The 50839-nt window shown below is 60.8% G+C and carries 47 protein-coding genes; 16 read left to right on the forward strand and 31 right to left on the reverse strand.

The window, feature by feature from the left end; translation table 11 throughout:
• The first annotated feature begins 616 nt into the window (after positions 1-616).
• Positions 617-1543, forward strand: coding sequence for a GGDEF domain-containing protein (locus HBO24_RS28070; RefSeq protein WP_057445202.1), 927 nt, complete (start codon positions 617-619; stop codon positions 1541-1543).
• 22 nt (positions 1544-1565) lie between these two features.
• Here HBO24_RS28070 and HBO24_RS28075 read toward each other — a convergent pair whose 3' ends face one another.
• From HBO24_RS28075 to HBO24_RS28105, 7 genes are all read right to left on the reverse strand, one after another.
• A complete protein-coding gene (locus HBO24_RS28075) occupies positions 1566-2357 on the reverse strand; it encodes an iron-containing redox enzyme family protein (RefSeq protein ID WP_170045060.1) in 792 nt (263 codons plus the stop codon).
• Positions 2358-2403: 46 nt separating this feature from the next.
• Positions 2404-4863 (reverse strand): EAL domain-containing protein, encoded by a 2460-nt coding sequence (locus tag HBO24_RS28080; RefSeq protein ID WP_170060762.1) that lies wholly within the window; start codon positions 4861-4863, stop codon positions 2404-2406.
• 95 nt (positions 4864-4958) lie between these two features.
• Positions 4959-6764 (reverse strand): ABC transporter ATP-binding protein, encoded by a 1806-nt coding sequence (locus HBO24_RS28085; protein ID WP_115127822.1) that lies wholly within the window; start codon positions 6762-6764, stop codon positions 4959-4961.
• Positions 6757-7359, reverse strand: a complete 603-nt coding sequence (locus HBO24_RS28090; RefSeq protein WP_169961215.1) for a DsbA family protein — start codon at positions 7357-7359, stop codon at positions 6757-6759. Before HBO24_RS28090 ends, HBO24_RS28085 begins: the two co-directional genes overlap by 8 nt.
• Positions 7360-7395: 36 nt before the next feature.
• Positions 7396-8337, reverse strand: a complete 942-nt coding sequence (locus HBO24_RS28095) for a rhodanese-related sulfurtransferase (protein WP_057440777.1) — start codon at positions 8335-8337, stop codon at positions 7396-7398.
• A 118-nt stretch (positions 8338-8455) separates the two neighbouring features.
• Positions 8456-8758 (reverse strand): BolA/IbaG family iron-sulfur metabolism protein, encoded by a 303-nt coding sequence (locus HBO24_RS28100; protein ID WP_169961213.1) that lies wholly within the window; start codon positions 8756-8758, stop codon positions 8456-8458.
• 3 nt (positions 8759-8761) lie between these two features.
• Entirely contained in the window at positions 8762-9277 is a 516-nt protein-coding gene (locus HBO24_RS28105; protein WP_115127820.1) for a DUF2059 domain-containing protein, read from the reverse strand.
• A 193-nt stretch (positions 9278-9470) separates the two neighbouring features.
• On the opposite strand from HBO24_RS28105, the gene HBO24_RS28110 reads away from it, so the two are divergent.
• A complete protein-coding gene (locus tag HBO24_RS28110; RefSeq protein WP_057440775.1) occupies positions 9471-10859 on the forward strand; it encodes a class II fumarate hydratase in 1389 nt (462 codons plus the stop codon).
• 1 nt (position 10860) lies between these two features.
• On the opposite strand, the gene HBO24_RS28115 is transcribed toward HBO24_RS28110, so the two are convergent.
• The 4 genes from HBO24_RS28115 to HBO24_RS28130 form a co-directional block, all read right to left on the reverse strand.
• Positions 10861-11820 carry a DMT family transporter gene (locus HBO24_RS28115; protein ID WP_057958888.1) on the reverse strand — a complete coding sequence of 320 codons (960 nt, stop codon included), beginning with the start codon at positions 11818-11820 and terminating at the stop codon, positions 10861-10863.
• Between the two features lie 559 nt (positions 11821-12379).
• Positions 12380-13564: a thiolase family protein gene (locus HBO24_RS28120; protein WP_170045058.1), complete on the reverse strand. Its 1185-nt coding sequence runs from the start codon at positions 13562-13564 to the stop codon at positions 12380-12382.
• 101 nt (positions 13565-13665) lie between these two features.
• Positions 13666-15183: a polyphosphate:AMP phosphotransferase gene (gene pap, locus HBO24_RS28125; protein WP_057958886.1), complete on the reverse strand. Its 1518-nt coding sequence runs from the start codon at positions 15181-15183 to the stop codon at positions 13666-13668.
• 29 nt (positions 15184-15212) lie between these two features.
• Positions 15213-15884: a DUF6543 domain-containing protein gene (locus HBO24_RS28130; protein ID WP_170060763.1), complete on the reverse strand. Its 672-nt coding sequence runs from the start codon at positions 15882-15884 to the stop codon at positions 15213-15215.
• A 197-nt stretch (positions 15885-16081) separates the two neighbouring features.
• On the opposite strand from HBO24_RS28130, the gene mnmC reads away from it, so the two are divergent.
• Positions 16082-18079, forward strand: coding sequence for a bifunctional tRNA (5-methylaminomethyl-2-thiouridine)(34)-methyltransferase MnmD/FAD-dependent 5-carboxymethylaminomethyl-2-thiouridine(34) oxidoreductase MnmC (gene mnmC / locus HBO24_RS28135; RefSeq protein WP_170060764.1), 1998 nt, complete (start codon positions 16082-16084; stop codon positions 18077-18079).
• Between the two features lie 8 nt (positions 18080-18087).
• Here mnmC and HBO24_RS28140 read toward each other — a convergent pair whose 3' ends face one another.
• Positions 18088-22908: an NEL-type E3 ubiquitin ligase domain-containing protein gene (locus tag HBO24_RS28140; protein WP_170060765.1), complete on the reverse strand. Its 4821-nt coding sequence runs from the start codon at positions 22906-22908 to the stop codon at positions 18088-18090.
• Positions 22909-23217: 309 nt separating this feature from the next.
• On the opposite strand from HBO24_RS28140, the gene HBO24_RS28145 reads away from it, so the two are divergent.
• The 4 genes from HBO24_RS28145 (at position 23218) to HBO24_RS28160 (ending at position 28364) form a co-directional block, all read left to right on the forward strand.
• Positions 23218-24990, forward strand: a complete 1773-nt coding sequence (locus HBO24_RS28145) for an N-acetylglutaminylglutamine amidotransferase (RefSeq protein ID WP_170060766.1) — start codon at positions 23218-23220, stop codon at positions 24988-24990.
• A gap of 3 nt (positions 24991-24993) precedes the next feature.
• Entirely contained in the window at positions 24994-26739 is a 1746-nt protein-coding gene (gene ngg, locus HBO24_RS28150; RefSeq protein WP_115127812.1) for an N-acetylglutaminylglutamine synthetase, read from the forward strand.
• Positions 26740-26892: 153 nt separating this feature from the next.
• Entirely contained in the window at positions 26893-28077 is a 1185-nt protein-coding gene (locus HBO24_RS28155; protein ID WP_115127811.1) for an osmoprotectant NAGGN system M42 family peptidase, read from the forward strand.
• A gap of 59 nt (positions 28078-28136) precedes the next feature.
• The gene (locus HBO24_RS28160) at positions 28137-28364 is read left to right on the forward strand and encodes a YheU family protein (RefSeq protein ID WP_003192759.1); all 228 of its coding nucleotides are present in this window, start codon (positions 28137-28139) and stop codon (positions 28362-28364) included.
• Here HBO24_RS28160 and csrA read toward each other — a convergent pair.
• Positions 28361-28555 carry a carbon storage regulator CsrA gene (gene csrA, locus HBO24_RS28165; RefSeq protein WP_057440758.1) on the reverse strand — a complete coding sequence of 65 codons (195 nt, stop codon included), beginning with the start codon at positions 28553-28555 and terminating at the stop codon, positions 28361-28363. The two genes, HBO24_RS28160 and csrA, sit on opposite strands and share 4 nt — an antisense overlap.
• Positions 28556-28729: 174 nt before the next feature.
• Positions 28730-29545, reverse strand: coding sequence for an SDR family oxidoreductase (locus HBO24_RS28170; protein WP_057440755.1), 816 nt, complete (start codon positions 29543-29545; stop codon positions 28730-28732).
• Between the two features lie 330 nt (positions 29546-29875).
• Here HBO24_RS28170 and HBO24_RS28175 point away from each other — a divergent pair, with 330 nt between their 5' ends.
• Complete coding sequence (locus tag HBO24_RS28175; protein ID WP_032863216.1) at positions 29876-30028, forward strand: DUF3309 family protein; 153 nt, start codon at positions 29876-29878, stop codon at positions 30026-30028.
• A 69-nt stretch (positions 30029-30097) separates the two neighbouring features.
• On the opposite strand, the gene HBO24_RS28180 is transcribed toward HBO24_RS28175, so the two are convergent.
• From HBO24_RS28180 to HBO24_RS28200, 5 genes are all read right to left on the reverse strand, one after another.
• On the reverse strand, positions 30098-32185 hold the full coding sequence (locus HBO24_RS28180; RefSeq protein ID WP_170060767.1) for an LTA synthase family protein: 2088 nt from the start codon (positions 32183-32185) through the stop codon (positions 30098-30100).
• Positions 32186-32577: 392 nt separating this feature from the next.
• A complete protein-coding gene (locus HBO24_RS28185) occupies positions 32578-32769 on the reverse strand; it encodes a PLDc N-terminal domain-containing protein (protein WP_015885097.1) in 192 nt (63 codons plus the stop codon).
• Positions 32770-32836: 67 nt separating this feature from the next.
• The gene (locus tag HBO24_RS28190; RefSeq protein WP_057440752.1) at positions 32837-33367 is read right to left on the reverse strand and encodes a hypothetical protein; all 531 of its coding nucleotides are present in this window, start codon (positions 33365-33367) and stop codon (positions 32837-32839) included.
• A 41-nt stretch (positions 33368-33408) separates the two neighbouring features.
• Entirely contained in the window at positions 33409-33924 is a 516-nt protein-coding gene (locus HBO24_RS28195; protein WP_057440749.1) for an ankyrin repeat domain-containing protein, read from the reverse strand.
• 110 nt (positions 33925-34034) lie between these two features.
• Positions 34035-35861: a long-chain-acyl-CoA synthetase gene (locus HBO24_RS28200; RefSeq protein ID WP_169989370.1), complete on the reverse strand. Its 1827-nt coding sequence runs from the start codon at positions 35859-35861 to the stop codon at positions 34035-34037.
• A 350-nt stretch (positions 35862-36211) separates the two neighbouring features.
• On the opposite strand from HBO24_RS28200, the gene HBO24_RS28205 reads away from it, so the two are divergent.
• A complete protein-coding gene (locus HBO24_RS28205; RefSeq protein ID WP_057440744.1) occupies positions 36212-36490 on the forward strand; it encodes a DUF3509 domain-containing protein in 279 nt (92 codons plus the stop codon).
• A 52-nt stretch (positions 36491-36542) separates the two neighbouring features.
• On the opposite strand, the gene HBO24_RS28210 is transcribed toward HBO24_RS28205, so the two are convergent.
• From HBO24_RS28210 to aroC, 4 genes are all read right to left on the reverse strand, one after another.
• Entirely contained in the window at positions 36543-36854 is a 312-nt protein-coding gene (locus HBO24_RS28210) for a helix-turn-helix domain-containing protein (RefSeq protein ID WP_170060768.1), read from the reverse strand.
• A gap of 212 nt (positions 36855-37066) precedes the next feature.
• Positions 37067-37612: an acireductone dioxygenase gene (locus tag HBO24_RS28215; RefSeq protein WP_170060769.1), complete on the reverse strand. Its 546-nt coding sequence runs from the start codon at positions 37610-37612 to the stop codon at positions 37067-37069.
• Between the two features lie 46 nt (positions 37613-37658).
• Positions 37659-38807 carry an MFS transporter gene (locus tag HBO24_RS28220; protein WP_170060770.1) on the reverse strand — a complete coding sequence of 383 codons (1149 nt, stop codon included), beginning with the start codon at positions 38805-38807 and terminating at the stop codon, positions 37659-37661.
• Between the two features lie 10 nt (positions 38808-38817).
• Positions 38818-39909, reverse strand: a complete 1092-nt coding sequence (gene aroC / locus HBO24_RS28225; RefSeq protein WP_057440738.1) for a chorismate synthase — start codon at positions 39907-39909, stop codon at positions 38818-38820.
• A 142-nt stretch (positions 39910-40051) separates the two neighbouring features.
• Between aroC and HBO24_RS28230 the strand changes: the two genes are divergently transcribed.
• The gene (locus HBO24_RS28230; RefSeq protein WP_057958877.1) at positions 40052-41014 is read left to right on the forward strand and encodes an alpha/beta fold hydrolase; all 963 of its coding nucleotides are present in this window, start codon (positions 40052-40054) and stop codon (positions 41012-41014) included.
• Between the two features lie 100 nt (positions 41015-41114).
• Entirely contained in the window at positions 41115-41918 is an 804-nt protein-coding gene (locus HBO24_RS28235) for a hypothetical protein (RefSeq protein ID WP_115127806.1), read from the forward strand.
• Between the two features lie 137 nt (positions 41919-42055).
• Here the strand turns inward: HBO24_RS28235 and prmB are convergent, their stop codons facing one another.
• Complete coding sequence (gene prmB, locus HBO24_RS28240; RefSeq protein ID WP_057440732.1) at positions 42056-42964, reverse strand: 50S ribosomal protein L3 N(5)-glutamine methyltransferase; 909 nt, start codon at positions 42962-42964, stop codon at positions 42056-42058.
• 239 nt (positions 42965-43203) lie between these two features.
• Between prmB and HBO24_RS28245 the strand changes: the two genes are divergently transcribed.
• The 4 genes from HBO24_RS28245 (at position 43204) to HBO24_RS28260 (ending at position 45585) form a co-directional block, all read left to right on the forward strand.
• Complete coding sequence (locus HBO24_RS28245) at positions 43204-43794, forward strand: cysteine hydrolase family protein (protein ID WP_057440730.1); 591 nt, start codon at positions 43204-43206, stop codon at positions 43792-43794.
• Positions 43795-43934: 140 nt separating this feature from the next.
• Positions 43935-44255 (forward strand): hypothetical protein, encoded by a 321-nt coding sequence (locus HBO24_RS28250; RefSeq protein ID WP_170060771.1) that lies wholly within the window; start codon positions 43935-43937, stop codon positions 44253-44255.
• 76 nt (positions 44256-44331) lie between these two features.
• Positions 44332-44889 carry a Smr/MutS family protein gene (locus HBO24_RS28255; RefSeq protein WP_057440725.1) on the forward strand — a complete coding sequence of 186 codons (558 nt, stop codon included), beginning with the start codon at positions 44332-44334 and terminating at the stop codon, positions 44887-44889.
• A gap of 339 nt (positions 44890-45228) precedes the next feature.
• Complete coding sequence (locus tag HBO24_RS28260; protein ID WP_065943780.1) at positions 45229-45585, forward strand: hypothetical protein; 357 nt, start codon at positions 45229-45231, stop codon at positions 45583-45585.
• Here HBO24_RS28260 and HBO24_RS28265 read toward each other — a convergent pair.
• Together HBO24_RS28265 and HBO24_RS28270 are read right to left on the reverse strand one after the other, a co-directional pair.
• Positions 45527-46084 carry a lysis system i-spanin subunit Rz gene (locus HBO24_RS28265; RefSeq protein WP_170060772.1) on the reverse strand — a complete coding sequence of 186 codons (558 nt, stop codon included), beginning with the start codon at positions 46082-46084 and terminating at the stop codon, positions 45527-45529. The genes HBO24_RS28260 and HBO24_RS28265 overlap by 59 nt on opposite strands.
• Complete coding sequence (locus HBO24_RS28270) at positions 46084-46509, reverse strand: cell wall hydrolase (RefSeq protein ID WP_115127804.1); 426 nt, start codon at positions 46507-46509, stop codon at positions 46084-46086. The genes HBO24_RS28265 and HBO24_RS28270 overlap by 1 nt, the downstream gene beginning before the upstream one ends.
• A gap of 189 nt (positions 46510-46698) precedes the next feature.
• On the opposite strand from HBO24_RS28270, the gene HBO24_RS28275 reads away from it, so the two are divergent.
• On the forward strand, positions 46699-48066 hold the full coding sequence (locus HBO24_RS28275; RefSeq protein ID WP_170060773.1) for a hypothetical protein: 1368 nt from the start codon (positions 46699-46701) through the stop codon (positions 48064-48066).
• A 692-nt stretch (positions 48067-48758) separates the two neighbouring features.
• On the opposite strand, the gene HBO24_RS29755 is transcribed toward HBO24_RS28275, so the two are convergent.
• The 5 genes from HBO24_RS29755 to HBO24_RS28295 form a co-directional block, all read right to left on the reverse strand.
• Positions 48759-49040 (reverse strand): hypothetical protein, encoded by a 282-nt coding sequence (locus tag HBO24_RS29755; protein ID WP_258558603.1) that lies wholly within the window; start codon positions 49038-49040, stop codon positions 48759-48761.
• Positions 49037-49408 carry a hypothetical protein gene (locus HBO24_RS28280; protein WP_115127802.1) on the reverse strand — a complete coding sequence of 124 codons (372 nt, stop codon included), beginning with the start codon at positions 49406-49408 and terminating at the stop codon, positions 49037-49039. The genes HBO24_RS29755 and HBO24_RS28280 overlap by 4 nt, the downstream gene beginning before the upstream one ends.
• Positions 49405-49938, reverse strand: coding sequence for a glycoside hydrolase family 19 protein (locus HBO24_RS28285; protein WP_170060774.1), 534 nt, complete (start codon positions 49936-49938; stop codon positions 49405-49407). The genes HBO24_RS28280 and HBO24_RS28285 overlap by 4 nt, the downstream gene beginning before the upstream one ends.
• A gap of 62 nt (positions 49939-50000) precedes the next feature.
• On the reverse strand, positions 50001-50549 hold the full coding sequence (locus HBO24_RS29800) for a tail fiber assembly protein (RefSeq protein WP_170060775.1): 549 nt from the start codon (positions 50547-50549) through the stop codon (positions 50001-50003).
• Positions 50550-50551: 2 nt separating this feature from the next.
• On the reverse strand, positions 50552-50839 hold a 288-nt coding region (locus HBO24_RS28295), incomplete at its 5' end, for a hypothetical protein (protein ID WP_222933248.1).

Here is a 50839-nt window from a genome sequence, read left to right on the forward strand (position 1 = left end):
AGGCGCCCCGTTAAACCACGATGGCCGCAGGCAGGTATTGCGCAGTGGGCACCCCGGCATGGATGCCGGGGTAGCCGCGACACGGCCAGGGATGGCCGATCGCGGCGGGCCCACGGAGCAATGCCTGACTGCGGGCATGCCGAGCCTAGGCGAGGCACCGAGTGTTGGGGCAAGAGCGCTTTGCTTACTTTGGCGCTCTTCCAAAGTGAGCCGCCGTAAGGGCGGAACCCTAAGTGGCCGTGACCGCAGCAACGGATATGTACACAACCCCAGAAAAAAGTTGTGTGATACCTACCGCCATCGCAAGCAAGCCCACCCGCCAAAATGGGCCTGCGCCAAATTTCCACCACGCCTTTTCCTCAATAAACCCCATCCCCTTGTTTTATAAGCACAAAAAACTAATTGCACTAAATGGCACGCTTTTCGCTCCAATTTGCTTAAGCAGGCAGCGCGACATCAAGACGTGCGGCATGGGATCAGGGGTTATAACCCCCGGCAAAGCGGACTAGACTGTTACCCAAGTTTTACGGAACTGAAGGAACAGTAAGGCGCCCGCCAGTAACCGCTCCCATCGAGCCTGTAAGACAGCATTCTGTGCTTAGAGGCCTGCCCGTTTATGAAAACACCGACCCAGACCAACGCAATTGACTTCGACAGTGCCAAATTGCAACGCCTGGGCTTTGGCCAGCCTTCCATCGTCGCCCGCCGCCCCATCAGCCTTGCGCAACTGCGCCAGCAACTGAATCTGCAATTGCAGACCAGCCTGGAAGCGGAGCGGATCCTCGGCCTGTTTTTTCGCGAAGTGCAGCGCCTGGTCCCCCTGGACGCCCTGCAATACCGCCATGAAACCAGCGACCTGCGTCTGGAATATGGCCAGCGCGGTCATCACTCCGTGAGTTACAGCCTCAGCCATCAGGGCGAGCACCTGGGGGAGTTGGTGTTTCGCCGCAACCAGCGCTTCAGCGAAGAGGAACAGGGCAACCTGGAATCACTGTTGGCCAGCCTGCTGTACCCCATGCGCAATGCCTTGCTGTATCGCGCCGCGACCCGCAGCGCCCTGCGCGATCCATTGACCGAGACCGGCAACCGCGTCGCCATGGACCAGACCCTGGGCCGGGAGATCGAGATGGCCAAGCGGCACCTGCATCCGCTGTCCTTGCTGATGCTCGACATCGATCACTTCAAGCGCATCAACGACAGCCACGGCCACGCCACCGGCGACAAAGTGCTCAAGGCCGTCGCAGCCTCGATCAAAAGCCAGTTGCGCAATGTGGATATGGTGTTTCGGTTTGGCGGGGACGAGTTCCTGATCCTGCTTTCCAACACCAGCCGCGATGCCGCCACCATGGTCGGCGAACGCTTGCGCCAGGCAGCACAGGCCCAGGACTACTGGGCGGACACCACGCGTATCGAATTGACGGTGAGCCTGGGTTGCGCGACCTTGCTGGTAGGCGAGTCGGCCGAAAGCTTGCTGCGCCGGGCCGACAGCGCCTTGTACGTGGCCAAGCGCGAAGGCCGCAACCGCCTGGCAATGGCGGGGTAACCCCTACCCCGCCCTGCCGGGGTCAGGCTTCGCTGGCCGCCAGTACCTGGCGTTCGCGGATCACCGGGGTTTTCTCCAACTGCATGCAACGCTCCAGGAACAGGTACATGTAGTCGTAGCTCTTGCACACGGCCTGGCGCAACTCCACTTGCAACGCCTTGCTCGGGTTCATCCCCGCCAGGGTGCAGATGATTTCCAGCGCTTCCCACGGGTGGGCGTCGTCGTACTGGGCATGCATCTTCAGCCACTTCATGGCGCGCTTGCGATCTTCTTCGGGGAACGCTGCGGCATACACGCCCGTCGAACACACCAGCGCAGACCACTCCCCAGTGGCCCCCTCGATGGCGTAGTTGGTAGCGGCAATCGCAACAATCAACGAATCGGCCGAACTGGTGTGCCAGCACCAATGACTCAGTGCGTGCAACTCGGGCGGCACGTTCTGCGCTTGCAGTTCTTCCAGGCCCACGCCATGGGCGCGTGCCCAATGCATCCAATAGTCGGCATGGTTCAGTTCCACGCGAATATTGCGCATCAACCAACGTCGCGCCATATCCTCGCCAGGATGACGGGCAAACTTGGTCTTGGTCAGGTTTTGTGCCATGTACAACGCGAACTGTTCCACCACTGGCCAGCCACCAATCAGGTATTGGCGCATGGTCTTGGCACTGAGCTTGTTATCGCGCATGCGCTGGTACAGTTCGTGTTCGACAACTCGGCGCTTGCTCTCGCTACAGTCCTGGATCAATTGCTGAGCCCAGGCGGGGTAACTTGAGGCTTCCATAAGCGGGCCGGTTCTGCTGAATGTGTCGATCACTGTCGGGCTCCTTTTGATGTGTGATGTGTACAGACCAGCAGATGTTTCAGCGGAACGTGCCGGGCGCCCGGAATAACAGAGGCTGCGGGCGCGCAGGTCGACACTGCAAACTATCGAAGGTAAACAATTGCGGGCGCTCAATCAGGTAGCCCTGAGCGTAGTCCACGCCGATCTCAAGCAATGCCTGCTCGATGTGCGGCGTTTCGACAAACTCGGCAATAGTGCGTTTACCCATGACATGGCCGATGTGGTTGATCACTTCGACCATGGCGCGGTTAATCGGGTCGTCCAGCATATCCTTTACGAAACTTCCATCGATCTTCAGGAAGTCTACAGGTAAATGTTTGAGGTAGGCGAATGAGGACATTCCGGCGCAAAAGTCGTCCAGGGAGAAGAAACAGCCTAAGGCCTTGAGCTCATTGATAAAACGAATCGCACTGCCGAGGTTGGAAATGGCGCTGGTTTCGGTGATTTCAAAACAGATCATGCTCGGCGGAATGCCATAGGCGTTGAATTTCTCCCGCAGGAAGCTCAGGAAGTCGTCATCGCCGATGGTGATGCCCGACAGGTTGATCGCACACATCGCCATGGGCCTGCCCGGTCGCTCGATCATGCAACGGGCAATCAGCTTGAATACGTTCTCCACCACCCAGCGGTCCAGCGAAGTCATCAACCCATAACGCTCGGCAGCCGGGATAAAGCTGTCGGGCAAAATGATCCGCCCCGCTTCGTCGTGCAGGCGCAACAGGATCTCGATATGCCCGGCACCCGCCTCGGTATGGCCCAAGGCTGCGATCTCCTGGGCATACAGGCAGAAGCGGTTCTCCTCCAAAGCCATGTGCAGGCGCTGGATCCAGGCCATCTCGCCAAAGCGCAAAGACAACTCGGAGTCATCGGCGTGATAGACCTGCACCCGGTTACGCCCCTTTTCCTTGGCCATGTAGCAGGCCATATCCGCGGCGCGCAAAGAAGTTTCAAGGGTGGTCGGGATGTGCGAGATATGGACCAGGCCGATACTGACCGTGGTGACAAACGGCCGGCCTTTCCAGACAAAGTGCAGGTTTTGCACGGTGCGACGCAGACTTTCGGCGATTTTCTCGGCCACCAGTGGCGGGCAGTTCTCGAGCAGAATGCCAAACTCATCGCCCCCGAGGCGAGCCAGCGTATCGCCTTCGCGCAGGTCCGATTGCAGCAGCGCGCAGATATGCCGCAACAACTCATCGCCCGCCGCGTGACCACAGGTGTCGTTGACCAGCTTGAACTGGTCCAGGTCGAGGAACATCAAGGCATGCCCCGACTGCTGGCGCCCGATGCCATGCAACACCTGCTCCAGGCGGAATTCAAATTCACGGCGGTTGGCCAGCCCGGTCAAGGCATCATGGGTCGCCTGCCAAGACAGGTTGGCAATGTATTGGCGCTCCTGGGTCATGTCGTGCAACACCAACACTGCCCCGCTGACCTTTCCGGCACTGCGGATCGGGGCACCTACCAGGGTCACGGAGACCGTGCTGCCATCCAGACGCTGGATCAGCTTGGAGTGTTCGCTGCCGCCGGTGAGTTGACCGCCAAGAATATGCTCGATCAGGGCAAACCCTTCGGCCTGGGCGTTTTCATCCAGCAGATTGAACAACGCCGCCAGGGGCAGGCCCTGGGCCTGGGCAGCCTTCCAGTGGGTCAGGGACTCCGCCGCCGGGTTCATATAGGCGATAGCCCCGTCGACATCGGTGGTAATCACTCCGTCGCCGATGGACTCCAGGGTGATCTGCGCCCGCTCCTTCTCCACTTGCAAGGCATCGGCAAACGCATGGCGCTGGGCCAATAGCTTGCGGGTGCGCAACAAGGCCAGGGCAATCAGGCCGAGGGCGGTGGCCAGGTTAGTAATCAGCAGCAGGCGCAGAATCATCCTTGAGCCTTCACCCAGGGCATCGCTGAAAGCCTTGGCCGCCGGCGTCACGCTATCGTTGATGGCGATGATGCGTTCTTTCCAGGCATGGATGTCGGCGCTGGTGGCTTGGTTGGCAAGGATCTCCCGGTGCATTTCCTGCGCCAGGTCGTCGAGTTGCACCAGGTAGCCATCGCCCACGGTCCACAGCTCGATGGCTTTTTCCAGGTAACTGAAATGGCGGAAATTAAGGTACAGCCAGATCACGCTCGACACGTCATCCGGATGGTTGCCACCCTTGAGGATCCCCTGGCGCGCGGCCGCCAGGTCAGGGTTGGGGCGGTCCAGGGCGATGCGCAGCTCGTGCCCGCCCTGGGGCACGGCAATCGCGCTCTGGTATTTGAGAAAGGTCTTCTGGTCGCGGTTATCGGCATACAGGGTCAGGTAATAGATGGCATCTTTCTGGCCCTTGGACCACAGGCTTTCGCCCGCCACATAACCGCGCACGGCCGAGAGCATATAGAGGCTGACGCAGCCCAGTAATGCCTGGAACAGTACAACCGCAATAAAAGGCCAGACAATGCCCAGCAAACGGGGTGTTCCGAGAGTTCGCTTCTGCTTCATGAGATCCCTTGCATCAGCACAGGCGAGTAAAAACTGCTCCTGACAGCACAGCCGAGGCCAAACACGATCCCTCCAGGATCGGTACCGGGATCGTTTCAGCGAACTTGTTGCAAGTGTCCGTAAAGCTTGGCGTACAAACCGCCGTCGGCTATCAGCTGCTGGTGGTCGCCGTCTTCGGCTATGTGCCCACCGTCAAACACCAATACCCTATCAGCCTGCTTCACCGCCGACAAACGGTGAGCAACGATCAGTGTAGTACGCCCACTGAGAAACCGCGCCAGTGCCTGGTGCAGGTTGTATTCGGTGGCCGCATCCAGGGCCGAGGTGGCTTCGTCAAGGATCACCACTTTCGGCTCGGCCAGCACCATCCGGGCAATCGCCAGGCGTTGGCGCTGGCCGCCGGACAAACGTACGCCCGAGCGCCCGACAATACTATCCAGGCCCTGGGGTAACCCCTTGACCGTAGCATCCAACTGGGCAATTTCAAGGGCCTGCCAGCAGGCTTGATCACTGCGCTCGCGGCCCATGGTCAGGTTGGCGCGCACCGTGTCGTTGAACAGTGCCGGATGCTGCAGCACCACCGCGACATGCTCGCGGATGGTTTCCAGGCCAATCGCCTGCTGGGTTGCGCCGCCGAAGCGGATCGTGCCCGCCTGCGGGGTGTAGAGCCCCAGCAGTAATTGCACCAGGGTACTTTTACCGCCGCCACTGGCGCCGACAATCGCCACCTTCTCGCCGGGGGCGATGACCAGGTTCAACTGGTTGAGCACCAGGTCTTCGCCATAGCCAAAGTCCAGGCCCTGCACCTCGATACCCACGGTTTCGCGCCCGGTAAACGGATCTTCGCCCCCTGCGTATTGCGGTTCGTCGGCGCGGGCCAACAGTTCGTTGATCCGCGTCAGCGCGCCACCGGCTGCGTAGTAGGCGTATTGCAGGTTCAGCAGTTGCTCCACCGGGCCGATCATGAACCACAGGTAGCTGAACACCGCGAGCATCTGGCCGATGGACAAGTCGGAAAACAGCACCGTGAGCATCGCCGCCGCGCGGAAGATATCAATGCCGAACTGGAACAGCAGGCCACTGGCGCGGCTGGAGGCGTCGCTTTTCCACTGGGAGTTGATGGCAAAGTCGCGCACTTCCTGGGCACGCTGCCCCAGGCGCCCGAGGAAAAACCCCTGGCGATTGCCGGCGCGCACTTCCTGGATGGCATCCAGGGTTTCTGTCAGGGCCTGGGTAAACCGCGAGGTACTGTCGTTTTCGAGCTTTTTCAGGTGTTTGACCCGCTTGCCCAACTGCACCGTGGCGTAGATCACCAGGGGGTTGAACAGCAGGATCAACAGGGCCAGCTTCCAGTGCATCCACATCAGGATCCCGGAGGTGCCGACCAGGGTCAGGGTGGCCACCAGGAACCGGCTCAAGGTTTCCCCGACAAACTTGTCCACCGTGTCCAGGTCGGTGACCAGGTGTGTGGTCACGGTGCCACCGCCCAGGCTTTCGTATTCACTCAGGGAGATACGCTTGAGCCGCTCGATCAGCCGCACGCGGATGCGGTAGACAATGTCCTTGGCAAGCCCCGCAAACAGGCGGGCCTGGACCACGTTGAACACCAACGCCGCGCAGCGCAATACCAGGGTGATCAGCAGCATCAGGCCGATATACCCGGCAGCCTGCTGCCAGGCCGTCGGCAACGCGTGGTTCATCACCTGCAACGCAGCATCGCCATTGCCCAGCAGCACTTCGTCCACCAGCAACGGCAGGAGCAAGGGAATCGGTACGCTGCAGAGGGTCGCCAGTACGGCGACACCGTTGGCAATCCACAGGGCTTTTTTATGGCGCAGGGCCAGGCGACGGATTTCTGCCCAGGTCAGCCGATCAACCCGTGGTGTTGGCTGATCATGCACAGGCAGCTCGCTCCAGCCAGCGACCGAGCAGCGGCGACAGCTCGGACAGCGGCTGGTAGCCATTGGTCAACAACGCCAACTGGCCATTGCGTTCGGCCAGCAAGGTCGGGAAACCGGCGATGCCCAGGTCCTGGACCCAAGTGAAGTCGGCGGCCGTGGCGGCATGTTGTTCGGCGCGGTCAAAGGCTTCGGCAAACTCGATACGCGGCACCCCGGCGGTCTCGGCCAGCTCCACCAGCACACTGGCGCGGGTCACATCGCGACCCTCGACATAAAAGGCCTGCTGGATCAGCCCGAGCAAGGTCCAGGCGCAATCCGGCGCCAGGCCACGCGCAGTGACCAGGGCCCGGCAGGCCGGCTCGGTGTCATACACAAACCCTTCAGGCAAGGCGCCCTCCAGGCGGAACGGCTGGCCCGTGGCCTCGGTCACCGCCTGCCAGTGCTCCAGGATATAGCGCCGAGTAGTCGGTTCCAGCGCCGCACCACTGCCGGTACGCAAGCCGCCCACCACCAGGTGCAATTCCACGCCAGCCGCCTGGGCCTGCTCAACCAGGGCCTTGGCCACCGGGGCAAAACCCCAGCACCAGGAACACATCGGGTCCATTACATAGAGCAGGCGCGCAGACATGGTTCAAGCCTCGGTGGATGATTGCTTGTAGTTGTAACCAATCGGGTGCGGCATATTGCGGGCCTTGGCCAGCTCGATCTGCTTCTGGCGGTCGATCGCACTGCGACGGGTCTTCTCGGACAGCTTATCCCAGCAGTGCGGGCAACTGATGCCGGCCACGTAGTGCTCGGATGCGCGGTCCTCTACGCTAACCGGTGTACGGCAGGCATGACATTGATCGTAGTCACCTTCGCTCAAGTCGTGGCGCACGGTCACGCGGTTATCGAAGACAAAGCAGTCGCCCTGCCATTTGGTCTCTGCCTGGGGCACCTCTTCGAGGTATTTGAGGATGCCGCCCTTGAGGTGATACACCTCGTCAAAGCCTTCGCTGAGCATGTAGCTCGAGGCCTTTTCACAACGAATCCCGCCGGTGCAGAACATCGCGACTTTCTTGTGCTTGGCCGGATCGAAGTTGGCTTTGATATAGTCGGGAAATTCGCGAAAACTCGTGGTTTTCGGGTCGATTGCGCCTTCAAAGGTGCCGATCGACACTTCATAGTCGTTACGGGTGTCGATCAACAGCACTTCTGGATCGCTGATCAACGCGTTCCAGTCTTGTGGATCAACGTAGGTACCGACTTTCTTGTTCGGGTCGACGCCTTCGACGCCCAGGGTCACGATCTCTTTTTTCAGCTTGACCTTGGTGCGGTAGAACGGCTGCTCATCGCAGTACGACTCTTTGTGGTCGATATCGACCATGCGTGGGTCGTTCTTCAACCAGGCCATCAGGCCATCAATGCCTTCGCGGCTACCGGAAACGGTGCCGTTGATGCCTTCTTCGGCGATCAGCAAGGTGCCCTTGATGCCGTTGTCGACCATGGCCTGCAACAGGGGCTCACGCAGGGCGACGTAATCTTCGAGGGTGACGAACTTATACAGTGCCGCCACGACGATGGGGTGTGTCATGGGTGTTCTCTCCAGGTGGCTACCCTCGTAAAGGGTGAACCGGATGCAAAAAAAACGCGCCGACTGAGCGGCGCGTTGCGGATTCTAGCAAAACATAGGCCCTTGTAGCAGCCGGATATCAGTGTTTGCTACCGCCAGCGCAGGTCGGCGAGGCCGGGGCTGCGTCGGTTTTTGCCCATTCTTCAGGCGTGTAGGTATGCAGCGCCAGCGCATGGAACTCGCTCATCAGGTCGCCCAACGTGGCGTAGACCTTCTGGTGGCGCTTGACGCGGTTGAGCCCGTCGAACTGCTGGCTGACCAGCACGGCCTTGAAATGCGTCTGCAATCCACGGCTGTGCATATGGCTTTCGTCCAGCACACTCAGGTGTTCCGGGCTGAGGGCGGCGGCAAGTGCCGATTCGATACGCTGCTGCATGGTCATTGCTTACTTCTTCTTGGCGGGTGCGGCTTTGGGGGTCAGTTCGTTGGTCATGTCTTCCAACAGCTTGTTCACGACAGGTACCGCGCTTTCCAGCTTGGCCTGGGTCAACTGGGCCGATTGCTGGGTCAGTTGCGGCATTTTCTCCAGGACTTTCTTGCCCAGTGGCGACTTATAGAAGGCAACCAGGTCTTTGAGTTCGGACTCGCTGAAGTTGCTGGTGTAGAGCTTGACCATGTCCGGCTTGAGCTTGTTCCAGCCAATGGCCTGGTCCAGGGCGGCGTTGGCCTTGGCCTGGTAGGTGTCGAGCACGGTTTGCTTGGCGGCAGGCGCCTTGGTCTGCTCGAAACGCTGGGCGAACATTTGCTGCACTTGCATGTACACCGGGGTGCCCAGCTTGTCCGCGTGAGCCAGGGTCAGGAAGGCTTCGGCACTGGCGTTGTGGCTGGCGGTATCGGCAAGAACCTGGCCGCTGGCACAGACCAGAGCAACCGCGGTACAGATGGCACGAAGACGAGTCATCGAGTTTCCTTTCTAGCAGGCGAGGTAATACCCCAAGGGCGACCATTCTGCGCCTAAAAAACGCTGGCACTCAACCCCACGCCTTACAGCGCCTGGTTTTGCGGGGGTTTGGCCGATGAAATGGCTTTTATGGAACCCAAACGCCCCCCCAGGGCCTAAACTGCGCAAACCGACTACAAGGAGAGTCCCTGCGATGAGCCGTATCGAAACCGACAGCCTGGGCGAAGTACAAGTCCCGGATGACGCTTACTGGGGCGCACAGACCCAGCGTTCACTGGTCAATTTCGCCATCGGCGAACAACGCATGCCACTGGCGGTCCTGCACGCCCTGGTCCTGATCAAGAAAGCGGCGGCGCGGGTCAACGACCGCAATGGCGACCTGCCCGCCGATATTGCCCGGCTGATCGAACAGGCCGCCGACGAAGTGCTCGACGGCCAGCACGACGACCAGTTCCCCTTGGTGGTCTGGCAGACCGGCAGTGGCACCCAGAGCAATATGAACGCCAACGAAGTGCTCGCCGGCCGCGCCAACGAGCTGTCGGGCGGGCCCCGTGGCGGCAAGAGCCCGGTACACCCCAACGATCACGTCAACCGCTCCCAGAGTTCCAACGACTGCTTCCCCACCGCCATGAGCATCGCCACCGTACAGGCGGTGCACGAGCAGTTGCTGCCGGCGTTGCGCGAGCTGTCTGGCGGGCTGGCGGAGTTGTCGGCGCGCCATATGAAGCTGGTCAAGACCGGCCGCACCCATATGATGGACGCCACGCCGATCACTTTCGGCCAGGAAGTCTCCGCGTTCATCGCCCAACTGGACTATGCCGAGCGCGCCATTCGCAGTGCCCTGCCCGCAGTGTGCGAGCTGGCCCAGGGCGGCACGGCGGTAGGCACCGGCCTGAACTCGCCCCACGGCTTTGGCGAGGCGATTGCCGCAGAAATCGCTGCGTTGTCCGGGCTGCCGTTTGTCACCGCGCCCAACAAGTTCGCCGCATTGTCGGGCCATGAGCCGCTGACCACCCTGTCCGGCGCCCTGAAAACCCTGGCTGTGGCCTTGATGAAAATCGCCAACGACCTACGCCTGCTGGGCTCGGGGCCACGCGCTGGGCTGGCCGAAGTGCGCCTGCCGGCCAATGAGCCGGGCAGTTCGATCATGCCCGGCAAGGTCAACCCGACCCAGTGCGAGGCGCTGTCGATGCTGGCGTGCCAGGTGCTGGGCAACGACGTGACCATCGGCATTGCCGCCAGCCAAGGGCATTTGCAGTTGAACGTGTACAAGCCGGTGATTATCCACAACCTGCTGGAGTCGATCCGCTTGCTGGCCGATGGCTGCCGCAACTTCCAGGAACATTGCATCGCGGGCCTTGAGCCCGACGCCGAGCAAATGGCCGCGCACCTGGAACGGGGTTTGATGCTGGTAACCGCGCTGAACCCGCATATCGGCTATGACAAGTCGGCGCAGATTGCCAAGAAAGCCTATGCCGAAGGGCTGACGCTACGTGAAGCAGCGCTGGAGCTGGGCTACCTCACCGATGCCGAATTCGACCAGTGGGTACGCCCGGAGAATATGCTCGAAGCCGGGCATTGACCTAAAGGTGGGCCAACCTTGCGCGCCGGGCCTTGAGCCCGGCGATCAAGGACGGCGCCAACGCCACCGACGCCGACCCCAACACCACCAGCACCGCACCGCCGTAACCCAGGCCATTGATCTGCTCGGCATGCACATAGTCAGGCCACAACCAGGCCGCAATCGCCACCGCCACAAAGGTCACCAGCGGTGTAATCGCCAACGTCGCACTGACCCGCGACGCTTCCCAGTGGGCCAAGGCTTCGGCAAAGGCGCCATAGGCAATCAGCGTATTGAAACAGCACGCCAGCAACAGCCAGCCTTGCAATGGGCTCAGTTGCAGCGCCTCCATGGGATGTACCCAGGGCAACAGGAGAAATGCGCAAGACAGGTAAATCACCATCATCACCTGCAGTGAATTCCACACCGTCAGCAATTGCTTCTGGCCCAGGGCGTAGAACACCCAGATGGTGGTCGCCAGGAGAATCGTCAGCACCCCGGCGGTGTAAGTGCCCAGGGATGTCAGCAGCTCCGCCAGGCGCTGGTTGAAGAACAGTGCAAAGCCGATGATCAGCACCAACAGGCCTACCCCCTGCCCCAGGCTGAAACGCTCCTTGAACAGAAACACACTGGCGATCATCAAAAAGATCGGCCCCATCTGCACCACCAGTTGCGCCGTGCCGGGGCTCAACATCTTCAGCCCCACCAGATAGAGCACGTAGTTGCCCAGCAGCCCACACACCGCCATCGCCACCAGCCAGCCACCGCGCTTGCCCAAGACTTTCGGGCTGGGCAGACGCTTGACGGCGGCCAGATAAACGAACAGGCAACTGCCGGACACCATCAGGCGAAACCAGGTCACGGTGATCGGGTCCATCACCTGCAGCACCTGTTTGAGCTTGATCGGCAGAATGCCCCAGAGCAGCGCGGTCAGCAGGGTCAGGGATAAACCGTAGACCCAGCGGCCGGAAGAGATGTGCATGAGTGCCCCAAGAGCCAGAGGTAGAGGAAGCCGCATTCTAGGGGGATGTGGGTGGACCTTGGCGAAGTTTTTTATCAGGCACGCCGCAAATCAATTGTGGGATCAGGCAAACCAGCTCCCACAGGAGCACGCGCACGCCTCGACGATCAGGTCGGCTGTCAGGCCGCCTCGCTTTGCTTTTGATTTTGATCTGAGGCGCCCCGTTAAACCACGCTGGCCGTCATCCGATATTGATTTGGGGGGTAACCCGGCAGGACGCCGGGTTAGCCGCGCTGGGCCATGGATGGCCCATCGCGGCGGCCCCCCAAATCAATGTCGGATGACGGGCATGCCGAGCCTAGGCGAGGCACCGAGTGGTGGGGCAAGAGCCCTTTTGGTTACTTTTGGGGCTCTTTTCCAAAAGTGACCCGCCGTAAGGGCGGAACCAATAGCCGCCGTGACCGCAGCAATGGATATGTACACAACCCCAGAAAAGAGTTGTGTAGATACCTATACCTATGGCCATCGCGGGCAAGCCCAACAAGCCAGCACCCACAATAATTGGGCCCCCAGGGCCAGATCAGCGCACAGCTTCAAACAGCCCGGTTGCCCCCATCCCGCCGCCCACGCACATGGTGACGATGCCATAACGCAAATTGCGCCGTTGCAGCTCCCGCACCAGGTGCCCGACCTGCCGTGACCCGGTCATGCCGAACGGATGGCCAATGGAGATCGAACCGCCGTTGACGTTGTACCTGGCATTGTCGATCTCCAGACAATTGCGCGCATACAGGCACTGGGACGCAAACGCCTCGTTGAGCTCCCACAGGTCGATGTCCGCCACTTGCAGGCCACGGGCCTTGAGCAATTTGGGCACCGAGAACACCGGGCCGATGCCCATCTCGTCCGGCTCGCAGCCGGCCACGGTAAAGCCACGGAAAAACGCCTTGGGCTTGAGCCCCAGTTCCAGGGCTTTTTCCAGGCTCATCACCAGGGTCATCGACGCGCCGTCGGACAGTTGCGATGAGTTACCTGCCGTCACCGAACCATCCTCGGCAAACACCGGCTTGAGCCCACTCAGGCTGGCCAGGGTGGTGTCCGGGCGGTTGCAGTCGTCGCGATCGACCACGCCGTCGAGGATCTGCACCTCGCCGGAGTGCTTGTCCTCGACCTTGTACTTGACCGCCATGGCCACGATTTCATCGTCGAACAGCCCCTCGGCCTGGGCCTGGGCGGTGCGCTGCTGGCTTTGCAGGGCGTACAGGTCCTGCTCTTCGCGGCTGACGTTATAGCGGCGGGCAACTATTTCGGCGGTCTGGCCCATGGGGAAGTAGATGCCCGGCACCTGCTCCTTGAGCAATGGGTTGATCAGGTTGTCGGTATTCACGCTCTTCATGGTCAGGCTGATGGACTCGACACCACCGGCGACAATGATGTCGCTGCACCCCGAGGCGATCTGGTTGGCCGCGATGGCAATCGCCTGCAGCCCCGATGAACAGAAACGGTTGAGGGTCATGCCGGCGGTGCCGGTGCCCAGGCGCGACAGCACTGCCACGTTGCGGCCGATGTTGTAGCCCTGGGCGCCTTCGTTGGAGCCGGCGCCGACAATGCAATCCTCGACACTGGCCGGGTCGATGCCACTGCGTGCCAGCAAGGCGTTGACGCAATGCGCGGCCATGTCATCAGGACGGGTCTGGTTGAACTTGCCGCGAAAGGACTTGGCCAGGCCGGTTCGCACGCTGTCGACAATCACTACTTCACGCATGGGCTACCTCGATCTTGTCGTTATTGGGAGACAGATCGAGGATAGATCCAGGGTCTGGCGATCGCGACGATCATTCACCTGGCGTATGCAAAAGCATGGCGCTATTTGTGCTTCTTCTTTTTGTCGTGCTTGTCGGACTTGGCGAACGCCTCTTCCAGCGCCAGGTTGATGGTGCGCAATACCTTGACCCGTGCCCAGCGCTTGTCGTTGGCCTCCACCAGGGTCCAGGGCGCGATCTCGGTGCTGGTGCGGTCCACCATGTCGCCCACCGCGGCCCGGTAGACATCCCACTTGTCGCGGTTGCGCCAGTCGTCTTCGGTGATTTTGAAGCGTTTGAACGGGATCTCTTCCCGGGCCTGAAAACGCTCCAGCTGGGTCTGTTTATCAATCGCCAGCCAGAACTTGACCACGATCACCCCGGCGTCGCGCAATTGCTCCTCGAAATCATTGATCTCGGCGTAGGCGCGCATCCAGTCGGCCGTGGTGCAAAAGCCTTCGACCCGCTCCACCAGCACCCGGCCATACCAGGAGCGGTCAAACACGGTAAACATGCCCCGCGCCGGGATCTGCCGCCAGAACCGCCACAAGTACGGCTGGGCGCGCTCGTCTTCGGTGGGCGCGGCAATCGGCACGATGCGGTACTGGCGCGGGTCCAGTGCCGCCGCCACGCGGCGGATCGCCCCGCCCTTGCCCGCCGCGTCGTTACCTTCAAAAACCGTGACCAGCGCGTGTTTGCGCATGCGTTTGTCGCGCATCAGGCCCGAGAGCCGCGCCTGTTCGGTAATCAGTTGCTCTTCGTAGTCGTCCTTTTCCAGGCGCTGGGTCATGTCCAGGCTGTCCAGCAGGCTCATCTGGTCCACCGAGGATGGCAAGGGCGCCGGATGGATGCCGCTGGCCCTGGCCTTGGACAGCTTCAGGGCATTTTGCAGGCCCTCCAGAAGGATCCTGGCCACGGTCAGCCCGCGGTAGTTGGCATCCACGCCTTCGATCACATGCCAGGGTGCATAGTCACGGCTGGTGCGGCGCAGCACGCGCTCGCCAAAATGCACGAACTTGTCGTAGGTCTCGGACTGCTGCCAGTCCAGCGGGCTGATACGCCAGCTGTGCAGCGGGTCGTCCTGCAGGGCCTTGAGCCGCGCCTTCATTTGTTTCTTGGAGAGGTGGAACCAGAACTTGAAGATCAGCGCCCCTTCATCGCACAGCATCTGCTCCAGGCGCTCGGCCCCGGCAATGGCCTGGTCCAGGCGTGCGTCCTTGATCTGGCCATGGACCCGCGCCTGCAGCATCTGGCTGTACCAGTTGCCGAAGAACACGCCCATGCGCCCCTTGGCCGGCAGTTGTCGCCAGTAGCGCCAGGCCGGCGGGCGGGCCAGTTCTTCGTCGGTCTGCTGGTCGAAGGTGCGCACCTCGATCAGGCGCGGATCCATCCATTCATTGAGCAGCTTGACGGTTTCGCCCTTGCCGGCGCCTTCGATGCCATTGATCAGCACGATCACCGGGAAGCGTCCCTGCTGGTGCAACTCGAACTGCGCTTCCAGCAAGGCCTCACGCAAGGCCGGGACTTCTGCGTCGTAAGTGTCCTTATCGACGGCGTGACCAATTTCGGCGGATTCAAACATGGGCGACTCCCTTCCAAGATGGATCAAGACTAGCGGATTGGGCAGCACGGCGGGCAAGCAATTCCACGCCACTTGCCGTGGATCAATTGACCGGGCTGCTCGTCGGTGTCGAGCTGGAACACCGCGCTGATGTGCCGCTGGTACAAGCGGCCAAGGTTCAGGGCCCTGCAGCCTTGGGCGAAGTCATGGGGCGCAACGGCGATCATCCCCCGCGCAGCGCCCGCCGACTGCAGCCGTGATTCGCCGGGATAGTGTTGCGCACGCGCTTCATCCGCAGAAAAGTTCTGCAGCGCCATGTGCAACAAGCTCTGTTGTTCCAGCGTGACCGACCTCACGTACTCCAACGGCAACACATCTGTCTCATAGGCATAGACTGCGCGCACAAACAGATCCTTTCTCGGCTCCACCGTGACCTGCCACTGTGCCTGGCAGTAAGCCTTCAACCGCTCATTGCAGAACTCATCCAGCGGGCGCAATGACCGCAAGCGATCTGCGACCGCCGCGCGCGCCTCTTCAGCCCTCGCGCCATCAGCTTCCAATGCCTCCAGCACACCTTGCGGGGCATTGATCATCCAGCCCGGCAGGCGCTTTTGCAGGACCTCGGCCTTGGCCAGATCGCCAGTCATTTCGAGCAAGGCGGCTTGCAACTGGTGCTGCGTCAACTGCGTGAACGTGTGGGTTAAATCGTCCTGTACCGACATCAGCAATGTCCCTTATTGCCTAGGGTTGAACGCCTAACGATACCCTGCGCCAACCCGCCGGATTAATGCTGATTGTTGATCGAATCGGGGGCTATCGCCGGGAGTTTTTCCATGTATGAAGTAGCCGGCTAACACCCGGTTCAACCCTGCCCCCTGTGATCGACTAGAATGGCCGCCTTGTCTTTGCCGAGTTGCCCATGAACCCCGTACAGCCCAATGCCCAGCTCGACTGGGACGACCAGGGACGCCCACGCTCGCGGGTGTTCGACGACGTGTATTTCTCCGACAAGTCGGGCCTGGATGAAACCCGCTACGTGTTCCTCGAGCAGAACCGCCTGCAGGAGCGGTTTGCCGCGCTGCCCGTGGGCGGGCGCCTGGTAATCGGGGAAACGGGGTTTGGCACCGGGCTGAACTTCCTGTGTGCCTGGCAGCTGTTTGAGGAGCACGCTGTACCGGGCGCGCGCCTGCATTTTGTCAGCGTGGAAAAGTACCCGCTGCGCCACGCCGACCTGCAACGCGCCCTCGCCCTCTGGCCAGCGCTCAAGCCATTGGCTGACCAGTTGCTGGCGCAGTACGTTGCCATTCATCAGGGCTTCCAGCGCCTGATCCTGGCGAACGGGCGCGTGACGCTGACCCTGCTGATCGGCGATGCCCTGGAGCAACTGCCGCAACTGGATGCGCAGATCGACGCCTGGTTTCTCGACGGTTTTGCCCCGGCGAAAAACCCCGACATGTGGACCGCCGAACTGTTCGCCGAGCTGGCACGGCTGGCGGCCCCGGGCTCGACCATCAGCACCTTTACCAGCACCGGCTGGGTACGGCGCCTGCTCAACAGCGCCGGGTTCAAGATGAAGCGCACCCCGGGCATCGGTCACAAGTGGGAAATCCTGCGCGGCGAGTTTCTCGGTTGGCCGGCCGACGCGCCGCTACCGGCCCCGATCAAGCCCTGGTTCGCCAGGCCGACGGCCCTCAAGGGAGAGCGCCGCGCCCTGGTGATCGGCGGCGGCATGGCCGGCTGTACCAGTGCTGCGAGCCTGGCCGCACGGGGCTGGCAGGTGAGCCTGCTGGAACGCCATGAAGGCCTGGCCCAAGAGGCCTCGGGTAATCCGCAAGGGGTGCTCTACCTCAAGCTGTCAGCCCACGGCACCGCCTTGTCGCAGATGATTGTCAGCGGCTTCGGGCATACCCGGCGCCTGCTGGAACACCTGCAACGAGGGGTGGATTGGGACGCTTGTGGCGTGCTGCAACTGGCGTTCAACGCCAAGGAGGCCGAACGCCAGGCCCAATTGGCCCAGGCATTTGCTCCGGACTTGCTGCACCTGCTGGACAGGGATCAGGCCCAGGCCCGGGCCGGGGTCGGCCTGGCGTATGGCGGGCTGTTTTTCCCCGAGGGTGGCTGGGTGCATCCGCCCGCCCTCTGCCAGTGGCAGGCACGCCAGCCGGGCATCACCGTGCACGTGCTGCATGAAGCCCTGGAACTGCGCAAGGTAGACGAGCAATGGCAGGCCTGGGACGGTGACAGGTTGCTGGCCAGCGCTCCCGTGGTGGTGCTGGCCGGGGCGGCCGAGGTCAAGCGTTTTGCCGCCAGTGCCGAGCTGCCCCTTAAACGTATTCGCGGGCAAATCACCCGGTTGCCGCAGACCACCGACAGCCAGGCGCTGGCCACGGTGGTCTGTGCCGAAGGGTATGTCGCGCCGGTCCGCCTGGGCGAACACACCCTGGGCGCCAGCTTTGATTTCAAGAGTGATGACCTGGCGCCGACCGCTGCCGAGCATGCCGGTAACCTGGCGCTGCTGCAGGAGATTTCCCCGGACCTGGCCCAGCGCCTGCGCGCCGACAGCCTGTCCCCACACACCCTGGAGGGGCGCGCCGCGTTTCGTTGCACCAGCCCGGACTATCTGCCGATTGTCGGGCCGCTGGTCGATCCCCAGGCGTTTGCCCAGGCCTATGACGCCCTGCGCAAGGACGCCCGGCATACGCCGGACATCGCCTGCCCATGGCTGGACGGCCTGTACGTCAACAGCGGCCACGGCTCACGGGGCCTGATCACCGCTCCCCTGTGCGCCGAACTGTTGGCCGCGTGGCTGGACAACGAACCGCTGCCCCTGCCCCGCAGTGTCGCCGAGGCCTGTCATCCGAGTCGCTTCGCCCTACGCGCGTTAATTCGCAGCAACGTGACGAAAAAACCTCAGTGAGCACTCCCTCAAACGGCCGGCGTTAACTCGCAGGTGCCCAGGTCGTCGAGTTTCAACGCCTCATGGGTCAGGCGTTCAAGCTCGGCGAGCTCCGCCTTTTCCTGCTCATCCTGTATCTGGCTCATCTGACTCCGGTAGTCGGCGTCAGCCAGCGTCTCTCGCTGCGCCCACACCGCCTCGACGCGCTCACCGAAGGGCCGGTTCAGGGTGTCGAATGAACCGCTATGGATGCGCCGCAGATAACTGCTCCAAAACGGCAGCTTCACCACATACTTCAACAACTGCGGAGAAAGCTCAGCCATCTTCAACTGCATTTCAGCGAGCGTCAGCATATGCTCGGTCACCCCACCGAGACTGGCATAGCGCATATGGCGGGGTTGCCCGGGCAGATGAAAGCGCCCGGCCAACCCGGTGCGATAAGCCAGGCTGACCTCCAGCGGATCCAGCATCGGGTGCTCGGCGCTATAGCTGCGGGCCATTTGCTCCAGTCGGTCGAGGCGAAACAACCCCTTGGCCAGCCTCAAGAGCGGTTTGGCCGTGACCTGACCGCCCGCCACCCGCTGCGAAGCCTGGTGGATTTCAACCAGCACTTCCAGGTTACTGAAACTCACTGCAGCAGCATCATCACAGTTCAGGGGCGTGGCCGCCCGTTCAAAGATCTCTTCGCGCAGCCGGGTATCCATCGCCGCGGCGTCCAGCACGCGCCAGACCCGGCGGCCCATGTCCTCCTGCACGTGGGAGGTATCTGCGACACTGCCCAGGCCGGCCAGCAGCTTGAACAGAGCGTCGGAGCCCAGCTCATCCTTGAGTCCCGTCCAGGTCTCGAGCCGCTCGGCGTAGCGCGCCATGCGCTCATCCCCCAACCATAAGTCCCGGGCGGTCTGCTCATTGAGCCGGGCGATATCGTCCTCCATAAAGCCCATGCCCACGCCAAGGGTGTCCCGGTAGTTCTGCAACAGCAGGCGGCTGGGGGAGTCCAGCGGGTTATGGCGCAGGTTGATGATTTCAGCATGCTGGCGTGGCACCTCGAACAACCACTGCGGCAAGGTGGCGAGATCATTTTCCCGCAGGTCCAGGTGCTCCAGATAAGGCAGACGCATAAAGCCGGAGGGCAAGCGCTGAAGCCGGCAATTGCGCAAGACCAGGTGACGCAACTCAAACATGTTGCTGACCAGCGGCGGGTCTACCAGGGGGTTGTTGCTCAGGTCCAATACCGTCAACCCTCGCAGGTCACCGAGTTTGGTACGCGTATATTCCGTCAGTTGCAGTTGGTTATTGGCCAGGTACAGCCGACGAAGGTGCTTCATCTGCTGCAGCACTTCCGGCAGTCGTGTCACCTGGTTGTCCGTCAACTCCAGAGTATTCAAGCCTTTGAAATGCTTGAGGAAGTAACCAACATCATCGTTGAGCCCCATGTTCCTTAACGACAACTGGCGAACATGCTCGAACTGGACTTCGGGCGGCAGGGTCGGCAATGCCCCGATCACCATGCCATCGAGGGAAAGATTCGGGACTTGCCGATGGGACTCATCCGGGATCAGCGAGGCATATTGCCAACTGCGCTCGATGAGCTGGACGGCCTGGTGACGGGCCAGGCGGTAGTCCCGCAGGGCAACGTCTGAGCGCCCCTGCCCGCCCCCCTCCCTGGCCCACACCTTGAGCGTTCGATGCAGTGCTTCATATTGTTGCTCAAGAGCACGCACGGCTTTGGCCCGGGACAGCGGATCGTGACCCAAGTCCTGCAAAAAGGTCGCTATGCGCCGCTCATCAAACAAGGGGTAGAGCTTGCGGACCTTGCGCACCAGGCCGGCGGGCTGTCGCGGCGGCTCCACGGGCATTGCTTGCACGCACGACACAGGAGGATCTTCGGGCACCGGCCGTTCCGGCCATAGATAACGGCTAATCCGGCGCCGCTCATCCTGGGCCTTGCCAATCAGGCTATTGCGCAAATGGCTGGCCCTGCCGCTCGCGGGCAACTGCAGCTGGTCGAGCTCAGCGGGGGGCAAACTGTTAAGCAACGCCTCATAGAACCCCTCCGGGCCCTCGGCCATCGGCCCCAGCGGCGCACCTTGTCCGTTGTAGGCGCGCCACCCCAGGTTCGACTGGACCAGCGTGCGAGTGGTGGCGGCAGATGCGTTGCCCACCTGCCCCATGACACTACCGTCCAAGCTCTCCTGGCGTATTTGCAGCAACACATCTTCGGGCCAGCCCGGAACCCGCGGCAGTAACCCCAGCGCTATACGCCGAGTGGCGTCGGTGGCCAGTTCCGGCAGGTACAGACCGCTCAGGGCATCGTCTTCGTTAAGTATTTCCAGGGTCTCCCGCACCCATTGGGCGATCCGCAAAGGCACCCGCCCGGTATCGCGCAGCCGCCAACGCTCGGCCGTGGAGGCCTGGGTCATGATTTCCCAGGCAAGCCGAATGGGCAGTTGCGGATAGCGATGCTTGAGCACGCCGTGATCGGTCTGGTCGGGAAAGTCGACATCGGCACGCAGCCTTTCGTAAACCGCCTGGTGATTGCCCTTGAGTGAAGCGGTCAGCCGCCGCGCCAGCACCTCTTGCGCCTCTTCTGGAGGGAAGGTGCCGCCGAGCAGGCGCGTGGTCTCCTGGGGGTCGAGGGCCTCCAGTAGGCTGGACAGGACTTGCCCGTGTTTCAGATGCCCCGTGGTGATGTGGATGCTCAGGTCTTCGTAGTCGAAAGGCGCGGTGTCGGGGTGACGCTCCAGCAGGTACCCCTGCTCGTCCAGCAGTTCGAAAAACCGCCCCTGGGGCCAGCCTTCCATCAGCGGCAGGGCCAGCATCTGCACACGCGTGGTCGCCGCGTCGAGCGGTGCCTGATGCTCCATCTGCCAGATCAGGTCGCGAACCTCCTGATTCTGCCTGAAGCGCAGCGCACGTTCGCGCAAGCGCTCCGGCAATGGCAGGTTTTGCCTGGCTATTTGCTGCAGGCGGGGCAAGGTCGCGTCAGTGATGGCGGCGATATCCCGTAGATGCCCGGCTGGAAGGGTACCGAGGCTGGGGTCCAGTCGGCCCAGGACATAGTCCGGGTTCTGCCATTCTTGCGGTTGTTCGAACGAGAACTGCCAACCGCCCTGGTAGTTGTGGACCAGGGGCGGTCGATACGCTGAATCACGCTGCGGATGTCGGGCCCGCCAGCGGCCGGTACCGGAGTCAAAGACAACCGAGTAGGTCGAACCGTCGACATTGACGTAGGACTGGCCGTGAGCCTGGTAGACCCCACGGGGACTGGCAACCGTCCCTTCGAGCGAGACGGTGTGGCGGTACGGCTCAGTGCGGCTGCGCCACAAGCGCGTGGTTCTATCCGGCATGCGCACCGCCTCGAACCGTTCGTAAAACCCCGAAGCCGGCGGCGTGGTTCTCCAGAGCCGGCCGGCCACTTTTGCACCCGCCGCGAACAACGCCATGGCCGCGAGGTTCTCAGCAATGTTCGTCAGGTGCCGAAGGGCACCGAGTTTGTCCTGGTGTACCCAGTCATCCACCCCTTCGAACACTTCCCCAAGCAGTTGCCCGACCGCCACGCCCGTCATCAACTGGCCCAGTACCGGCACCACAAACGCGGCGACGTTGAGTACCGTCAAGCCCGCATCCAGGTAATCCTGGGTGCGCTGGCGGCGTGCGTCGTCATCGGCCTGGGCATTGGGAACGGCGAGCACACGGGCATCAAGCTGGATTTTGCCGACACCGGCATTAAAAAAGAACGTCGAAAAATTATCCGTTACAGGTAGCGGTTCTACGCGCACTAGGAGGTTGTACTGCTCAAACCGCTGAAAAAAACCGAAACGCTCGGACTCGTCCAGGTAGCCCATGAAGAAGTGTCGATAACGACTCACGTGGAGCTTGAGGCTGAGGTAAAGCTTGAACTGCTCCAGAGACACGTAGCGGTACCACGGCCGCACGGGCTCATTGGGCATGTACACCACGATCGGGCCGTTGGAAAACCCCTCGGGGGAGGCGCCGGAAAACACCAGCACGCCCCACAGGCACGCCCCGTCGATGTTCAAGCCTTGCCAGGTCAGCGGTTGGTTGTTGAACCACAGCTGCCGGGTGCTGCTGGCGGGCATGTCCGCCTTGACCAGGCCCAGCAACAGCTCACGGGTCGGTTGATCAATATCGCCTTTGGCATAGGCGATCTGCAGGTCGATCAGCATATCCATGCACCGGGACTGACCCATCGTCCTCACCGCCGGGCTATAACCGCCGTCCGGGTCCGTCAGGTTGAACACCTCGCGCACATGGGTTTGATAGGCCTCCCCCAGATTCAGCTCGCGGCAGTAGCCGATAAATGTCTGGGCGCTGATATCTTGCGCAACCCTGCGCTTTGCCCCAACGCGGACCACGGCATTGATCGGTATGCCTCCCGGTTCGGCCCCGGCCTGGGAAAAATTCTGCATCGCCGCCTGCAGCAGGCTGTGTTTCTCCAGGGTAACGGTCTGCACCAGCATGCCGCCCAGGTCCGGATTGACTCCCCTGAAGGTACGCCTGGGGAGCTCCAGCGAGTCGTTCTCGATATCCAGCTGGGTGTGGCCTTTGGCGGCCAGAAACGCCGTGAGGCGTTCGGCACAGAACGTGTCCAGAGGGGTCAGACGGCTCAGCAGCCGTTGCAGGTTTGCCTTGGGCCGCTCGCTGTCGGCATACGCCTGCTCAATGGCCTGGAGTGCCTGGGGATCGGCCTTGACCAGCCAGGCGGGCAACGTGTCATGCAAGACCTGCGCTTTATCCAGGTCGCCGGTGCTGTCCAGCAGCGCCTTCATCAATTCGTCCGAGGTCACAGGCTGCACAGCCTGGCTCAGCTTTGCTGTTTGCGTCATTCGCAACGGTCCTTAATCGCGTTGAACATGACGCATCACCATAAGCTCCCCTGCACCGCAGAAGGGTTCAAATAGCTGGGGGGTTGCCCTTGGAAACGCGCCACTATTTGCATCAGAGCCAGACCTAATTACCTCCACTTTGCCCCGCGCCCCACGGGCCGCAGAACGGCGTGCGCGGGGGAGCGGCCGTTTGCCATATAACTTATTGATCTAAAACTCCAGGTATAGCCTCGGGTCAGTCCTTGGGTACCCGCCGTTTTGGCGCGTGCCTTTTACCCCCTCCCCAACGGAAAAACCGGTAAGGACTTTATGTGCGGATTAGCTGGAGAACTGCGTTTCGATCATCAACCTGCCGACCTGGCAGCGGTGGAGCGAATCACCCATCACCTGGCACCACGCGGACCTGACGCGTGGGGCTTCCATGCCCAAGGGCCGATTGCCCTGGGCCATCGTCGCCTGAAAATCATGGACCTGTCGGACGGCTCGGCCCAACCGATGGTCGACGCCCAACTGGGCCTGTCCCTGGCGTTCAACGGCGCGATCTACAACTTCCCGGAACTGCGCACCGAGCTTGAAGCCCTGGGCTACGCCTTCTATTCCGGCGGCGACACCGAAGTGCTGCTCAAGGGCTACCACGCCTGGGGCGAAGCCTTGCTGCCCAAGCTCAACGGCATGTTTGCCTTTGCCATCTGGGAGCGCGACAGCCAGCGCCTGTTCATCGCCCGCGACCGCCTGGGCGTCAAGCCGTTGTACCTGTCGCGCACCGGCCAGCGCTTGCGCTTTGCCTCGGCGTTGCCGGCGTTGCTCAAGGGCGGCGATATCAACCCGATCCTCGACCCGGTGGCGCTCAATCACTACCTGAATTTCCACGCCGTGGTGCCGGCTCCGCGCACCTTGTTGGCGGGCATCGAAAAGCTGCCACCGGCCACCTGGATGCGGATCGAGGCCAACGGCAAGACCGAGCAGAAAACCTGGTGGATCCTGCCCTACGGCCCCCATGACGATGAAAAACACCTGACCCTGGAAGACTGGACCGACCGCGTGCTCGACAGCACCCGCGAAGCCGTGGCGATTCGCCAACGCGCGGCGGTGGATGTCGGCGTGCTGCTGTCGGGCGGTGTGGATTCGAGCATGCTGGTGGGCCTGTTGCGCGAAGTCGGCGTGCAGGATCTGTCGACCTTCTCCATCGGCTTCGAAGATGCCGGCGGCGAGCGTGGCGATGAGTTCCAGTACTCCGACCTGATCGCCAAGCACTACGGCACGCGGCACCACCAACTGCGTATCGCCGAAAGCGAAATCATCGAGCAACTGCCGGCCGCGTTCCGCGCCATGAGCGAGCCAATGGTCAGCCATGACTGCATTGCCTTCTATTTACTGTCGCGGGAAGTGGCCAAGCATTGCAAGGTGGTGCAAAGCGGCCAGGGCGCCGATGAGCTGTTCGCCGGTTACCACTGGTACCCGCAAGTGGACGGCGCCAGCGACCCGTATGCGGCCTATCGCGAGGCCTTCTTCGACCGCAGCTACGACGACTACGCGGCCACCGTCGCCCCGCAATGGCTGACCGCCAATGACGCCGCCGGCGACTTTGTGCGCGAGCATTTCGCCCAGCCCGGCGCCGAGGCGGCTGTGGATAAGGCCCTGCGCCTGGACAGCACGGTGATGCTGGTGGACGACCCGGTCAAGCGTGTGGATAACATGACCATGGCCTGGGGCCTGGAAGCGCGCACGCCGTTTCTCGACTACCGCCTGGTGGAGTTGTCGGCGCGGGTGCCGGGCCAATTCAAGCTGCCGGACGGTGGCAAGCAAGTGCTCAAGGAAGCTGCGCGCCGGGTGATCCCCAGTGCGGTGATCGACCGTAAGAAAGGCTACTTCCCGGTGCCCGGCCTCAAGCATTTGCAGGGCGACACCCTGAACTGGGTGCGTGACCTGTTGCTGGACCCGAGCCAGGATCGTGGCCTGTTCAACCCGGCGATGCTCGACCGTCTGCTCACTGACCCACAAGGGCAATTGACCCCGCTGCGCGGCTCCAAGCTGTGGCAATTGGCGGCGCTGAACCTGTGGCTCAGCGAACAAGGAATCTGATTGATGAAACCTCACGCCACGGCCTACAGCCAACGCCTGCTGCGCGGCCAGGCGCCGTCCTACGAGCGCCTGCAAGCGCGCCTGGCCGAAGACGGCAGCGAACCCAGTGACCAGCCCATCGCCGTGCATTGCGGATGGGGCCGCTTATTGATTGGCCATACCTTCCCCGACCCGGCGAGCCTGGCCCTGGAGCTGCTCAACGAGCAGCCCGGGGAACGGGATATCGCCCTGTATGTGGCCGCGCCCCAGCAGATCCTCGGGATTGATCCGCAACAGTTGTTCCTCGACCCCTCCGATACCTTGCGCCTGTGGTTCACCGACTACCGGCCGGCGACCCGGGTGTTCCGTGGCTTTCGCATTCGCCGGGTACAGAGCGAAGCCGACTGGCAGGCAGTCAATCGCCTGTACCAGGGGCGCGGCATGTTGCCGGTGGATGCCAACCTGTTGACCCCGCGCCATCAAGGCGGCCCGGTGTACTGGCTGGCCGAGGATGAAGACAGCGGCGCGATAATCGGCAGCGTCATGGGCCTCAATCACCATAAAGCCTTCCATGACCCGGAACACGGCAGCAGCCTCTGGTGCCTGGCCGTCGACCCGCAATGCTCGCGGCCCGGCGTCGGCGAAGTGCTGGTGCGCCACCTGATCGAGCACTTTATGAGCCGGGGCCTGAGTTACCTGGACCTGTCGGTGCTGCACGACAATCGCCAGGCCAAGAGCCTGTACGCCAAGCTCGGTTTTCGCGCCCTCACCACCTTTGCCATCAAGCGCAAGAACGGCATCAACCAGCCGCTGTTCCTTGGGCCGGGGCCGCAGGCGGGGTTCAATCCCTATGCACGGATCATTGTCGAAGAGGCGCACCGGCGCGGTATTGATGTGCAGGTGGACGATGCCGCAGCCGGGCTGTTCACCCTCAGCCATGGCGGGCGCCGGGTGCGCTGCCGGGAGTCATTGAGCGACCTGACCAGTGCGATCAGCATGAGCCTGTGCCAGGACAAGAGCCTGACCCACAAGGTCTTGAGCGCCGCCGGCTTGAAATTGCCAGCGCAACAACTGGCAGCCAGCGCCGACGACAACCTGGAGTTTCTCGACGAACACCAGCGCATCGTGGTCAAGCCGCTGGACGGAGAACAGGGCCAGGGCGTGGCCGTGGACTTGCAGACCATCGAAGAAGTGCAAGGCGCCATCGAAGCGGCGCGCCAGTTCGACTCTCGGGTTTTGCTGGAGAGTTTCCACGAGGGCCTGGACCTGCGCATCCTGGTGATTGGTTTTGAAGTAGTAGCTGCCGCGATCCGACGCCCGGCGCAGGTGATCGGCGATGGCAAGCACAGCGTCGGCGCCTTGATCGAAGTGCAGAGCCGGCGCCGCCAGGCGGCCACAGACGGCGAGAGCAAGATCCCGATGGATGACGAAACCCTGCGCACCCTGAAGGCGGCAGGATATGACTACGACAGCATCCTGCCTTCGGGTGAAGTGCTGGCGGTACGGCGCACTGCCAACCTGCACACTGGGGGCTGCCTGGAAGATGTCACGGCGATTCTGCATCCGACGCTGGTGGATGCTGCCGTGCGTGCGGCACGTGCCCTGGATATTCCGGTGGTCGGCCTGGACTTGATGGTGCCGGCCGCTGACCAGCCGGAGTACGTATTTATCGAAGCCAACGAACGGGCCGGCCTGGCCAACCATGAACCACAGCCCACGGCAGAACGGTTTGTGGATTTGTTGTTCCCCCACAGTCAAACCACGGCTTGAGACATGAGCTGACTGGACGGGCCTCATCGCGGGCAAGCCCGCTCCCACAGGTTCCTGTGTGAGCTGGCTTGCCTGCGATGAGGCCAGCCCGGCCAACAAATCCCCAAGCCCCTCATCGAAACCATCGATGCCCTCAACTCATCAGGAGTTTCCATGACCCGAACCATCCCCGAACCGGATCTCAACTACCTGCAAAAAGTGCTGCTGGAAATGCTCGCCATCCCCAGCCCCACCGGGTTTACCGACACCATCGTGCGCTACGTCGCCGAACGCCTGGAAGAACTGGGCATCCCGTTTGAAATGACCCGGCGCGGTACGATCCGCGCCACCCTCAAGGGCCAGAAAAACAGCCCGGACCGTGCGGTTTCCGCGCACCTGGACACCATTGGCGCCGCCGTACGGGCGATCAAGGACAATGGCCGCCTGACCCTGGCCCCGGTGGGTTGCTGGTCCAGCCGCTTTGCCGAAGGCAGTCGCGTCAGCCTGTTCACCGATAATGGCGTGATCCGTGGCAGCGTGCTGCCGCTGATGGCCTCCGGGCATGCCTTCAACACCGCCGTGGATGAAATGCCGATCAGTTGGGACCATATCGAACTGCGCCTGGACGCCTACTGCGCCACCCGCGCCGATTGCGACTCCCTGGGGATCAGCGTCGGTGACTTCGTGGCGTTCGACCCGCTGCCGGAATTCACCGAAAGCGGCCATATCAGCGCCCGCCACCTGGACGACAAAGCAGGGGTCGCGGCCTTGCTGGCGGCGCTCAAGGCCATCGTCGACAGTGGCGAACCGTTGCTGATCGACTGTCATCCGCTGTTCACCATCACCGAAGAAACCGGCAGCGGCGCGGCGGCGGCCCTACCCTGGGATGTCAGCGAATTCGTCGGCATCGACATTGCCCCGGTCGCCCCCGGCCAGCACTCCAGCGAACATGCAGTGAGCGTGGCGATGCAGGACTCCGGCGGCCCTTACGACTATCACCTGTCCCGGCACCTGCTGCACCTGGCGGCGGAAAACGACCTGCCAGTACGCCGTGACCTGTTTCGCTATTACTTCAGCGACGCGCACTCGGCGGTCACCGCCGGCCACGATATCCGCACCGCGTTGCTCGCATTTGGCTGCGATGCGACCCATGGTTACGAGCGCACCCATATCGACAGCCTGGCGGCCTTGAGCCGCCTGCTGGGCGCCTACATCCTCAGCCCGCCGGTATTTGCCAGCGATGCGCAACCGGCCCAGGGTTCCCTGGACCGCTTCAGTCATCAACTGGAACACGAAACGCAAATGGAGAGTGACACCCGCGTGCCCTCGGTGGACAGCCTGGTCGGACAGAAATCCTGAGGCTGGCAACTATGATCCCGGCACAGTAGGATCGCCGGGATCCACCATTTGAGGCTTGTATGCTGATTCCCTACGATGCACTTGAAGTCGACACCCTGACCCGCCTCATTGAAGACTTCGTGACCCGCGACGGCACCGACAACGGCGACGACACGCCCCTGGAAACCCGGGTACTGCGCGTGCGCCAGGCGTTGACCAAGGGTCAGGCGCTGATTGTTTTCGACCCTGAAAGCGAGCAGTGCCAGTTGATGCTCAAGCACGACGTGCCCAAGCACCTGTTCGACTAAGGGTTGGGCACCGCCACCGCCTGCCCCTGCAGGCGGCGGATCTTTTCGTAGACCTCCGCCCGGTGCACATTGACCCCTGCGGGCGCTTGCACACCGAGTTTCACCTGGAGGCTGTTGACCTCCAGGATCCGCAGGGTGATGTGATCGCCGATGGAAATGATTTCGCCTACCGCGCGGCTAAGTACCAGCATGGCGTGTGTCCTTTGGAAAGTTACCGGACCGCGACCATGCGCCCTCCCCTACGAGCCATCAATGACCTGCCAGATAAACAGATCCGCCCTACAACCCAGAGTTGGATTTACTGACAGACGAATATCAAACAGCCCAGTAGGAGCGCAAAAATATAAACGTATTGTTTATATCCCTCAGCCTTTTACCGACTGTGCCTTGGCGCGCATTTTTTCCGACATGCTGGTCATCTCGTCATACAGCAATTGCGGGTTTTTCTGTTTCAGCGCCCAGGCCATGCGTCCCTGTTCGTGGGGCAGGATCATGAACTCACCGGCGGCCACACGCTGGTAGATGTAATCGGCAATGTCTGCCGCACTGATCGGCGAGCTTTCCAGCAGTTTGCCGACCTGGGCCTTCATCGCCGGGGTGGGGCCGCGGAACGAGTCCAGCAGGTTGGTCTGGAAGAACGACGGGCACACCACGTGCACCCCGACTTCCTGCTGCTTGAGCTCCACCAGCAGGCTTTCCGAAAGCGCCACCACACCGGCCTTGGCCACGTTGTAGTTACTCATGGCCGGGCCTTGCATCAGGGCCGCCATAGAGGCGATGTTGATGATCCGGCCCTTGCTCTTTTCCAGCAGCGGCAGGAAGGCCTTGCAGCCCTTGACCACCCCCATCAGGTTGATTGCGATCTGCCAGTCCCAATCCTCCAGGGACAGCTCGCTGAAGAACCCACCGGAGGCGACCCCGGCGTTGTTGACGATCACGTCGATGCCGCCCAGCTTGACCTCGCAGGCCTGGGCAAAGGCGGTGAGCTGGCTGTAGTCACGCACGTCACAGCGCTGGATAAACCCGTCGCCACCGGCCTGGCGCACCCGCGCGAGGGTTTCCTGCAAGCCCGGCTCGCTGACATCCGACAAGGCCAGCTGCCAACCCTCGCGGGCCCAGCGCAGAGCGATTTCGCGACCCAGGCCGGATCCGGCGCCAGTGATCATCATGCGATTTTGCATAGGAAGTAGCCTTGTGATTCAGGGAAGAAGTACGCGCCAGTGTAGCGAAGGTTATTCACCGCCCCATGCACCATCAAGTTGCTGAATGCCCGGGGCAAACCAAAGGCCCGGTCGGATGCCGGGGCGTGGGGTAAGTTCAATCTTTTTAAACTAAGTGCGCAACAACACAACAATTAAAAACGAAATAAGCCAGCGGCCAAATCGGATTAAAAAAACAGGGAATTTTCTGCAAAGTGCAGGAGTCGGATTGATTAAGGCGGCCGTTTTAAAGGTGCGGCTCTGACAATTAACAATCAGGTCTTTTCAGAAGACGAATAAGGAAAACAAACTATGAGCCTCATTCTTATCATTGTTCTGATCCTCCTGCTGGTCGGCGGCCTGCCGGTATTCCCGCACTCGCGTAACTGGGGTTATGGGCCGTCGGGTATTCTCGGTACGGTGCTGGTGGTGCTGTTGATTCTGTTGTTGCTGGGCAAGATATAACCCCCCAGCGTTAAAAAAGATGCAAAAAAAAGAGGCCTTGAAGAAGGCCTCTTTTTTATTGCCGGGCGATTAGTCCGGCTTGCCGTCTACCACGCCTGCGGTGTTATCCAGCAGGCTCTTGGTCGCGGTTTGCAGGAACGACTCAAGTTTCTGCTTGAGTTGCGCCTCATCCGCCGACTCGGGAATTACCTTGCCGGTCGGGTTGGCGCCCAGTTCGTATTGCCACAGTTTCGGTGGCATTTCCTTGGGCAGTACCAACACACGGTCGGCAGTGAGCAACGCCACGGTCTGGTCGCTGCCCGAGGGCTTGATCACGCCAAAGCCCTTGTCGCCTTCTGGCAAGTTGAGCAGGTCGCGGCCCCAGCACTGGTGGCGGGTTTCACCGCCCAGGCGGCCCATGATGATCGGCACGATGTCGATCTGCGTGCCCACGGTGTGGTCACGCACGCCGAACTTGTCCTGCACGCCCGGTGCGATCAGCAGCAGCGGCACGTTGAAGCGCCCCAGGTCCATTTCGGTGATCTGTTGCTCGTTACCGAAACCATGGTCGCCGACGATCACAAACAGGGTGTCCTTGAAGTACGGCTCCTTACGGGCCTTCTCGAAGAACTGGCCCAGGGCCCAGTCGGAGTAGCGCATGGCCGTCAAATGCTCGTTGAGACGGCCACGATCAGTCACCGGCTCGACCGGCAACGGCGTCGGCAAGGCGTACGGCGTGTGGTTGGACAGGGTTTGCAGCAGGGCGTAGAACGGCTTGCCGCCTTCGCGCGCCTTCAGCTCCTGCAGGCCTCGGTCGAACATGTCCTGGTCGGACACGCCCCAGGTCGGATCGGAGAACACCGGGTCGACGAAGTCATTGCGGCCAATGAAGTTGGTCATGCCCTGGTTGCTGAAGAAGCCCGACTGGTTGTCCCAGGCGAAGTCGCCGTTGTAGACATACACGTCGTCAAAATCACGGGCGCTGAGCAACTGCGGCAAGCCCGACAGCTTGTGGCTGCCTTCCGGGGTCTGCATCAGGTATTCGAAGCCTGGCAGGTTCGGGAAGCAGGCCATGGTGGCGAACATGCCCTGGTGGGTATGGGTGCCATTGGAGAAGAAACGGTCGAACAGCAGGCCTTCCTTGGTCAACTCGTCGAAGTACGGCGTGATTTTGCCGCCACTGCCCAGGGCGCCCACCGAGTGACCGGCGAAGCTTTCCATCAGGATCACCACGACGTTCTTGATCGGCAGGGTCTTCTCGGCCGGCGGCGTGAAGTCACGGCGCACGGCTGCAGTGTCGGTATCCACCAGTTTTTCGTCAGGCAGCACCAGCATGTCACGCACGGTCTGGGTCGCCAGCGGCTGCTCCAGGGTGGCTTTCCAGACGTTCTCACGGTGCTCGGAGAAGCGCGCCTTGGCTGCACCGATCAGCGACAACGTACCGTTGAGGCCCAGGTGGTTGGCGAAGTTCGAGTCGGTGGTGTACACGTCACCCCAACGCAGTGGCGGACCCTGGCGCAGGGTGCCACGCGCGGCGACCACGGCAATCAGCAGGCACACCACGAACACCGCGATGCGGCTGTACCACGGCGCGACCTGGCGGGTGCCGACGGTGCCACCGCTGAACGGGCCACGGGGGCGCGTCGCACGGTCAGCGCCCTTGAAGGCGATGCTCAGGATAAAGGTACCGACGGCCCAGCCCAGCAGGTAGCGCACCACCGGGAAACCGTACCAGAGCATGCTCATCACGGTTTTCGGGTCTTCCTTGACGTACTGGAAGACCAGGCCGTTAAGGCGTTGGTGGAACTCGCGGTAGAAGTCCATCTCCATCAGGCCAAGGAACAGCGCGATGCTGGAGACCACGGTCAGCCACAACCGGAAGAACCCACGGGCGGCCATGGCGCGCACGCTGAACAGGGCCAGGATCAGCGGGATGCTCAGGTACACCACCAGGCGCAAGTCCAGGCGCAGGCCATTGACGAACGCTTCAAGGAAGGTCGAGGCCGGGGTGTCGAGCATCATGTCGCTGTTGTATACCAACAGTCCCAGGCGCAGCAGGGAGAGCATCACCATCATGACCAGGGCGCAAAGCAGCGTGTAGGCCAGGTGGGACTTGACGGTCGGTTGCAGCAGACGAGTAGAAGCTCGCTGCTGATTCAGGGCGTCCGGGTTTGCCATGTTGTTTGAGGACCCATTGGAAGTTTAAGTGGCGAAAGAATGCAGCGGCGTCCTGCCCCGGCCAATAAAGGCTCAGGGTCCAGGGTATTACGCGGTGGGCAGATGGTGCCCGATCAACGTCGGCAACGCTATTGATTACTCATTGCACAGCGCTCCTGGCGGCACAGACGGGCCTTGGCAGGAAAATAAGCGAGGGAATTGTCTTGGATGAAGTGTGAAAATTTTGTGCAGCGAATATCTAGACACAAAAATCTACAGAACACGCCGCAAACAAATGTGGGAGCGAGCCTGCTCGCGATAGCGGTGTGTCAGCCAATCAATCTGGTACTGATACACCACTGTCGCGGGTAGGCGCGCTCCCACATTATTTATATGCTTGTGCCCGCAGAGGATCAGAGCCGCACGTTGCCCCGTGGCCCGGCGATGGCCCAGATAATCAGGCCCAATACCGGCAACAGCAGGATCAACAGGATCCACAACACTTTGGCCCCGGTGCTGGCGCCGCTTTTGAACACGTTGATGATCGCCCAGATATCCAGTGCCAGGATGATCAACCCGATCAGACCATTAAATGTGGAACCCATGGTGTCGCTCCTAAGTGAGGGCTTGCCTGTTTAGGATAGCCAGCCCTGGCCAGGGTTCCGTTTTATTTCAGACGTGGACGGCAATGCGCAGGGCTTCCAGGGACGGTTCGCCCTTGATCCCGACTTCGGCACACAATTCCAGCACCCGTGGCACGTCATTGCCATAGACCAGCACGGCCTGGATTTCGTCATCGAGCAACTGGCTGAAATTCATCAGGGTGTAGCCGCCGTTTTCCGGGTTCATGGCGCCGAGCTGGATCTGGATGCGATTAAGGGCCGTCAGCGCCTCGGTCTTGGCCAACTGCTTGGGCTTGAGGTTGAACGCAACGTCGGGACCAAAGGAGGCGACGATCTGGGCGAACAGGTCCTGGTAGGTGTCGGCCTGGAACAGCACCGTTTCCGGCAGGCTGCCGACCACAATCCACTCGCCCAGCGGGATGGGGAAGGTGTCGTCGTAGTTGATATCAGGGTTGGCCGCCAGGAACCCATCGGCATCGGCGTAGGCCTGGCTGGCCTCATCGGCGATCCGCACGATCTCGGCGTCGCCCAGGCAACCGGAACTGATTTTAGTGATGAGTTCGACGAGCGCGGTGTTCATGGGCGAATCCTGTGGCGAGGCTGATTTTGAGGGCGCAAAGCCTACACCAGTTTTTGCAACTGCGCCGTCGTATCCGCTGCCCCCATGGTCTGGGCCGCCACCAGGGCCGTTACCCCCTGGGCATCCGTGGCCTTGGGGTTGGCCCCTACGCTGATCAGGTACTCGACCATTTCGGTGCGATTGAACATCGCCGCCATCATCAGCGCCGTGCGGCCATCGGCAGAGGCGCCGTCAACCGGGGTGCCGCCTTCAATCAACGCCTTGACCACCGCCAGGTTGCCCTTGAACGCTGCACCGGCAATCGGCAGTTGGTTCTTGTCGTTGGCGATCTGCGGATCGGCCTTGAACTCCAGCAGCACTTTCACCGCCTCGGCGTGCCCGTGATAGGCGGACAACATCAACAAGGTATCGCCATTGTGATTGCGCAGATTCACCGGCAAGCCCTTGGCCAGCAGCGCAGCCAGCATGGCGGCATCACCGCGGCGGGCCACGTCGAAGACCTGCTCGGCAAATTCGGCGGCTTCTTCTTCGGTCATTTGTTTGGCTTGATCAGACATCTGCGGCTCCCTGTGGGGTGTGGCGTAAGGCCGTCAGTTTCCCGAGCAGCGCCCCGCCTGTCACCCCTTTTTTGCCGAAAGCCACGATAGCCAGGTTCTATCGATCCGCCCTAGTAGCGATATTTTCCACTCTGGATATCCGCCAGCACCTGCACGGTCACGGGCACATAGGTATCGCTGCCCGGTAACCAGGCGTAGAGCGGATCGTCCCCCACCTTGTGCGGGTCGAAGGCCTCTTCCTTAAGACGGACCTTCTGGTACTTAAAGGTGCCGGTGGTTTCCATCTTCACCTTGACCCGCAGGAACAGCGGCACCGCATAGGCCGGCATCTGGCTCTGGGCGAATTGCAGCAACGCCTGCATATCCAGGGTGGCCAGGGATTCGGACGGGGTAATCGCCGCCATCCCGGCGCGGCCATTGGTGTTGGCGATTTCCACGCCGTAGGCCACCGCCTCGGTGATCTGCGGGTGCTGCATAAAGATGTTTTCCACCTCGGTGGTGGAGACGTTCTCGCCCTTCCAGCGATAGGTATCGCCCAGGCGGTCCACGAACTGCGCATGGCCAAAGCCAATGCTGCGCAACAGATCGCCGGTGTTGAAGTAGCGGTCGCCCTTTTCGAACACGTCGCTCAAGACCACCTTGCGGTTTTTTTCCGGGTCGGTGTAGCCATCGAACGGCGCCTTGTCGTCGATCCTGGCCAGCAGCAGGCCCTGGCCGCCCTTCTGCACTTCACGCATAAAACCATTGCTGCCACGGATCGGCTCGCAAGTGTCGTGGGCGTAGTCCACCAGCGCCCAGTGCATCAGGGAAAAGCCGATGGTGTTGTCGAAATTCAGCACGTTGGTGAAGCCGATATTGCCGTCACTGGCGGCGTACAACTCGCAGATATGCCCCACACCAAAACGCTCCTTGAACGGCCCCCACACTCCCGGACGCAAGCCGTTGCCGATCATCTTCACCACTCGGTTGTCGCGGTCGCGTTCGCTGGGCGGCTGGTCCATCAGGTAGCGGCATAATTCGCCGACATAGCCCAGGGTGGTCGCGTTGAATTTGCGCACATCGTCCCAGAACTGGCTGGCGCTGAATTTGCGGCGGATGGCAAACCCCGACGCGCCGGCAATCGCCGAGCCCCAGCACACACAGAGCCCGGTGGCGTGGTACAGCGGCAGAGTGCAATAGACGACGTCCTCCGGCCCCATATCCAGGGCGATGGTGCCGAAGCTGGCCGAGGATTTCATCCAGCGCCCATGCTTGAAGATACCGGCCTTGGGCAAACCGGTGGTGCCGGAGGTGTAGATATAGAAGCACGGGTCGTTGAAGTAGATCTGTTGGCTGCTGGCCGGGTTATCCGTGGAACAGTCTGCGCTGGCGGCCATCAGGTCGATATAGCCCTGGGGCACAGGCGCCACCTGTTGATCGGCGACATACCAGGTGCGCTGCGGATCAATCGCCACCTGCTCACGTACCGCGTCGTAGGCGTCGACCAGTTCGGCGCCGACCACAATTGCCACCGGGTTGACCAGGGTCAGGCTATGCACCAGCACCGCCTGGGTCTGCGCGGTATTGAGCATGGCGCAGATGCCGCCGACCTTGGCCACCGCCAGCACGGTCAACAGCAGTTCGGGACGGTTTTCAATAAACAGCGCGACCACATCACCCTTGCCAATGCCCTGGGCCTGCAGATGATGGGCGATGCGATTGGCGTGCTGGTTGGCCTGGCGGTAGCTGAGCACCTGGTCGCCAAACAACAGCGCGGCGCCTTCGGGGTTGCGCTGGGTGGCCTGTTCGAAGGTCCAGCCCAGGCCGCACGGCTGGTCGGGGTCAGTGATATTGGCGACACGGATACCGCGCACCAACCGTGGCAGGGCCCGAACAATGGTCGGCACCTTACGCAACATCATGCCGAGGGTAATCATCTCGCTATGGGGATTGCTCATGCACAGAAGTCCTTTTTCTTATTATTCGTAGGGTCCACGGGCCTTCATGCGGTGTAGGACCATTCCTGAATGCCTTGCAGGAAAATACGCCAGCCATTCCTTGGCTGTACACGCGGGATTTGCAATGTTTTGTATCCCAGGCACCGGTGACGCACGATACCGTTCGTCATCGCCCAATAGCGCAAAATGCAGGATGCACGATGGCCATTCATGCATATTGCACGAAAGTGAAAAGTTCTATTTTTTGCAAGTCATTGATTTATATGGTTTTTATACAAATCGCGATACTGGCACAATCACTGCACCTATCACTCCATGCCGCACAACACGAGCCAATGGAGCCGATAGACATGAGCCTGATCCAAGATAAATTCGCTTCTGTATTCTCCGCCTACGACGTCACCACCCAGGCGCGCCCTGACGGTGGGATCCTGCTGACCCTGCGCAACACCGAGGGCAAGCAGATCAAACGCTCGATCTCGTACCAGCAGCTGCACACTGCCGACCAACTGACCTGGGTCATCAGCGCTATCCGCCGCGACCTGGCAGAACAAGCCAGCGAGTTGCCGCAGATTTCGATGTTGCAAAGCCAGCACCGCTTTGCCCTGCCGACCTACCATTCGGCATAAGTACCACTGCGTTTCCCAGGGCCGTGAAGCCGTTGCGCTTCACGGCCCTTTTTTATCCGCACAACCCGCGCCTGATCGCTTCACTCACCGCCTGGACCCGGTTATTGACGTGCAACTTGCCGTAGATATTGCGCAGGTGAAACTTCACCGTGGCCTGTGAGACACAGCGGATCCGGCTGATCTCCCACACTGTCTTGCCCTCCGTGGCCCAGCGCAGTATTTCCAACTCCTTGGCCGTCAGCGGCTTATCCGGCAACAACTGTGCGTCGCCTGCCCTGTCGTCGCACGCCTGCTCACAAACATCTGTTGCCACACTGACCGCCGGCCCAGGTACGGATGGGGTGGGCTCCTCTGGACTGCTCATGCTGCCTCTCCCTTTCGTAGTGGTTTGCACTGTCAATATTCGGACAACTCCTATTGACAGATAGGTACACAGCGACGGGAGAGTTACATAAAGCCAAGGGTTAACACATCGACCCTCAGACAAATAGCTGGAACTTACAAACTATAGAGTCCATTCCCACAAACTTATCCAACTTGAGCATATTGAATAAGTTTGCGGATAGTGAACTAAGGTCAATCATCCAGCCCCGGGAAACCTTGGGCGATCCCGCTGCCGGTCACTTGCGCCTCAGCCCCGGACGCCGTCTGGAACAGACTGATCGCGACCACACGCGGCTCCTCCCCCAGGTCAAACCAGCGTGGCATGCCGGCCGGTATGCGCAGCAGGTCGTGTTTTTCGCAGAGCACCGTGTAGACATAGTCGCCGATATGCAGGCCGAGCAAACCACGGCCGGCGGCGAACAAGCGGATCTCATCAGCCCCGTGGTAATGCTCATCGCGCAAACCTGCGGCAAGGGCAGCCTTTTGCGGGTGCTCGCGGTTCACGCTCAACACTTGCACCTGCGCGTAGCCCTGTGCCGTCATCCAGCTGTCAATTTGCGCTTGGTACGCCGCCGTCACTTCGGCGGCACTGGCGCCGGCCTCGACACGGGTGCTGGCCTGCCAGCGTTCGAAGCCCACGCCCTGCTCGGCCAGGGTCGAGGCAATATCGTCAGCGTGGGTCAAGACCTTGTTCGGGGTGTCCGGGGTAGAAAGGTGATAAACGCAAAGAATGCTCATAAAAGGGGTCCTCGGGCGGTAAGAGTCTGCAGATGATGGGCCGGGCTCACGGCTGTTCCTCGGGCAAGCGCAGCGCCATGATCAACGCGGCGGCCAGGGCCGCGAGGCTGGCGATACTGAAGGTCAGGGTCGGCCCCAACTGATTCCAGCTGTACCCGGAATACAAGGCGCCGAGCGCGCCGCCGGTGCCGGCCAGCGCCGCATACAGGGCCTGGCCCTGGCCTTGCTGGCGCGCACCGAAGCTGCGCTGCACAAATTGAATGGCCGCCGCATGAAAGCTGCCAAAGGTCGCGGCATGCAGCACCTGGGCGAGCAACAGCACCCACAGGAATTCGGCGAACGACCCCAGCAACAGCCAGCGTAACGCGGCCAACAGGAAACTGGCCACCAGCACCCGGCGCACCGAGAAGCGCGTGAGAATCCGGCTCATGGCCATGAACATCAACACTTCCGCCACCACACCCAAGGCCCACAGCAAGCCGATCACACCGCGGCTGCAACCGAGGTTTTCCAGGTGCAGGGTGAGGAAGGTGTAGTACGGGCCGTGGCTCATTTGCATCAACGCGACACAGGCATAAAACGCCAGCACGCCAGGGCTGCGCAGTTGCCGCAGGAAGCCGTCGCCGGCACCGCGACCACCGGTGGCAACCGGCTGGGCATTGGGCACCCACATGCTGGCCCCGATGATGCCGGCCATGATCAACACGATCGCCACCGGGTAGATATCCAGGCTCAGGGCCTCGAACAGGCGCCCCAGGGCGACGACCGCGAGGATAAACCCGACGGAGCCCCACAAGCGAACCTGGCTGTAGCGCGAGGTCTGACCTTGCAGGTGCGCCAGGGTGATGACCTCGAACTGCGGCAGCACCGCATGCCAGAAGAACGCGTGCAGGGCCATCACCAACGCCAGCCAGGCATAGCTCTGGCTGACAAAGATCAGCGAAAAACTGAGCAGCGTGCACACCGCGCCAAACCGCACGATGGCCAGGCGCCGCCCGGTGTAGTCACCCAGCCAGCCCCAGATATTGGGGGCCACGCAGCGCATCAGCATCGGGATTGCGACCAACTCGCCAATGCGCGCGCTGGAGAACCCCAGATGATGAAAGTACAGCGCCAGGAACGGCGCCGTCGCCCCCAGCAGGGCGAAATAGAACAGATAGAAGCTGGAAAGTCGCCAGTACGGGAGCGCTGTCACGGTCAGACCGTCACAGCTGGCCCAGCACCGGAGTAGTCACGCGCACATCGGCATTCTGCCCACGGTGCCGCAGCAGATGGTCCATCAGCACAATGGCCATCATTGCTTCGGCAATCGGCGTGGCGCGGATGCCGACGCACGGGTCATGGCGGCCCTTGGTAATCACATCCACCGGGTTGCCATGCACATCAATCGAACGCCCCGGCGTGGTGATGCTCGAGGTCGGCTTGAGTGCCAGGTGCGCCACAATCGGCTGGCCGGACGAGATACCGCCGAGAATGCCGCCCGCATTGTTGCTGACAAAACCTTCGGGGGTCAACTCATCGCGGTGCTCGGTGCCACGCTGGGCGACACAGGCGAAGCCGGCGCCGATTTCCACGCCCTTGACCGCGTTGATGCTCATCAGCGCGTGGGCCAGTTCGGCGTCCAGGCGGTCGAAAATCGGCTCGCCCAGGCCCGGCATCACCCCTTCGGCGACCACGGTGATCTTCGCGCCCACCGAATCCTGGTCGCGGCGCAACTGGTCCATATAGGCTTCCAGTTCCGGCACCTTGTCCGGGTCGGGGCTGAAGAAAGCATTGTCTTGCACGCTGTCCCAGGTCTTGAACGGGATTTCGATCGGGCCCAGTTGGCTCATATAGCCACGAATCAGGATGCCCTGGGTTGCCAGGTACTTCTTGGCAATGGCTCCGGCGGCCACGCGCATCGCGGTTTCCCGCGCCGAACTGCGGCCACCGCCACGGTAATCGCGCTCACCGTATTTATGGTGGTAGGTGTAGTCGGCGTGGGCCGGGCGGAACAGATCCTTGATCGCCGAGTAGTCCTTGGACTTCTGGTCAGTGTTGCGGATCAGCAGGCCGATGGCGCAACCGGTAGTGCGACCCTCGAACACGCCGGAGAGGATCTCGACTTCGTCGGGCTCCTGGCGCTGGGTGGTGTGGCGGCTAGTGCCGGGCTTGCGGCGGTCGAGGTCGCGCTGCAGGTCGTCCAGGGACAGCTCAAGGCCGGGCGGGCAGCCGTCGACAATGGCGACCAACGCCGGACCATGGCTTTCGCCCGCGGTGGTGACAGTGAACAGCTTGCCGTAGGTATTGCCGGACATGCAGAGCGCTCCGTGAAATCAGTTGAATCAACTCAACCGTGATAACTAAGCGCGCCAGTATACGCAGGCTCACCCAGTAGTTCATCCTCGAAACCTTCCCGGTAGACGTTGGTCCAACCGGCACCTTCCTCATGATGGCGCGATGATGCTGCGAGTTTTGCTGTTTACCCTCACCCTGTTCTGTAGCGTCGCCCACGCCGCCAGCCCTGTCGTACTGCAACGGCCCATCAGCCTGGACACCGGCAGCGGCGAGCTGTTTGGCTCATTACTGCTGCCGCAATCCGACAAACCCGTGCCTGTAGTGCTGATCATTGCGGGCTCCGGCCCCACCGACCGCAACGGCAACAGTGCCGAAGGCGCGCGCAATGACAGCCTCAAGCGCCTGGCCTGGGTGCTGGCGCGCCATAACATTGCCAGCGTGCGCTACGACAAACGCGGCGTGGCCGCCAGCCTCAAGGCCACGCCAGACGAGCGCAACCTGACGCTGGACGCCTATGTGGCCGACGCCGTGGCCTGGGGCAAATCGCTCAAGGCCGATCCGCGCTTCGGGCGCCTGGTGGTGTTGGGGCACAGTGAAGGCGCGTTGGTGGCTGCCCTCGCCGCCCCTGAACTCAACCCCGACGGGGTGATTTCCCTGTCCGGCAGCGCCCGCCCGGTGGACCAGGTGATTCGCCAGCAATTGGCGGATCACCTGCCGCCGGCCCTGCTGCTGCGCAGCAACCAGATCCTCGACCGGCTCAAGGCCGGCCAGGTGGATGCCGATGTACCGGGCCCGCTGCAGGGTATTTTCCGTCCCAGCGTGCAGCCGTACCTGATCAGCCTGTTTCGTGCGGACCCCGCAGCGGCGTTCGCCCGCCTGACGATGCCGGCCCTGATTGTCCAGGGCACCACCGACCTGCAAGTAGGGGTCGCCGATGCCCAGAAGCTCAAGCAGGCCAAACCCGACGCCGAACTGGCGGTGATTCCCGGCATGAACCACGTCATGCGCATCGTGCCCAACGAGGTGAAGCAGCAGTTGAGCTCCTACAACAATCCACAATTGCCCCTCGCCGATGCGCTGGGTAGGCGTCTGGTTGGCTTTATCGACGGACTTCGCCACCGATAACCCACTATTTACCCTCCAGTCCTGGAAAGAACGGCCGATAAGCACAAGGTCGACAGCAAAAAGCCTGTCGACTAGCTGGGCTTGGACAGGATCGCGCCGAATGACGAACACCGAAGCAGTACCACAACCTCCCGCCGAAACCACCGCCGACACCGAAGCGGCGGCTGCAGCTGCGCTGCCGTGGGCAGAGGTTGAGGCCGAACACTTCAAAATGCTGCGCCTGGCGCCTTTGGCCACCGACCGCGCAACCGGCGCCCGCCCCTTGCGCTTTGTGCAGTTTGGCTACGCCGAGCGCAACAACAAGGACCACAGCCTGTTGCGCATGGTCATCCAGTTGCCTGCCCAACGGGTGCGGCGCGAACAGAATCACCTGGATGTGTGGGTCGATCATGCCACCCACCGCGTGCACTTCGGCCCAAGCAACAGCCTGGAAATCGAACCCGCGAACCGAGGCCTTGGCCGCTTCCTGGTAGCCCAGGGCGCTGCGTGGGCAAAAAAGAAGTGGTCGCACTATCGCGTCGACGGCGTCGACCTGGCGAACAAGGACGCGCTGAACGAAGCCACGCGCCTGCGTCGCGACCACTTTTTGCGGATCCAGGGTTTTGATGTGGCCTATGCCGATGTCCAGCACCTGAAAGGCCATGTGCAGCCGGGCAAGGTCAGCGAAGTGCTGGACAGCTGGAACACCGAGAAGGTGCAGTTCGTGGAAATCCTCGAAGCGGCGCAAATGCTGCAACAGGCCGAACAAAACCTGGCCGAGCAGGAAGTGAAGCTGCGCCACGAGGAAGAAAAGGTCATCAAGTTCAAGCGCGAGGACAGCGGCTTGCGCTTCACCATCACCTGCCTGGTGGCGTTTACCGTGTTCCAGGCGGGATTATTGATCTGGATTGCGACGCATCGCTGACCACTCGATTTCACTGAACAATACAAATCAAATGTGGGAGCGGGCTTGCTCGCGAAAGCAGCGGATCAGTCGGTACATGTATTGACTGATCCATCGCTTTCGCGAGCAAGCCCGCTCCCACATTCAGTTCCGCCTGATCAGACGCGAGAGGCAAACACCGCCTGATGGGCCCGGCACTGCTCCGCCGTCAGCATGAATACGCCGTGCCCGCCGTTCTGGAATTCCAGCCAGGCAAAATCCACTTCCGGGTACAGCGCTTCAACGTGCACCTGGCTGTTGCCCACTTCGACAATCAGCAAGCCCTTCTCGGTCAGATGATCGGCCGCCTCGGCCAACATCCGGCGCACCAGGTTCAAGCCATCGTCACCGCAGGCCAGGCCCAATTCGGGTTCGTGCTGGTATTCATCGGGCATGTCGGCAAAGTCTTCGGCATCGACATACGGCGGGTTGGACACAATCAGGTCAAAACGCTGGCCGGGCAAACCGTCGAAGCCGTCACCCTGCACGGTGTACACGCGCTCGTCGGCGCCATGGCGCTCGATGTTCTGGTTGGCCACTTCCAGTGCTTCGAAGGACAAGTCCCCCAGCACCACTTCGGCTTCCTGGAACTCGTAGGCGCAGGCGATGCCGATGCAACCGGAGCCGGTGCACAGGTCAAGGATGCGCGCCGGCGGCTGGGCCAGCCAGGGTTCAAAGCGGTTTTCGATCAACTCGCCAATCGGTGAGCGCGGGATCAGCACGCGCTCGTCGACGATAAACGACATGCCGCAGAACCAGGCTTCTTTCAACAGGTAGGCAGTGGGCACGCGCTCGTGGATACGGCGATGCAGCAGACGCTGTACGTGGGAAATCTCTTCTTCTTCGAGGTTGCAGTCCAGGTAGCTGTCGGCAATTTCCCAAGGCAGGTGCAGTGCACCCAGTACCAATTGCCGGGCTTCGTCCCAGGCATTGTCCGTACCATGGCCAAAAAACAGGTCTTCCCCATGGAAACGGCTGACAGCCCAACGGATATGGTCGCGCAAGGTGCGCAGGCGGGAAGTGATCACGGGGGCAAGCTCCAGGAAAAAACGACTGGCAATTCTAACAGCCTTAAGCTGTACGGACGATGTATGAAAAACTGCGACGGCGCGTCAGACTCAACCTGATTCAAGGTTTTTCTGTTATACCGCTGTCCCTCTTGACATGGCTGTAGGCCAACAACGGCGCACCTTACGTTAGTAGCGATTCACAGAACCGCTCAGCCAGAGGACAATGTCGCAAAAGCCCCACTCACAGGAGCCCCAGAATGTCCGTTCCAAAGACGATGTTTCAACTCAGCGGTCGCGGTTACGCACCGGCCAATTTGAGCCACGCGACCCTTGTGATCATCGATGCCCAGAAAGAATATTTGAGCGGCCCGCTCGCCCTGTCGGGCATGGACGCCGCCGTGGAAAACATCAAGCAACTGAGTGCTGCCGCCCGCAAGGCCGGGCGCCCGATCGTGCATGTCCGTCACCTGGGCACCGTCGGCGGCCTGTTCGACCCCCAGGGCGAGCGCGGCGAATTCATCCCCGGCCTGGAGCCGCACGATGACGAAACCATCATCGGCAAGCTGCTGCCCAGCGCTTTCCACGGCACGCAGCTGGAAAAAACCCTGCAGGAGCTGGGCTCCCTGGACTTGATCGTCTGTGGTTTCATGAGCCACTCCAGCGTCAGCACCACGGTGCGCGCAGCGAAGAACCTGGGCTTTCGTTGCACCCTGGTGGAAGACGCCTGCGCCACCCGCGACCTGCCTTACAAGGGCGGCATCCTCAGCGCCGAACATGTGCAGCAAACGGAAATGGCCATCATGGCCGACAACTTCGCCACCCTCGCCTTGACCCAAGATCTGATCTGATCGCCCTGTTGATGAGCGGCGCGGCCACCTCAGGCCCCGCTCATCCGCTAAAGCCTGTCATTTACCGCAATTGCCTCCCAGCCCGGAACAAGTTGTTTATCTTCCGGTCGAAGGGCCGATACCCTGGAGGAAAGGTCGGAATGAAGATATCCGATGGTTTTGACGCTCGTCGCTTGCGCCCCAAGGGCCCGAGCAACTGGCGTCTGCGCCTGGGCGTAGCGTTTGCTGCGTTGCTCGCGCTGTTTGGCTTGCTGCTTTCGTTGGCGGGTGCAGCCGCGCTGCTGGGCCATTCGCCCGCGCTCGGCGAGCTCAATACCAGCCCCGGCGGCGCGGCGCTGCTGTTGGCCGGCGGGATGTTGATCCTGTGGCTGGGAATTTGGTGGTGGCGCCGTTGCCGGCGCCGTATGCACCAGCCGCTGTCGCTGAACATCGCCTCGCACCTGATGAAAAAGCACGATTGAGGGAACACTGATAGCGTTTTGTCCCGCATCAACCGCCTCGATTTGGGTAAACTGCCCGCCCTTCGCGGAGGCTGACATGCAAGACGACGATTTTTCCCTGTTCAAAAACGAGCTGCGCGGTGTCAAGCCGATCAAGCACGACCGTGCCGACACCGGCAAACCCAAGACCGACCGCGCACAGATCGCCAAGCTGCGCCAGGCGGCCACGGTGCGTACGGATGCCACCACGGTGGACGGTCTGTCGGACCAGTTCGTGATTGACGTCGGCCCCGAGGACGAGTTGATGTGGTCCCGCGACGGGGTCCAGGAAAGCCAGGTGCGCAAGCTCAAGGCCGGACAGATTCCCTTCGAAGGCAGCCTCGACCTGCACGGCATGACTGTGGAAAAGGCCCGGGAAACCCTCTGGGCCTTCCTGGCCGAAGCCACCAAGTTCGAAATCCGCTGCGTGCGCGTGACCCACGGCAAGGCCGTGCGCCTGGACGGCAAGCGCCCGATGATCAAAAGCCACGTCAACACCTGGTTGCGCCAGCACACCCAAGTGCTCGGTTTCACCTCCTGCCAACCGCGCCATGGCGGTGCCGGGGCAGTGTATGTGATGCTCAAGCGCACGATGCTCGAAGGGCGTGACGAGTAACCCACGCTTGCAGCGATCTGCCGGCCACCGTACCCTTGCACTTTGCGAAAATCCCACAGGTAGTTTCATGTCCCTGGAACAGAATTACACAGCGATTTTCAATGGGTAGTGGTAAGTAGTAAAAGCCAATGAATCCGGGGGTTTGCTCCCTCAGAAACACCCGGATTTACCCTGGCAAACACGGTCATTGGTACAAAAAGTGGTACAAGATTAATCCCCTCCCCCGGCGTCCTGCCGACCGAACACCAAACCAAAATCCCCTACAGCTCGTCGCCTCACATCGCACAACCTGCAAACCTCGATTACTGTATGCGCATACAGTATTCGGATTGCCCCACAATGAACATCGACGAAGACACCTCGACGTGGCTTGGGTGCCCTACGCCCCTGGAAATGTACAAACACCAGTGCGCGCTACTCGAGGACGAGCTCACAACCGCCTATCGCCTGCTGAGCAAGGCAAGGGCGAACGTTGCGGGCCTGGTCCAGATGAATGACCTGCTCGCCACCGGAAAAGCGTCGGCAGAGACGGCACTGAGGGACGCCCTTGAGCGCATATCGGCGATGGGCAATGACCAGACTGACAAGAGAAGCTTTCGAAGCGTCGACCTGGTGACCGATCAACGCGACCATCTCTTCAGGGAGAATCAGCGGCTGCTGCTGGAGTTGAAAGTATTGAGGGGGCCACAGCCCTGACATACGCCTGGCACGCCCGCAGCGCGATCAATCCTTGGTCGCCGGCATCGGTGATGGCGACAATTCGTTGAGCATGCGCTGGGTCAAGTTGGGCTCGACGGGCTCCATGAACCACGCCGACGGCGCCGGAGGCGGCAGGCACGTTGCAGCCACTGGCTGAATCCGTGGCGTCGAGAAGGACTGACAGCCGCAAATCAGTAGTAGCAAGGCGGTCAAGCAGGCGGGCCTGGTTGCGTTGAGCATCGGAAAGTTCTCGGGTGTGTTGTTGATCGGAGGTGGCCAGCGTCTTCTCCAGGCCCAGGCGCCTGTCCTGCTCGTCGCGCACTTGCTTGATGGCCACCGCGCTGATCCTGTCCAGCTCGTCCTGGTGCAGGCCGGCCTGCTCGGCCAGCGTCTTGCCAGTGCGCCACTCCTGAACCTGCCAGGTGACGCCGGCGGCGCTGGCCATCAGCGCTAGGATCAGCACCACCGGCCCGGCCAGCCTCTGTACGGGCGTCATCACGGCACGTCCTTGAAAAAGATGTGGTGCCCCAGGCGCAGCGTTTGCTTGGCCTTCGCCGCCCAGGCCGGGGCCTTGGGCATCGTGGTTGCGTAGTAGTGCGTGGCCCCGCCGGTTGGATCCGGTACCGCACCGGCCATCACCTGGTCAGCAGCACGCTGGGCCTGGGCGAGTTGCGCGGCCGGGATCGGCTTCGCACCGCTGAGGTAGGCGTAGTTCGAGTCGTTCTGGTTCCAGCAGCTGAACTGCCATGGCTTCAGGCACACGCCGGCGTAGCCTTCGCCCCACCAGGACTTGGCCTTGCCGTCGAACACGCGGTTGCGGATGGTCCAGGCCACGGCGATCTGGCCGTCCAGGCCTTCACCACGGGCTTCACCCCATAGCGTGCGCGCCAGGATGTCCCGGTCTTTATCGGAAGTGGTCATGCTTTTCTCCAGGCAAAAATAAACCCGCTCAATGACGGGCACAAAATCTCAAATGTGGCAGTTATCACTTATCTGACGTTCGATACTTACACGCCCGGCGTTCTCTTGTAGAATCCGGGCCATTAATAATTTACCCCCGGCTGCACCGGAGAAAGGGAATTCATGAAACACAAAAACTGGAGAGCAATTATGATCAACAGCAAAGGACCTTTGAGGATCCTTAGGTGCCTGGACTTGCGCCTATCCCTTGCGCTATGCCTCATCCTTGCCGTAATTTCCACTCTTTCAATATATCCATTTATTGCTACCGCCGATGGACTTGCAAGAATTGCATCTGCCGTGTCTTCCGGAGGTGGATTTACTGTTCTGCCTCCGATGCAGTCATATTTTATGAAGGCGTCGATTTGGCTTGTTGGAGGGCTGGGGCTTTACACGTTGTTCCAGGTTTTTTCTTTTTACGCCGCGACAGCAATAACCTATAAATTCTTGTTAAATGACTTCCCGCCTGCTACTGCATTTTTTTCCTCAATATTGACAATTACAACTCCAATGTTTTTTGTTTTTCCCGCTATTATTACTGACTCAGCATTGGTATTTACTTGCATTGCATTAATTGGAGTTATGATAAGCGCTATAGAGCCAATGAAGCTAAATAAGATCTCCAGCTTTTTTGCACTCACAATTCTGCTTTGCATTCTATTTGGGATGCGACTCAATTCAATAGCAGTGGCACCTGTAATTGTTATTTTGATTTTACTATTTGCTAAATCATTTAAGTGGCATGCCATTGCAGCAATCATTATATCTACTGCGTTCGTATTTTACATAAACAGCGATCTCAGGAAAAACTCAAGACCTGAAGCCCTGGGTATGGCCTGGGAGATAGTGGCTATTGCCAAAAGCCAGCCAGGTGAAGAGCGGCTAAAGCACTCTCTAGATTTTTGCGGAAGTACTGAGGGAGCTATAGAGAAATATAACGAACGGTACCTGAATGCCGTTTTTTGGGATGGCGCCCCGCCTCTACCAGTGACCTGCATAACCTCTGTGGAGGGCAGCGCCAAAGTAAAAGCCGTATACTTTTCAATGATTAAAAGCCAGCCATTGGACTGGGCATTGATGAAGCTTTCTTTTTGGGCTCGCGTATATGGCATGACAGCCCCCCTGGAAAGCATTAAAAGGGGTATTCACGACGTTGACGAGAAAACCATTGAGTGGGGCGGAAGAAACACTACTCAGCAGGCGTCTATGCGTGAATACTTCTTCAATGGAGCTGAAAGTCTTGGCTCTTTAGTTTACCGACCTTTCGTAAGTGTACTGCTATCAATGCTGTGCCTTGTGTTCATTTTTGACAAAAAGATTTTCCCTCGCTTTTTCTGCATCTGGGCGATTGCCAACGCTTATTACGCTGGCTTCTTGATTTCCGCACAATCGATGGAATTCAGGTATTTCGCGCCAACCTTCTATGTGAATTGCATAATAATTGTTTCATTGATAGCATATTCTGTTGCAAGGCTCTATAGAGTAGCCAGTAAGAAAAGTGGCGAGGCCATCCAATAAAAATGGATATCGCGGGGATGCCAACATTATGGCAGCCCCTTGCACTCTCCAATTAATTCACCATGTATTTACTTTGACTTTTCAACAGTAAATGTAAATGCAGTATAAAACGCATTGCAGTGATTACTGCGGATCAGTATTTGCAAGGCCAAGTCGTCATGAGTAATCACCCGTAACGCACGGAAATGCACCCGTTGGTTCCAGAAGTGGTCCCAGCGGGTATTTTCCGGCCTATGCAAAAATTGCATAACCCCATCCCCGGCGTCCTGCCGACCGAACACAACTCCTTAATTTACAGCTTTACTTCAATAGCGGCTCCCACGTTTAATTCGCGTGGGCGCTGGCGGGTAGCAGGACAGCATGCACGCTTAGCTATCCACCAGTGACCCTCTCATTTTCGTGCGATCAATCAGTTGCAATGGTTGACAGCTCGACCAAATCGCTCCGAAGCTTGGTTGACAAAACCCCGAATTCGCCATAATGGGACTTTCTAGGAAGAATTCCTGATAACGGAATTAGGTCCAAGCAGGCCGCATCATCTTTTGTGATATCTTCCCGCCACGCCCGCTTTCATTGAGGGATAGGCTTTGCTTTTTGTGCGTGTTAGTTTTCGCGACCGCGAATGTAGGTCTGAGTCGTCATTATTCTTAAAGCGGATTTTCAGCTCAGTTTTATTCTTTTTGAGTTGAGGCCTACCGGCAGGCGCCAGACGCTGCAACAAGCTCTCGCTCGTACCCGATCCGCTGTCGACGCTCGGCCAGCAGCGCACGGACCTTCAGCTCCACGCTGTCAGATTTCTTCAAGCTCGCTGTAGCCCAAGGCGGCACTGCAACCTCCTGCGTCTTGCACGGAACCAGCACCGGCACCTCCACCCGAACAGTGCGCACCTCGGGCTCTCGCGTTCCGCACCCTGCCAGCACAAAACACAAAGCGACCATCATTACACCAGGTGTAAAGCCGGTAGTCCGCCTCATAATCCCAACTCCTGATCAATGATCAATGCTGCTGCCTGGGTTGGATCGCCGCCGGTTCGCTCTTGCAATAACCGGTTTGCTGCGGCGTAGTCAGGCTTGGCCAACTCTCTAGCACCTGCCTGAGCCTGAGCCGCCAGTGCCTCCCGCTCATTGCCAGCCAGCACCAGCTCGCCGAGCTTCCTGCCCTGCTCGCCCGCCAGCGCTTCCAGATTGTTGCGCGCCGACTGAGCGCTGGCCAGGCTGGTGTTCGCGGTGTCGAGTAGCGGCCGGTAATGCCGGGTAGCCAGCCACACACCACCACAAGCGCCTAAGACCAGCAAAAGGATCATCGCCGATCCCAGGCAAGCCAGCTTCTGTCCGGGCGTCATGCGAGCACCTTCTGTGCCTGGGCGTAAAGCCGCTGGCGATCCTCAAGGCCATTGACCCCTCCATTGACCCGGCGGGTGATCTTCACGAACTCGCCCTTATCCGCCAGGGTGTTCAGGCCTTTCGTCGACCAGAACCAAGCCGCCGACATTGCAGCGTGCTGCGGCTGCTCCAGAAGCTCAGGCTGATTGATCAGGTCCAGGCCCAAGGCCTCACCGCACGCCGCGCAATTGGCCCGGCCAGTGATCTGGACAAGCCCCCGGCCACGGTACTTTGAGCCATCCCCTTTAACGGTGTTGCCCAGGTCAGCACGGCCTTCATATCCGGCCTGCTGCGCCGTGGGGCCCCAGATCTCCCGCACATAGCGCAACTGGCCCGACTCATGCCCGACCTGGGCGATGAACGCCGCAATGCGAGCAATGGTGACAATTCCGTATTTGCTCATGGCCGTGTTCAGCACAGGAACAAAAACGCCGGCTTGGCGGCCGGCGTTCGGGAGAATCCGCAGCAACTGCTGCTCGGTGATTGGCATAGCTCTCTCCTGGCAAAAATAAACCCGCTCAATGGCGGGTGTGGTCGACTACGGCGCCGATGCTACGGCGCGGCGGGCCAATCAATAGCGAGCGGGTAGCCTTCCTGATCAGGCACGCGGTTCAGGGCCACGCGGTATTTCTTCCAGGCCTTGAGGGTCGCCAACTCTGCCTCGGTCCCTTCATCGATATCGACGGCGTCCTGAAGTGGCGCGATTGCGTAATCCGCCTCGGCTCGCAAGTGCGCGATCTGGGTTTGTGCAGCCACCACAGGATCAAGCTCCGGCGACGGCAGCTCTTCCTGCGGGGGAATATCCGGCACCAGGATGTGCAGCGTGATCATGACCTTCAGATCGTACGGCTCGCCCTCTTTGGTCACGGTGACCGTGAGCAGGTCGTCCTCAAACGAGATGTTCACCTCGGCGGGATTGTCCGAGGGGTGAAGCCCGTAACCCCATCCCTGATCGAGCGGCGGGAATGGGACCATTCCCTGGGTGCCGGCGACACAATATACGCCCACGCCCTTGCGATAACAGGTCACATCCGCCCCGCCGAGCGAGGCGAAATCGAACTTTTCGCCCGCGCCAGTAACGTTTATTGCTGCTCTTGCCATGTTCAGATCGCCCTTAGTGTATTGTCGGCCATGCGGATGGTGTTGCCGGTGTGGTACACCCTCACCCATGGAAGGAACCCGTTATAGGAAGAACGAAACAGAAGCTGGTTGTCGCCGTTGTAAACAATCAACTGGGCGCCTACACGACCTCCCCGCCTCAGGTTTATGCCGGTTGCATTGATCGATTCTCCGGTACCGCCTGGATACCCCGCATTTCCGGCAATGAATGCTCCGCCGAAATTGTCGTATGCATCATTCCAGTCGGTGATCAGAACGCTATCTGCCCCAAC

It is taken from the genome of Pseudomonas sp. WS 5410 (assembly GCF_012985645.1).
Lineage (GTDB): Bacteria > Pseudomonadota > Gammaproteobacteria > Pseudomonadales > Pseudomonadaceae > Aquipseudomonas > Aquipseudomonas shahriarae.

What these genes read in the sequence shown, in the direction of transcription:
- HBO24_RS28070 (WP_057445202.1), top strand. Translation starts at nt 617, where the DNA reads ATGAAAACACCGACCCAGACCAACGCAATTGACTTCGACAGTGCCAAA.
- HBO24_RS28080 (WP_170060762.1), bottom strand. Translation starts at nt 4,863, where the DNA reads ATGAAGCAGAAGCGAACTCTCGGAACACCCCGTTTGCTGGGCATTGTC.
- HBO24_RS28090 (WP_169961215.1), bottom strand. Translation starts at nt 7,359, where the DNA reads ATGTGTTCCTGGTGCTGGGGTTTTGCCCCGGTGGCCAAGGCCCTGGTT.
- HBO24_RS28095 (WP_057440777.1), bottom strand. Translation starts at nt 8,337, where the DNA reads ATGACACACCCCATCGTCGTGGCGGCACTGTATAAGTTCGTCACCCTC.
- HBO24_RS28100 (WP_169961213.1), bottom strand. Translation starts at nt 8,758, where the DNA reads ATGACCATGCAGCAGCGTATCGAATCGGCACTTGCCGCCGCCCTCAGC.
- HBO24_RS28105 (WP_115127820.1), bottom strand. Translation starts at nt 9,277, where the DNA reads ATGACTCGTCTTCGTGCCATCTGTACCGCGGTTGCTCTGGTCTGTGCC.
- HBO24_RS28110 (WP_057440775.1), top strand. Translation starts at nt 9,471, where the DNA reads ATGAGCCGTATCGAAACCGACAGCCTGGGCGAAGTACAAGTCCCGGAT.
- HBO24_RS28115 (WP_057958888.1), bottom strand. Translation starts at nt 11,820, where the DNA reads ATGCACATCTCTTCCGGCCGCTGGGTCTACGGTTTATCCCTGACCCTG.
- HBO24_RS28120 (WP_170045058.1), bottom strand. Translation starts at nt 13,564, where the DNA reads ATGCGTGAAGTAGTGATTGTCGACAGCGTGCGAACCGGCCTGGCCAAG.
- pap (WP_057958886.1), bottom strand. Translation starts at nt 15,183, where the DNA reads ATGTTTGAATCCGCCGAAATTGGTCACGCCGTCGATAAGGACACTTAC.
- HBO24_RS28130 (WP_170060763.1), bottom strand. Translation starts at nt 15,884, where the DNA reads ATGTCGGTACAGGACGATTTAACCCACACGTTCACGCAGTTGACGCAG.
- mnmC (WP_170060764.1), top strand. Translation starts at nt 16,082, where the DNA reads ATGAACCCCGTACAGCCCAATGCCCAGCTCGACTGGGACGACCAGGGA.
- HBO24_RS28140 (WP_170060765.1), bottom strand. Translation starts at nt 22,908, where the DNA reads ATGACGCAAACAGCAAAGCTGAGCCAGGCTGTGCAGCCTGTGACCTCG.
- HBO24_RS28145 (WP_170060766.1), top strand. Translation starts at nt 23,218, where the DNA reads ATGTGCGGATTAGCTGGAGAACTGCGTTTCGATCATCAACCTGCCGAC.
- ngg (WP_115127812.1), top strand. Translation starts at nt 24,994, where the DNA reads ATGAAACCTCACGCCACGGCCTACAGCCAACGCCTGCTGCGCGGCCAG.
- HBO24_RS28155 (WP_115127811.1), top strand. Translation starts at nt 26,893, where the DNA reads ATGACCCGAACCATCCCCGAACCGGATCTCAACTACCTGCAAAAAGTG.
- HBO24_RS28160 (WP_003192759.1), top strand. Translation starts at nt 28,137, where the DNA reads ATGCTGATTCCCTACGATGCACTTGAAGTCGACACCCTGACCCGCCTC.
- csrA (WP_057440758.1), bottom strand. Translation starts at nt 28,555, where the DNA reads ATGCTGGTACTTAGCCGCGCGGTAGGCGAAATCATTTCCATCGGCGAT.
- HBO24_RS28170 (WP_057440755.1), bottom strand. Translation starts at nt 29,545, where the DNA reads ATGCAAAATCGCATGATGATCACTGGCGCCGGATCCGGCCTGGGTCGC.
- HBO24_RS28175 (WP_032863216.1), top strand. Translation starts at nt 29,876, where the DNA reads ATGAGCCTCATTCTTATCATTGTTCTGATCCTCCTGCTGGTCGGCGGC.
- HBO24_RS28180 (WP_170060767.1), bottom strand. Translation starts at nt 32,185, where the DNA reads ATGGCAAACCCGGACGCCCTGAATCAGCAGCGAGCTTCTACTCGTCTG.
- HBO24_RS28185 (WP_015885097.1), bottom strand. Translation starts at nt 32,769, where the DNA reads ATGGGTTCCACATTTAATGGTCTGATCGGGTTGATCATCCTGGCACTG.
- HBO24_RS28190 (WP_057440752.1), bottom strand. Translation starts at nt 33,367, where the DNA reads ATGAACACCGCGCTCGTCGAACTCATCACTAAAATCAGTTCCGGTTGC.
- HBO24_RS28195 (WP_057440749.1), bottom strand. Translation starts at nt 33,924, where the DNA reads ATGTCTGATCAAGCCAAACAAATGACCGAAGAAGAAGCCGCCGAATTT.
- HBO24_RS28200 (WP_169989370.1), bottom strand. Translation starts at nt 35,861, where the DNA reads ATGAGCAATCCCCATAGCGAGATGATTACCCTCGGCATGATGTTGCGT.
- HBO24_RS28205 (WP_057440744.1), top strand. Translation starts at nt 36,212, where the DNA reads ATGAGCCTGATCCAAGATAAATTCGCTTCTGTATTCTCCGCCTACGAC.
- HBO24_RS28210 (WP_170060768.1), bottom strand. Translation starts at nt 36,854, where the DNA reads ATGAGCAGTCCAGAGGAGCCCACCCCATCCGTACCTGGGCCGGCGGTC.
- HBO24_RS28215 (WP_170060769.1), bottom strand. Translation starts at nt 37,612, where the DNA reads ATGAGCATTCTTTGCGTTTATCACCTTTCTACCCCGGACACCCCGAAC.
- aroC (WP_057440738.1), bottom strand. Translation starts at nt 39,909, where the DNA reads ATGTCCGGCAATACCTACGGCAAGCTGTTCACTGTCACCACCGCGGGC.
- HBO24_RS28230 (WP_057958877.1), top strand. Translation starts at nt 40,052, where the DNA reads ATGATGCTGCGAGTTTTGCTGTTTACCCTCACCCTGTTCTGTAGCGTC.
- HBO24_RS28235 (WP_115127806.1), top strand. Translation starts at nt 41,115, where the DNA reads ATGACGAACACCGAAGCAGTACCACAACCTCCCGCCGAAACCACCGCC.
- HBO24_RS28245 (WP_057440730.1), top strand. Translation starts at nt 43,204, where the DNA reads ATGTCCGTTCCAAAGACGATGTTTCAACTCAGCGGTCGCGGTTACGCA.
- HBO24_RS28250 (WP_170060771.1), top strand. Translation starts at nt 43,935, where the DNA reads ATGAAGATATCCGATGGTTTTGACGCTCGTCGCTTGCGCCCCAAGGGC.
- HBO24_RS28255 (WP_057440725.1), top strand. Translation starts at nt 44,332, where the DNA reads ATGCAAGACGACGATTTTTCCCTGTTCAAAAACGAGCTGCGCGGTGTC.
- HBO24_RS28260 (WP_065943780.1), top strand. Translation starts at nt 45,229, where the DNA reads ATGAACATCGACGAAGACACCTCGACGTGGCTTGGGTGCCCTACGCCC.
- HBO24_RS28265 (WP_170060772.1), bottom strand. Translation starts at nt 46,084, where the DNA reads ATGACGCCCGTACAGAGGCTGGCCGGGCCGGTGGTGCTGATCCTAGCG.
- HBO24_RS28270 (WP_115127804.1), bottom strand. Translation starts at nt 46,509, where the DNA reads ATGACCACTTCCGATAAAGACCGGGACATCCTGGCGCGCACGCTATGG.
- HBO24_RS28275 (WP_170060773.1), top strand. Translation starts at nt 46,699, where the DNA reads ATGATCAACAGCAAAGGACCTTTGAGGATCCTTAGGTGCCTGGACTTG.
- HBO24_RS29755 (WP_258558603.1), bottom strand. Translation starts at nt 49,040, where the DNA reads ATGAGGCGGACTACCGGCTTTACACCTGGTGTAATGATGGTCGCTTTG.
- HBO24_RS28280 (WP_115127802.1), bottom strand. Translation starts at nt 49,408, where the DNA reads ATGACGCCCGGACAGAAGCTGGCTTGCCTGGGATCGGCGATGATCCTT.
- HBO24_RS28285 (WP_170060774.1), bottom strand. Translation starts at nt 49,938, where the DNA reads ATGCCAATCACCGAGCAGCAGTTGCTGCGGATTCTCCCGAACGCCGGC.
- HBO24_RS29800 (WP_170060775.1), bottom strand. Translation starts at nt 50,549, where the DNA reads ATGGCAAGAGCAGCAATAAACGTTACTGGCGCGGGCGAAAAGTTCGAT.